Genomic DNA, 57,671 nt, shown 5'->3' on the forward strand with positions numbered 1-57,671 from the left:
CGGAGCGCCGCGGCGGTCGCGGATCTGGATCCACTCACGGCCTTGCGGCGCTGGAAAAGTCGCGTAGGTGTAGTCGCGGATCCGGTCGTGCCAGTCCATCAGCTCGCCCGACTCGAAGCGACTGGCCAGCAGCGCGGTCGCATACAGAGACTCCGCGTGTGGCCACCAAAGTTTCGTCGACCAGGTGCGGTCGACCAGCTCCTCGTACGCGACACCGATCCGGTCGCCGACCGGTGGTCCGCCGTCGCGGTCGACGAACCGGAACAGGCCGCCGTCCTGCTCGTCCCACCCCAGGCGCAACGACTCGACCGCGCGGCGCACCATCCAGTCGCCGAGTTTCGGCCTGATTTCCGGTAAAGCGTCGGCCGTGTCGACCAGAAACCAGAGCATCTCCAGCACGTGTCCGGGCGTGCGGTGCCTGGCCATCAGCGTGCCCGCCGGCCGCCGGTCGGCATACGCGAAATCCGCCGGCACCGCGTCGGCCGCACCTCGGATCAGCTCGTCGGCATGGGAAAGTGCGACCTCCTTCGCGGCGCTGTCCTGTGTGGCGCGAAAAAGCGCGGTGGCCGCGCTCAACATCATCATGCCGACGGCGAGACTGGTCATGCCGTCTGGGACCGGATACGGCTCGGTGCGGATCGCGCCGTCGCGTACGCGCCGGCCGGCCGACTCGAGCAGCTGTGCCGCCACGGCTGTCCACTGTGGACAACGCGGATCGCCGGTGTTGCCGACCGCGGCGCCGGCGAGGCCGAGCACGACGAACAGGTCCGCGTAGAGGCTGGAGTGCAGCGAGCCGTCCGGCTGCTTGACCGGCCGGCCGTCGGCGGTCAGCTGATAGATCGTGCTGTCGTCGGGCAGGATGGCGTTGGCAACCAGGAAGTCGGCCGTACGTGCCGCTCGCTCGGCCGCCTTATCGGCACCGTACAACGGAAAGTCGGAGGTCGCGATGGCGCCGGTCAGCCAGGCCCAGCGGCCCTGGCTCCAGGTGTACTTGTCGGTGGAGACCAGCTCGCCGTCGTTGCTGAAGCAGGTGAAGACGCCGCCGCGGTCGTCGTCGGAGCCGTTGTCGAACCACCACGGCAGCACCTGCGCGTTGAGGTGGCGCAGATCTTCGGCTGCCGCGGCGGAGATCCGTTCGTGCGGTGTCATGCGGTGACGGTTTCCTTTTCGGTCGGTGGAGTGTCGGTGTCCAGGCTGGCCAACAGAGCGTCCGCTTTCGTGTCATGCCACGGTTTGACCAGACCGACGCCGAGGAAGACCAACAGGGAGACCACGATCGGCGCCGCGACGGTGACCGCCTGGCTGGCGTCGCCGAGAGTCTTGATCCAGCTGGCCAGCACGTATTTGGTCAGTGCGAAGGTGACCAGCCCGGCGGCCCAGGACAGGATCGCCGCTGCCGGTCCGCAGCGGCGGAACGGCCGAAGCATTCCCAGCAGCATCGGCACCGCGATCGGTCCGACCAGCGCGCCGAACCACAGGATGAGCAGGCCGATCACGCCGCCGAAGGAGTCGGCGGTGAGTGCGATGACCATGGACAGGCCGATGAAAAGTACGGTCGCGACGCGGCCGGCGGTCAGCTCCAGCCGGCTTTCCTTGAGATCGCGCCGCCGGGTGAGCGCCGGAATGATGTCGCGTACGACCACCGCCGAAATCGCGTTTGCGTCCGACGAGGTCATCGCCATGGTGTGTGAGAACATTCCGGCCAGCACCAGGCCGATCAGGCCGGCCGGCAGGAGTTTGGTCGCCAGCAACGCATACGACTGCGTCGGATCGGCCAGGTGCGGCAGGATGATCGGGGCGGCCCACATCGGGAAGAACAGGACCAGCGGCCACACCAGGTAGAGCGCGGCGGAGAACAGGCTGGCGCGGCGCGCCGCCGAGCCGGTCGGGGAGGCGATGAACCGCTGTGCCAGGTTCCAGGTGCCGCCGCTGTAGGAAACGGTCGAGATCAGGCAGTACGCGAGGAAAAACCACGCCGAATACTGGCCGTTGAACAGGTTCGAGTGCTCCGGCGGCAGTTTCTGCCAGATCGTCCACAGGCCCGACACGCCACCGAGCGTCGCCAGCACGATGACGAACATGACGACGCCGGCGACCAGCTGGATGAGAAACTGGCCGAAATCGGTGAGCGCGTCGGCCCAAAGCCCGCCGACCGTCGCGTAGATCAGCGTGACGCCGCCGGTCAGCAGGATCCCCCACACCAACGGCACGCCGGCGAAAACGTTCAGCAGCACCGCGCTGGCCGTCCACTTCGCGCCAACGTCGAAAACCTTGAGCACCGCACCGCTCCAGGCCATCACCTGCTGCGTCGGCACGTTGAAGCGTACGGCCAGATATTCCAGCGGCGACACGATGTGCAGCCGGTCGCGCAGCCGCGACCAGCGTGGCGCGAAGACGAAGGCGCAGACCGTGCAGGCGATCGCGATCGTCACGGCCCACCAGACATACAACGCGAAGCCGTTGGTGTAGGCAATTGCCGCGTACGCCACGAAAACCGCCGCGCTGTAGCCGGACATGTGGTGCGAGATGCCGGCCAGCCAGGCCGGCATCCGGCCACCGGCGGTGAAGAAGTCGGCCGGCGTACGGACCCGGCGCCGAGCCCAGACACCGACGAACACCATCGCGACGAAGTAGGCGGCGAGGACGGTCCAGTCCAGGACGTGCATGTCGGCCTCCTCGGCAGCCGCTGTCCTAAAGCCTCGTTTTTGCATCGGATGCGGATAGCGTGTCGCCCGATCCGACGCCTGTCAAGGCCAAGAGAGCAAGTAGATCTTGACGACACGGTCGCGATGCGTCACATTCATCGGTGTCCAAAGCGGCAGTTTTGGACACCAGTGGCAGGAGAAGATCGTGGCGGAACGGGATCTGCAGGTGGTTGGCGAGCGTACGCCGGAGATGGCGATCGGCCTGTTCGGGCCGCGGACGGCTGTGCGCGCGATGATGGCCGCCGGCAAGGCGATGCTGGCGCGCGATCCGCGCCGCTCGGTGCGTTTCCTGCCGGCCGCGCACGACGACGTGGCCGAAGCCGCAGACGGCTATGCCCGGCTCGCCGACCGGATCGACGCGGCGGTTTTCTCCGGTCCGTGGCATTACGACCTGGCGCGGGAATCCGGCTATTTGTCGGTGCCGGCGTCGTACGTGCGGCTCAGCGGCGCCGCGCTCTATTCGACATTGCTGCGTGGTCGCATCAACGACCAGCTGGACCTGACCAGGATCAGCATCGACTCGCTCAGCCGCGAGTCGGTGGAGGAGGCGTACGCGGAGATCGAGGTCGACTCGTCCGCGGTGCGTTGCTCGCCGTACACGGATCCGGCTTCTGCCCTGGAATTCGCCGATTTCCACCGGCCGCTGCTGGAATCGGGCACGGTGACCACGGCGCTGACCACGATCCTTGGTGTCGAGCAACAACTGCGTGCCGAGGGGTTTTCGGCGATGCGGATCCGCCCGACGCCGGCCACCGTACGCGAGGCGCTGGAGACCGCGGTTTTGCTCGGCTATGGCACGAAACTGGAAGGCCAGCAGATCGCGATGCTGGCGGTGCAGGTGGTCACCGAGGGATCGCTGGCCGGCCACACGAGCTACTGGCAGCAGGAGGCGGTGCTGGGGGTGCATCGGATGCTGCTCGACGAAGCACGCGCGGTCGGTGCGACCGTTGTTCGCAGAAGTGACGGCCAGTTCGGCATTACCACGACATACGACGGTCTGGACGCGCTCACCTCCCATCTGACCCACGCGCCTTTCGTGACAGCGGTGAAACAACAGCTCGGCCTGCCGCTGGCGGTCGGCATCGGAGTCGGCCACACCGCTCGCGACGCCGAGGCCAACGCGTACGCCGGACTCGACTCGGCCCTGGAGCGGCACGGCGACGTGGCGGTCTATCTGGACGGCAGCGACCGGCAGCTGGTGCTGTCGGCTTCCGCGCCGCGCGAGCCGGCGCCGGCCGGCGAGCAGTCGCGTGCCGAGCAGATGTTGGAACGGATCGTCGCCGCGCATCCGGACGACCTGATCGTGGACGTCGCGGACGTGAGCGCCGCGCTTGAGGTGACCGGTCGTACCGGCCGGCGAATGCTCAAACAGTTGGTGGAGGCCGGATTGGCGTGGCCGCTGCCGGCGCAGCCGACACCCGGCGGCGGCCGGCCGCGGCTGCGGTTTCGCTTACTGCCGACCAAGATCTCGCCGGAATCACTGTCCAGCTGAGGAGAAGTCAGAGGTGTTCCAAACGGCGCGGCGGCCGGTGCTGGCCGTCATCTTTTTCCTTGTCCTCGCACTGATCGGTGTGCCGGCGTATGCGGCCGCCGACGTGCCGCTCGCGGACTTCGAGACCGCTGACCTGACCGGCGTGACGGTCGCCGCGTCCAGCGATCACACCGCGGTCAGCGATGCTTTCGCGACCAGCGGCGGCGGCTCGTTGCGTTTTGACATGGCCAGCACGGAATCCAAGGACAGTCGAGTCTTTCCACGTGTATGGCTGGAAAACGGCACCGCGCTCGCGCCGGCCGACTGGCGCGCGCATGCCTATCTGCGGGTCGCCGTTTTCAGCGCCAATCCGGATCCGTTGACGATTTACCTGGTCGTACGCGACAAAGCCGGCAAATATCTGCAACGATCGCTGCCGGCTGGCGCGTACGCGGTGCGGGTTTTCTCGGTGCGTACGGCCGACATCGCCGCGGCCGGCGTCGACCTGGCCAACCTCCTGCAGGTGCAGATCAGCACCGACCGTGGACCGGTCGCCAAGACGTTCTACGTCGATGACGTACGGCTGGCCGACACTCCGGCAGACGAGGCCGCTGTGCAGGCTGCCAGTGCGCCAAAAGTCATCGGTGTGATGGGTCTGCCGGCGCTGGCCGCGCGCGATCACGGCGATTTGGCGACAGTCCGGCGGTTGCTGCGACCCGGGACGGCGCAGCCAGACGGTGCGCTGCGCGCGCAGTACGACGGCCTCGCGTCGCGGATCTCTTATCTGGCAGGGAAGATCCCGTCGCTCGGTGACGACGTCGACACCGCGCGGTCGATCTTTGCCGAGCTGACCAACGATCATTGGCTGATCGCGCGGCTGGCCGGTCGTGCGCAGGCCAGGACGGCCAGGCCGTACGCGCCGGTCGGCCTCGGCTTCGCCGACTCGATGTCGCTGGTCTATCCGCGCGATCTGCCCTGCCACTGTTCGTGGTCCGGCGGACGCGTCGAACTTGCCCGCGGTGAATACGAAAACGTGCAGCTGGTGGCCGTTCCCTACGGTCTGGGCCTGAAAAACGCGGCCGTACGCGCGATCGGCGGCCGCGGTCTGTCGGTCCAGGTGCATCCGGTCGGCTCGGTCAATCTGGCGCCCCCGGTGCAGCCACGGCCCGGCACGCCGACCGACTGGCGGCCGAGTTGGTATGCCGGCTGGACGCCGGATCCGATCCTCACCAGCCGATCCGCGGTCGACGTCGCCGGCGATGATTTCCAGGCGTACTGGCTGCAGGTGTACGTGCCGGCGGCGGCGCGCGCCGGCACTTACCATCTCATTCTCGAGCTGACCGCGACCGGCATCGCGCCGCAACGGACGCGGCTCGACGTCCAGGTCTGGCCGGTGACGATTCCGGACCGGTCGGCGTTGCGGACGGCGATTGGCAGCGATCCCAAGGCATACGCGGAGCCGTACGGTGTCACCGACCCGGCGCAGGTCGCCGAGCTCAACAAGACCGAGCAACGGTTTCTCGCGCAGTTCAAGCTGCAGCCGGACAACATCTATCGCAGCATCTACGAGCCGGACCCGCCGAGCGTCGAGTCGCTCCGGCAGATCGGCGGCCTGCGGCAGTTCAACATCTGGTATTTCGACCCGCGGTTGTTCGACCTGACCAAGCCAGCGACCTGGGACGCGCAGGCCGACCGGCTTTTCGACCGTATCCAGCCGTTTGTCGACCAATATCGCGCCGCCGGCCTGATCGGCAAGGCCTATCTCTATTGCTGTGACGAGAGCACCGCGCAGTATTTTCCACTGATCAAACAGGTGTTGACCCGGTTCAAGCTGCGGTTTGCCGACGTGAAGGTGCTCTCGACCGCGATCGACGACCAGATGGGGACGCAGAACGGCCTCGCGAACCTCGTCGACTGGTGGGTCCGCGACGTGCCGTGGTATTCGGCATCCGTCGTGCAGCAACGACATCAGGAGGGCCTGGAGGCCTGGTGGTATCTGCACGCCGGTGTCGCCAACCCCTGTCCCAACGTCTTCGTCGGCTATGACCCCGGACAGCTGCGGACGCTGCTTGGTCCGATGTCTTACCAGTCCAATGTGGACGGCTTCCTCTACTACCGGGTGGACCGCTGGTATGGCCACCAGGTGCTCGCCGACGGACCGCTGTCCAGCTGGGATCCGCGCACCTGGGGGGATGTCGCCGGTGACGGATCGCTGCTCTATCCGGGACCGGACGGCCCGATGCCGTCGATCCGGCTGCAGAATCTGCGCGACGGCCTGGAAGACTACAACTTGCTGGTGACTCTCAAGGACGCGTTGGCGCACGGTCACGTCGATCCGGTCACACGAGCGCGCGCCGAGCGGCTGTTGTCCGCGTACGACGTGGTGACCGACCAGCGTCAGTACGTCCGCGATCCGGTCGCGTACCGGCATTGGCGCTCCGCCGTCGGTGAACTCGCGGCGCGGCTTGGATAAGCTCCGACTTAAGTCTGACTCTGCGCTCGCCGCCGGACCGATGTGCCCGTCGGCGGTGGCTGGAAGAATGGCCGGATGCGGGCCAGCGACTACGCCGGAATGACCAGCCTCGCGGCGGAGCTTTTCGCCGACGCGGAGTGGCGCAGTCCGTGGCGGTCGGTGGTCGCGCACGTCGGTGCGGCGTTTCCCGGTGCGCTGGTGTTGATGACCGATGCGGATCTGCCGGCCGGAAAAGGCCGGCTGCTGACGCATTGGCCGACGGAGGTTGCCGGCGAGTGGCTACGCGGCCTGCACAGCCGCCAGATCGAGCTGCGGCATCCGCTGGCGCGGCATTTCGCGACGGCCACCGAGAAAGCCCCGGTCAGCGCCGGCCTGCTGCTCGGATCGCGATGGCGGCGTACGGAGAGTTTCGCGCTCGCGCGTGACGCGTTTGGCGCCATCGACTCGTACGGCCTCGCGGTCAGATCGGTCGCTGGCGTGGTGCGTGGACTGGTGATCGACATTCCCGCCATCCACGAGCGGCGAGCTTTGCCTTATCTGACAGCGATCCAGCCGCTGCTGTGCGGCATCGACGAGCACGACCGGCTGATCCGCGGTTGGCGAGGCGATGGCAAGGCGGTTGCCGACGACCACACGTTGACGACCCGGGAAATAGCGGTCCTGCTGTTGCTGGCCGACACTCTGCCGGCCGCGACGATCGCGCGGCGGTTGCGCATTTCCGTACGTACGGTGCACAAACATGTCGAGCGGATCTATCGCAAGCTCGGCGTACGCGACCGCCTCGGCGCCGTGCTCCGCGCCCAGTCGATGGGAATACTGCGGCAAAACGCTCGTTCCCCGTCTCGGCAATGCCAAGACCAGGAACGAGCGTGCCGCACTGACTCTAGGCGATCTTGATGTCGGCGCGTGCGCCTCCGTCGCTGCTCAGCTTCCAGGCTCCCGGATAGTCGAAACCGGGGTTGCGGATGTCCAGGCCGATGCTCTCGATGTTGTCGAAGCCGACGTCGACCGGAAAGTCGGTGACGGCTTTCTTCTCACAGAGTGCGAAAGTCAGCGTCACGCTGCTCTTTCCACGCACCAGCTCGGAAATGTCGATTGGCCCCTGCCAGTCGTGGCCGTTCATCCAGAGATACTGCCACGGGTCGAGCGTGTCGCGGACGAACACGTCCTGGCCGTCCACCTTGAACATCTTGATCTGGGTGTCCCGGCGCGACGGCGGACCGTCCCACTGGTCGATGTGCCAAAACGAGATCTCATAGCGCGGCGACCGTGGGTCGACCCGCACCACCTGGCTCGCCGAGGCACAGCTGCCGGCGGTCGTGGCGGTGTGTGGCGCGACCGAGAGCGACAGCCGTCCGTGGCCATACATCGCGTCGTTTCCGGCCTTGCTGGGCCGGATCGGCGCCGGCGCATAGCGCAGGTTGCCGTAACTCGCGGCGATCGCGGCGCGGATCCGAGCCGGCCGGTCCGGCGCGTACACGTCGATCAGCGGGTGCAGCTGCTCATTGTCGGCTGACAGAGTCCATGCCGACGTGTTCTCGAAACCGGCATTGCGTACGGAAAAACCGGTGGCGCGTACGTCGTCGATGCTCACGTTGAGCGGAAAACTGCCGACACCGTTGCGTTCGTACAGCCGGAAGGCCAGTGTTGCCTTGGTTTTCCCGCGGAGCGCGGCGGCCAGGTCGACCGAGCGGTGCTGCCAGCTGAAGCCGCCGTCGTCCTCGACGTCGGACTGCCAGGCCACTTCGCCGTCCACCAGCACCTGCTTGAAGTGATAGCCGACGCCTTCCGGCACGTTCGCATAGCGGTCCAGGTCAAAGAAATCCAGCCGGTACGATGGCGCGTTCGGGTCGACGTTGACGACCTGGGTCGCCTGGGCGTAGTTGCCGCCCTGTGTGCCGGAGCCGGGCGACAGCGTGAACGCGAGCCGGCCGGCGCCGGTCCTCGCGTGGTCGTCCGAGCTCATCGCCGGCTTGTCGTCGACCGGCATGCCGTAGGCGACCTGACCCTGGATCCGTCCGTCGGCCGCGTACGGCGCGGCCGCTCGCATCGCGGCGTACACATAGGACTCGGTCGGCGACACCGCCGCGTCGAGGAATCGTCCGGTGTAGATCAGGAAAATCAGGCCGAGACCCCGCGGCACGGTGTGCGTGCGAATCGTGTCGATGACCCGCCCGACCTCGGTGGCGTCCTGCGTGCTGGCACCGCCGAGATACGGATGGATGATGCCGTCGATGTACGGGCCGTAGCGGTCGTAGAAACTGGTGCCGGTCGCCTCGTTGTAGTAGGCGGTCGTGTAGAAACCGAGGTCGGGGTTGATCGCGTCCGCGGCATCGACGATCTGCTGCATGTAGTCAGGGGTGAACAGCTTTGCGTTGTCACCGACCACGAAGTCGTCGATGGCCCACGCCACCACGTTGGGCCGCTGCCGCGACAGCGTCGCGATTTCGGTGGCCCACTTGACGAAGTCGAGCAGGTACGGCCGCGAACACTTGCCCCGCGAGGCCAGCGGGGTGCCGTTGGCGCACTCGGACGGCGGCACCAGATAGACCATGATCCGGATGCCGGCACGCTGCGCCGCCGGCGCGAACTCCTTGACCAGGTCGTCCCAGTCGGTCGGCGAGTCCCAGATGCCGAAGGTGTACGTGTTGGCGTGCACCGACCGCAGCCGCTGGATCAGCCGTGGCGTGTCGACGTGCCGATAGCCGTCCTTTCGCGGCCTCGCCTCCCGCAGCGACGCGCCGACGGTGTTTCCGCCGGTCATCGCCGTCTTGATGCCTCCTGGCGGCACCACGTGCGCGGCGACCTCCGCGGCCGAATGGGCGCGGTGGCGCGGAAAGTCCGCCTGTGCCGGCGCTGGTCCGGTGAGCACGGTCAGCGCGGTGGTCGCCATCACGGCGGCCCCCGAGGCCGCCGCGACGATACGTGAGCCGAGCCGAAGCTGGCGCATTCTCAACCTCCGAGATATCGAAGATAAATCCCGTAGATCGAAAATAGTGACAGGTGTCAGTGTCGTCGGACAAGCGCACGACCCGATCAGGTCAGATTTCTTCGGCAAACGGGCCCTAGCGCTCTATCCGCCGCAAAGTGGCCGTACGCGTCAGAACGGCGCCGTGTCCTGGCCACAGCGCGCGCCAGGATCAGGCAACTGCCGCGTCAGCAGATATTTTTCCCTGGCCTTGGCAGCGCAGACGCTCGCCTGCGAACAGTGGCCGAAACCGTCGATGGTCAGCAGCCGCGCGTTGCCGAGCTCTGCGGTCAGATGTGTGGCCATCGAGTACGGTGTCGCCGGATCGTACGTCTGGCCGATCACCAGCAGCGGAGCCGACGTCCGCCGGTCCCATGGGCCGGCGTAGCGGGCGTCTGCCACCGCCGGCCAGGTCGCGCAGGCCAACTCACTGAACACCTCCGAGCGACCGAAGTCGCGGTTCGCCGTCTCGAAGGTGGCGGCCAGCGCCGGATATTTCGCCGGATCGCGCGGCATCGGCGCGTCGAGGCAGTTGACACCAAAGAAGCTGTCGGTGCTGTTGTGCGAGTACGGTCCGTCCGCGCTTGGTCCGGACCGGCGTTCGGTGAGCATCGGAGAGGTCGTAGACGCGTCGCAGCTCGGCGGTCAGTGGCTTGAGCCGGTCGAGGCTGTAAAGCGCGCTGATGACGCCATTGGTGAAGCTGGAGATCGTCACGACGCTCGTGCCGCCGGTCGGCAGCGGTCCACCGCGCAGGCGCTCGCGCAGCCGGTCGAATTTTTGCCGCGCTGTCAGCGATCCGCCGAAGAGCGGGCACGCGGTGCCGGCCGCCTGGCAGGCGCTCAGCATGCCGTTGAGCGCGGTCTCGAAGCCATTGGCGCGGTCCAGTTTGTTGGCAATGCGGTCGTTGGTACGCCGGTCGGCGTCGACCGGGCCGTCGAGCGCCAGCGCGCGCACCTTGTCGGGAAACAGGTTGGTGTAGGTGGCGCCGATCAGCGTGCCGTACGAGAAACCGACATACGACAGCTTCCGGTCACCGACCGCCTGGCGCATCAGATCGAGGTCTGTGGCCACGTTGAGCGTAGTCATGTGGCCGACGACCGGGCCGGCGTTTTTCCCGCAGGAACTGGTGTATTTCCTGGTGGCGGCCAATGTGTCGGCGATGTCGCCGGAGCTGAGCGGCACGGTCGGGAGCGCGCCGCCGGCCGGCCGGACCCACCGGGGCCGCCGGGGTTGACGAACAGGCTGCCGATCTTGTGCGCCTGGTCGCCGGCTTTGTGTCGCTCCAACGCGAGTTTGACTGTCTGGCCGCGTGGATCGCGATAGTCCAGCGGTACGGCCAGGCTGCCGCAGTCGATCAGCGGAGCGTCCGCGCATGGCTTCCAGTCGATCGTCGGCGCCGCGCTCGCCGCGCCCGGCACGGCCACACCCGCGATGACCAGCGCCGCCATCGCCAGTCCCAACGTACGCACGGCCGCTCCTTCGCGCCAAGGAAAGAACAGCAGCGTACGGTTTGCTTTATTGACACGACATCGTCGGCGACCAGTCGACGTCGATCGGCGAGAGCTTGGCAAACTCCTTGGCGGTGAGCTGGCGCGCGCCGTCGAAGACCTTTTCGGTCTGTTCCTTGATCCGGTTGTCGACCACCACACTCAGCTCGTACGCGAGCCGTCCGGTCTGCCGTACGGTCGTCTCGTCGACGGTCGGCCGGGGGATCGAGGTGACCACGATGCCGGCCGGCTTGCCTGCCGGAGTTTCCGAGACACCGACGAAATATTCCTCGCGCAGGTTGGCGACGTCGTCCACGACGAAGTCACGCAGCTTGCCGAGCAGCTCGTGCCACTGCGCCACCTCACCTTTGAGCGGTGTGTCGGCCACGTCCCTGGCCGACAACGCGCTTTTCCTGTCACGGAAGCAACGCGCGTACGTCGACAGCGCCGCGACCCACAGCGACTCCGCGACCACCGGGTCCTGGCGGTCGGCGAGCAGGCGCTCGCAACAGCCGAGCACGAACCGCAGGTCGTCGTAGATGGCCGCGAGGTCGGCGAGCACCGCGGCCTCCTCGCTGCGCAGCTGCCGTGCCGTCAACGGCGACTCGGACATCGGCACTCCTCTCGCGAGCTGTGTCTCCAGCTGACCGCAGATCGGAGCCGGCCGATGTCCTAATTTGAGACATGCAACCTCGCGCGCGAACACGCACTCAAGCTAGGGACAGGGGTCATCGAGGAAGGGGAGGCGCCGGATGGAGCGCGAGGACAATGCCGGCGCGACGTTGGAGGACCTGTTCAAGGCGTCGTACTCGCGGCTGGTGGCCGGTGTCTACGCGTTCACCGGCGATCTCGGCGAGGCGCAGGACGCCGTCCAGGAGGCGTTCGCGCGCGCCACGGCCCAGCCCGCGCGGACACTAGGCGCCGACAGTCCAGAGGCGTACGTCTACACGATCGCCCGCAACGTGGCGCGCGGGCGGTGGCGCCGCGAGCAGCGGCTGGCGGAGCGGCTCCAGCTGGAGCAGGCCAGGCTGGACGGCCCGCTGCCGCCGTCGCCGGACCGTGTCGCGCTCGTCCGCGCGTTGAACAAGCTGCCGGCGGCGCAGCGCGAGGCGCTCGTACGGTTTCACTTCGCCGACCAGTCGCTGGAGGAGATCGCGGCGGCGGTCGGAGCGCCGGTCGGCACGATCAAGGCACGGTTGTCGCGCGGGCGCGCAGCACTGCACGCAATGATCGACGAGACGGTCGACGACCTGCGGCCGGATGTGGCGGCGACGGTCGACCAGGTGCGCGGTGACGTGGTCGCGGCGGCCGGCTCACCGGACCTGCCGGCGGCCTTCCGGCGCGGCCGGCAGCGGCAGCTGCGCCGGCGTGCCGGCCTGGCCGGTGGACTCGGGGCGATCGGGGCGATCGCGGCGAGCATCGTGATCCTGCTCGGTTTCGTGCCGGCCCGGCAGCTGCCGGCCGAGCGGCTCGATGGCGTGGTCGTCTCGGCCGCCGGCGCGCTGAAGATGCCGACCGTGATGCCGGTCGACGGGCGTACGTTTTTCGGCCTCGTACAACTAAAATCGAAGCGATGGGCGCTGGCCAACACGGTCGACGGCGGCCAGCACTGGACCACGCTGCAGCTGCCGGACGCGGTGAACCGGTGGGCCGGCGGTGCGTACGAGCCGGTCCTGCTGGCGCCACGGACCGTACTGCTGGGTCCCTATCTCACCAAAGACGGCGGCCGGCACTGGACGATGGGGAAGCTGAAGGCTGGGTCGCCGTCCTGGCCGGTCAACAGGGTGCCGCCACCGGCGCTGGGGCTCGGTGAGCCGCTGACCGCCGCGCCGGCCGGCTGGCCGGTGACGGTGGCCTGCGTCGACGGCTCCTGCGATCCGATGGTCGTGGATCCGGCGACTGGTGTCCACCACGCGCTGACCGGCGTTCCCCCACACAGGACGGATGGCGATCCGCAGAATGTGGTACGCAACGGAAACTCGATCTGGCTCAAGACCGGGGAGGCGGAGGACTACAGTCTCGACGGCGGCAGGAGCTGGTCGACGCGTCCGTTGTCGAGCCGGACCACGAACAGTTTTTGGTTGGCCGTCAACGGATCGTACGTCTACATCGTGGTCCAGCCGTTCGACGGCCGGACCACCTCGGTGATGAGTTCGCTGGACGGCGGCCGGACCTGGCATACGGCGACCAGCGAGACAGCCACCAGGCAAAGCGGCGCGTGTGCGCTCGCCGACGGAACGTTGCTGATGGTCGGCACCGGCTCGGATGGGAAGGTGCTGGCCAGCCACGATCACGGCAGCACCTTCAGGGGCGCAAGTCAGCGTCTCAGCCCAGGTTTGCTGCGGCGTGCGCTCGACGGCACGTGCGTTGTCGAGGGCGGCGACGCGACCGGAGTCACCTGGTGGGTCGCCGACTCCGCGACGTCCTACCGTCAGATCCGGCTGCCGGCGCCGGGCGGGAACACTTTCAAGTGAGCGCCGCGCGTACGGCGTCGCGGAGTGCCGGCAGCTTCGCGTAGAGCTTGTCGCCGGGACAGAGCGTGTTGTAGTAGTCGCGATGTCCCTTGATCTCGTCCGGTGAGATGCCGTACTGGTGGCAGACGTACGCGCACATCGTGATCAGCGCGTTCCACTGTGCCGCCGGCGGTTCGACGGTCATGTAGGTGCCTTCGTTCTCGATGCCGATGGCGTTGTCGTTCTGGCCGGGACAGTGCGCGCCGCGGATCATCGTCCGGCCGCCGCGCAGCGCGTCGAGGCTGCCGTGCCGGCCTTCCAGGTCATAGCCGCCGCGGCTGATCGTGAAGTGCTGGCCGGTGTCCGACCAGCCGTTGTTGTCGATGTGGTCGGCCTGCTCGTCGCGCGCGAGCTGGAACGCGTGCGCCAGCGAATAGTCGGTGCTGTTCGGGCTCGCGACGTGGTGGACCAGGATCCGGTTGGCCGGATGGTTGAGCGTCACGAGCGGATCCGCCGGCGGCCGCGCACCCCACTCCGCGCAGCTGTAGATCCGCGGTGTCGTGGCGGCCTGAGCGCCCGCCGGCAGGGCGAGACCGGCGATGGCGGCGCCGGCACCAAGTAGGAAACTACGACGACTGGTATTCATAGGACGAAGTGTGCGATCGAGACATACAACAGACCTACAACGCGGATAGTTTCCACGCGCGCTCGGTGACGAGCGCGAGCGGGTGGCCGGGCGGCACGCCGTCGATGATGTCCTGGAGCGCTTCGGCGAGCGGTCGTACGTTGTGCGGCTCGTCGAGCCGTTCGGCGAGGTCCAGCGCGCGCGTCGCGCGGCTGACGATGCCGTCGGCGTCACCGTCGACCTGCATGAAGTCGCCGAGCGCCTGCAGCTCGCGGCCGTACAACGTCCGGTAGTCGTCGCGATCGGCGCCGAGCGCGGACAGCAGGGTGAGGTAGAGCTCGAAAAGCGGGTCCGGCACGCCGATCGCGGCCACCACCTCCAGCACGACCCGCAGCTGTGACTCGCGCGGATCGAGGCTGAGCGCGGTGCGTACGTCCGCCGCCGACTGTGCGAGGTCGCCGAGCATCGCGCGTACCAGGCCGAGCAACAGCAGCAGCTCCGGATCGGTCGGATCCAACCGGAGCGCGTCGAGCGCCGCCACCTGTGCCTCCGGCCAGCGCTCCTGGCGGGCCAGAAACTGTGCGCGGGCGCGGAAACCGGAGATCGAGCCAGGTGCGATGCGGACGACCCGGTCGGCGAGATCGAGCGCTTCGGCGAGGCCGTCCGGTGACTCGGCCAGCACGAGGCCGAGCATGATCAGCGTGGCCGGCTCGTCCGGGTCGAGAGTGATCGCGTGGCGCAGCAACGGCTCGGCCTCGTCGTCGCGACCCTGGTCGTGCCAGGCCGCCGCGAGCATCGTCAGGCCGTAAATGTCCTGCGGATAAGCCGAAAGCAGCCGCCGCGCCGCGTACTCGACCCTGTCGGCGTCGCCGGAATGCCGCTGGATCAGCAACGCCAGTCCGTCGCGATCCGTTGGATCGGCGGCGAGAATCCGGCCGATCACCGCGTCGGCCTGGTCTGGCCTGCCGAGCTCAAGCAGCGCCGTTGCCTGCTCGACCAGGCCGTTCTGGGGGTCGCTCACCTCCGAATCCTGTCATGTCCGGTCAGCGCAAAATTGGCCGGTGTGAATCCGGCAATGCCGGCACACGACCAGCCAATTTTGCGACATCGGCGAAACGGGTGCCGCTCGGCTCAGCGACCGGCGGCGAATGCCGGTGGTGCGCCGATCGGGCTCAGGTGGATGCCGGCGAGCAGCCACCGGCCGTCACGTCGTACGACCACGTGCGTCGACCGGAAACTGCCATCCACGCGATTGCCGCGAAAGGCCGTTTTCTGCGTGTGCCGGCCGACGATGACGGCCGTGTCGCCATAGTCGCGGATCGCCAGCTCGTCCCACACCAGCTCCTCGGTGACCAGGTCACCGGTCCGATAGCGCATCATCCACTGGTCGTGGTCGAGCACGAACCCGAGCGGTCCGACCAGTGTGAAGTCGTCGGTCACCAGTTCGCCGAGCGCACTCGTGTCGCCGCGCACCTCGGCGGCGGCCCACGTCTCGCCGAGTGCGTGCAGCTGCGCGTCCGTCGTCAACTGAGTCGTCACGATCGTCCTCCTCATCTTTGGCTCCCTGCCGAGGACGATCGTGCGGCGACCCGGTCGTACGAACATCGGCCAACTGGCTAAGGACCTCCTCCGGCGCGTCAGCGGCCAACGCCGACCGCGTCGTACGACGTCTGGGAAACGGTGTTGCCGTACGAGTCGGTCGCGTCGACCTGCCAGCTGACGCTGGTGGCAGTCGCCGGCGCGTTGAACAACAGCCGATAGCGATCGCCGGCCGGCCAGCCATAGCCGCGCTGCCACGTCTTCCCGCCGTCAAAGCTGAGTTTGACCGACACCGTACGGAAACGCGCGGTGGCCGGATGCGCCGACGGTTCGTAGAACGGTGCGACGCTCATCGCGTTGAGGCCCGGCCTGATCTTGTTGGTCAGGCCGACACCGGCGACCTGGAACCGCAGATGCAGCAACCGCTGCACGGCACACGGGTCCGGCTTTCCGTCCATGAAGGTCTGGAAACAGTACGTGTTGGCGATGTCCGCGGTTTTCGGCCGGCTGGAGGCAAAAGTCCACTCGCCGTGCTGCCGCGCACCGTACTGGTAGAGATGCTGCGACGCGAGCGGCCCGGTGTTGAGATCCCAGTCGGTCACCAGCTTGAGCCGCGCCGGTTGCGCCGGCAGCTGGTAAAGGATCGGATTTCCGGCTGTCGGCAACGGTTTTCCGTCCGCGTAGACGGTCGTCCGCGTGCCCTGCACCGACTGCAGGCCGTTGGTGACCACCGGATCCGTGTGCGCGTACATCGGCACGACCGACAGCACATCGCCGCGCCGACACGCGAAGCACCACCCCATCCGCACGTCGTTGTTGTCGCTCTGTGCCGCCGAAACCTCCGCTGGTCCGATGCTGCGCGGCGCGTCGAGCCAGTGTTCGGCCGGCATCCGGCCGGCTCGCAACGGCGTACGCCGCTCCTCCCAGGTCGGCGTGCGAGCGCTCGGCGAGGCGTCGCGGATCCACAGCATGCCAGGCTCGACCGGTCCGACCAGTTCCTCGCGCGTGCCTGGCCGGTTGAGATATGTCCAGTAGATCGGCACGACCTTGCCGTGCACGCCGAGCGGCGTCATGCCGACGCCGCTGCTCGCGACTCCGGCGACGTCCTGGTCGCCGTGATACGTCGTCGGAATGCTGGCGAGTTTCCGGTCAGAGACACGGAAAGTCGGGTCGGCCGGGATGCCGTCCAGCAGATACGACAGTCGATACGTGTACGGCGTGTCCGGCGTGCCGGTGTAGGTCACGGTCACCGGACCATGGTCGAGGAGTGCGTTAAGCGCGTCCGCGACGTCGGCATCGATGTTGAGCAGCGGCACATACGCACTTCCCCAACCGTACGGGTAAAAGCACATGCGGCCGTCGTTTTGCAGGACGCCGAGCGCGCCGGCGTCGCGTGCGGCGATCAGCTGCTCGTCGGGGATCTCACAGGAGTCGGCCGGCACCTCCATGAGAGCGAGCGCTCCGCGCAGCTGCGGTTTCTCCGCCGGATCGATGGTCGAGCCGACCCGTACGATCGGTACGCGCCGATGTGTGCCGGCGAGTTTCCGGAAGTCACCGGCATAAGTCTGGTAGGTCAGCGCCACCGGCTGGCCGCGTCCGTTTTTGCTGTCGATGTTCATCGTCGCCAGCGGCGCACCTCGTACGGCGTCGTACTTGAAGGACATCTTGCCGACAGAGACAGGTTTCGTCGGCGTCACATAGGCTTCGTCGACGACGCCGATCCCCATGGTCTGGCCCGCGACGTCACCGGTGGCACCGGCTCGCCGATATCCGAAGCCACCGGCGTAGTTCTGGCTCGGCCGTTGGGTGAGGGTGCGCAGCGGCTTGGCATCGGAGTCGTTGAGCTGGATGTCGGCCGGGCCGGTGACGGTCACCTCCGGATTGACCAGGACGTAGGACGCGATGTGTCCGTTGGATCCGCTCAGTGTCTGGTGCATGACGCCGACCATCCAGTGGCCGCGCCAGAGCGGCACCGAAAGCGACGCACTCCGATAGTCCGGTGCGAAGACCGGACGCATGCTCGTGGCATTCGGCAGTTGCTCGAGCGGATCGTCGAGGTTGTAGACGTAGAGGTTGACGCCGGCGAAGACCTGGTCGGCAAAGGTCATCCTGATCGTCACCGGATAGACCGGCGGACTCACGCGAAGCGCGATGGGCGTACGCACCTGCACGCCACCTGCCGCGGTCGCCAGCACGACTCCCGAGTAGATGCCGGGCGTCACTTTGGCGCTGTCCAACGAAATGATGGCGGTCACGGTGCCGTGTGCGGGCACGGTCACGGACGCCGGCATGGTCAATGCCGGCCCGCCGTCGGCGTTGTTGGGCGCCTTCAGACTCGCGGTGAGCGTCAGTGTGACCGGTGTGTCGCCGTCGTTGCGATATCCGGCCGCCTTGTCGATTTTGCCGCTGCCGTTCTCGTCTTTGCGGCCGAAGTCGAGACTTCCGGTCGTGCCGGTGACTTTCTGCGTGGTCGCGCGGACCAGGTCGACCCGGCCGGCGCCCTGCTGGTAGACCGTGTAGCCGTCGTCCCTGCTGGTCGCCATCAACGCGGATTTCAGTTGTTGGTTGGTCCAGTCAGGATGTTCCTGCGCGAGGATCGCCGCGGAACCGGTCACGTGCGGGGTGGCCATCGACGTGCCGGACATCTTCGTGTAGTGGTCGTCGACCGGCTCGCCGATGACCGCCTTGCCGGCCTTCGCGGCCACGATGTTCACGCCTGGCGCGGAAATGTCCGGCTTGCCGACGTGGTCGTCGCGCAGCAGCGGACCGGTGCTGGACCGCGGGTCGAGCTGGTCGGTCTTGGTGACCATGCCGACGGTCAGCGCGGCGTTCGCGTTTCCCGGCGAGCCCACCGTGGAAGCCCCAGCAAGGCCGGAGTTTCCGGCGGCGACAACGAAAAGCGTCGATGTCGTCGCGCTCAGCCGGTCGACCGCCTGCGCGCCGAGGTCTTGCTCGTACGTCGGCGGAGCATCGCCGCCGAGGCTGAGGTTGACCACCTTGGCGCCCTGTGCCGCGGCCCATTCCATGCCGGCGATCACCGCCGACTCTGGTCCCTCGCCGGCGTCCGGCAGCACTTTTCCGACCATCAGCTCGACATCCGGCGCGACACCGCGATATTTGCCGCCCGACGCGGCACCGCTGCCGGTGATGATCGATGCGACGTGCGTACCGTGGCCGAAACCGTCCTCGATGCTCGCGTCCGGTGTGAAGTTGGCGGTGGCACCGATTTTGCCGGCGAAATCCGGATGATGCGTGTCGATGCCGGTGTCCAGCACGGCGACTTTCACGCCTTTTCCGGTGTAGCCGGCGGCCCAGGCCTGCGGCGCGCCGATCATCGGCACGCTCTGGTCGAGGCTCGCCCGCACCTTCCGGTCGAGCCAGATTTTCGTGACGCCCTTGCTGGCCGCCAGCGACTTGGCCTGTCTTCCCTTGCTCGCCAGCTGCGACCAGAAGCCGCCAGCGCTGGCTTTTGTCAGGCGTACGGCCGAAGCGTGCACGCTGGTCAGCGCGTGGGTCACCGACGTGCCGGCGAGGCTGTCCGCGGTCGCGTTCAGTTTCGCGGTCGCCACCGACGGCGCGAACTGCGCGATCAGCGGCAGCTGGCCGGTGGCGTTGTCGCCATAACCGTGATCGGCCAGGTAGGTGACGTCGAACAGCGCCGGATCCAGCTCGCCGGTGGACACCAGCTGCTGAGCGTCATCCGGCACGACAAACTGGTGGCCGCGCGCTTCGGTCGTCCGATAGCTCGGCTGTGAGCCGTCCGCCCGACGTACCATCCGCACCGACATCGTCCGTACGCCGTCGGGGCCGGCCGCGCCGAAGCTGACCTGGTCGCCGGTCACCAACGTGATCGTGGTGCCGGCCGACGCCGTGGTGCCCGGCGGCGGTGCACTCGGCGGCGGACTCGCCGTCGCCGGAGCGGACAACGTCGCGGCCACCGTCGCGGCGATCGCGATAGCGCTAAACACGCGAAGAGAACGGCCAGTCACCCATGGCTCCTTGCGGCGTTTGTGGTGCTCGCGTCATCGGTCATGATGAGACTGAGCGCCGATCGCCGGCCTGTAAACACGTGCCGCTGTCCGGTTTCAGCCGTTGACATGGATCGGCCAGGCAATCAAAATCCGGACTGTGGTGGACAGTGTTGGTGCGCTAAAGGCGCTGCTCGCCGAACAACGCCGTTCGCTGGAACAGGCCGAGCTCCATCTCGCCGAGCTCGATCGCCAGCACCGGCGCGATCCGTCCGATCTGGCGGAGTCCGCGGTCGAGGTCGTCTACGGCATCGACGCGCACGACCGCATGGTGGAGCTGCACCGCAGAGCGACCGACCAGATCCGGTCATTCGAAATGCCGCCGTACGCGAAGAAACTCGAGCACGCCGACACCGCCGGCGCTCGCGACGGCCTGTCCCGCGGTCTGCGCCACCGCATCCTCTATTCACGCGCCGCCGTCGAGGTGCAGGGCGTCGCGATGCTGACCGCGTGCCTGGACGCCGGCGAGGAAGCCAGAGTCACCGGCGACGTGCCGATCCGGCTGTCGATCTATGACGACAGCGCCGCCACATTGCCGGTGACAACCGGCCAGCCGATCACCGACGGCCTGATGGTCGTACGTCCCGGCGGCATGCTCGACGCCTTGGTCGCGCTTTTCGAGATGGTGTGGGCCAGATCCCTGCCATTGGGCCTGGAAAGGAGCACCGATCCGGAGACGACCGACAACGTCGACGATGAAGTTTTCGTCGCATTGCTGGCCGCTGGCACCAGCGACACCGCCATCGCACGGCAGCTCAACATCAGCGTGCGTACCGTCGGTCGAAAGGTCCAGCGACTGCTGGCCGACGTCAACGCCGCGACCCGCTTCCAAGCCGGCGTCGCCATCGGCATGTCCCGCGCGCTACCACTAGCGACGACGGTTTCGCAGGTTCGGTCCTGATTCCGGCCGGTGTCCAGCCTATATAACGATGGTACGGCGATATGTCCGGGTCGGCCGTACTATCGTTACATCGGCGAAAGCCGACGGCTAGCCGAAGTTGCGGCGGTGGAGGGCGACCAACCCGCCGCCGGCAAACAATACGGTCAGAGCAACCAAGACCACAGCCGGCAAGACACTGTACGCACCACCAGCGACGGTGTTCGGCAGGTAGTGGAAAGGCTCGAAGGGCAAGCCAGCCCACTGACCGTACAACGGGCCGACGATCCGGCCGGAGATCGCGACATATGCCCAGACGAGCCAGCCGATGGCGACCGACCACCGCGGCACGAAGCCGTACGCCAGCATGCAAATCGCCCCGACCAGCCACGCCGCCGGCGTCATCCCGAGCGTGCCGCCCAAAATCCGTGGCACGTCCGACCATGAGCCGCTGACCAGCAAAACAAATGACACACCATAAACGAGACCGGCGACGGCCAACAGCGCCAGGGTCCCGAGCCACATGACGACCAGATGCCCGACGGCCCAACGAAACCGCGTCAGAGTCGTCCCCTGCAGGGCCTCCGCTCGGCCACTCGATTCCTCATTGTGCAGACGCTGCATCATGACGACCGGATAGAGCGCGATCACGTACGCGAAAATCAGGACCAGCGACCACAGCGCGCCATCGATGACCGTGGCGCCGGAGGTGCCGGTGAAGTTTTTCAGCAGCAGATCGACAGAACGACTCGGAGCGTTGGCCAGCTGGTACGCGAGCGTGCTCATCCCACCAGCTGCCACGGCGAAAACGCCGACGCCGATGGCCCATTTCGCCAACAGCGCACGATGCAGCCGCCAGGCGAGGGCAAGAGCGCCGTGCAGGCCGGGAGCGGACGCCGGCCCCGGCCGCTGCGGGATGACACCGGCACCGAGATCGCGGCGATCCGCCAGCGCGTACGCCAGAACGGTCAGCGCGGCGGTCACCAAAACCGGCACCAGCAAGACCCACCACCGATTGGCATTGTACGGCGACACCAGGTGGCTCCAGCCGATCGGCGAAATGTATTTCATCCAATACAGACCGCTCGCGTCACCCGCATAACGCAGCACGTACGCGACGCCGAGGACCGCCAGCGCGATCACGCGAGCGGTACGCGCGTTTTGCGCCAGCTGCGCGGCAACAGCCGCAATGGCGGCGAAGACCCAGCCGGCCGCGACGATGGCGGCACCGTACGCGATCGAGCCAGGTGGATCGAAGACCACCAATGACACCAAAATGCCGCCGAGCAGGCTGATCCCACCGGCCATCGACAGAGCAGCGGTCAACGGCGCGCGCCGGCTGACGCGCAATATCTCGATGCGGCCGGCGTCCTCGTCGGCGCGCGTGTGCCGGATGACGGTCATGATCGACGCGAGAGCGATCGACACATAAAGAAATCCGCCGCTGCGCCACGCAGCCATGTAACCGAGATCAGGGATCACATAGTCGCCACCAAGCGCGCGAAAAAACGCGTTGTGGTTGATCATCGTCACATACGCGTGCATCAGCTCCGCAGTCGGCATGTTGCGCTTGATGTAGGCGATCATCGTCAGCGCTCCGACGACCAGCAGCAAAAGCCACCATGGCGCGAAAACCCGCTCGCGGCGCAGCGCAAGCCGGATCAGTCGAAAGGTCATCGCGCCGCTCCGGAATAGTGTCGCAGAAACATTTCCTCCAGCGTCGGGGGACGGCTGACGACACTGCGTACGCCAATCGACCCGAGATGCCGCATTGCCTTGCTCAGCCCGGAAGTGTCGACCTCGAAAGTCGTCACGCCGTCGCAGGTCCGGACGTTGTGCACACCGGCCAATTCCGCCAGACCGTCCGCCGGTCCGAGAAGCTCCGCGCGTACGGACGTACGCGTCAACGCGCGCAGATCGGCGAGCGTGCCGGTGTCGATCGCGCGGCCGTCGCGAATGATCGTGACGCGGTCGCACATCGCCTCGACCTCGTCGAGCAGATGGCTCGACAACAGCACGGTGCGGTCCTGTTCGCGGATGACCTCGCGGAAAGTCATCTCCATCAACGGATCCAGGCCCGAGGTCGGCTCGTCGAGCACCAACAGCTCGGCGTCGGTCGCCAGCGCACCGATGAGCGCCACCTTCTGGCGGTTGCCTTTCGAGTACGCGCGCACGCGCTTGCGCGGATCGAGGTCGAAGCGCGCGATCAGCTCGTCTCGCCGCGCGCGACTGCCGTGCCCGTCCATCAGCAGGTCGATGACCTCACCGCCGGACAGACCCGGCCAGAGCGTGACATCGCCGGGGACGTACGCGATCCGCCGGTGCAGCGCGGTCGCGTCGCGCCACGGATCGCCGCCGAGCAGCCGCGCGGTGCCGCTGTCGGCGCGCAGCATGCCGAGCAGGATGCGGATCGTTGTCGTCTTTCCGGCGCCGTTCGGGCCGAGAAAGCCGTGCACCTCGCCGTGCGCGACGGTGAGGTCGAGGCCGTCGAGTGCGGTCGTACGGCCAAACGTTTTTACCAGGCGCCGCACGGAAATCGCGTCAGTCATGGTCGCCTTCTGGGTGCGGGAGGCGCGACCGGATGGCCGCGGCCTCGGCTTCGCTGAGATAGGGATGGGAGTAGAGATCGAGCAAAACGCGCGCGAGCAGGTGCTCGCCTTCCGCGCTGAACACGTCGACACCGAGCCGGCGCGAGACGTGTTCCTGCAGCAGCGACACGGAAAGTGCCATCGCCGCGGCGACGGTCGCGCGTGCCTCGCGCGGTGAGTCGGCCGGCGTCGTACGCCTGCGGTCGTCCTCCGCCAGCCACTGCGCGCTCAGATCGACCAGCGTGTCGAAGAACGGCGCCGCTCGGCCTTCGACGAGCGCACGCACGACGTACGCGCGATACGGACCGAAAGCCGCGCCGGCCACCGCGACGTAGTTGACCTGGCCCGGCGCCGCGTCGGTCCTGACCTGCTCGTTGATGCGTTCGACTGTCCTGGCCAGATACGTGTCGCAGGCGTCGCGCAGCGACTCCTTCGATCCGAAATGGTGCCTGACCAGGCCATACGACACTCCGGCTGCCTCCGCGATGCCGCGCAGCGTCGCGCGGTCGAAGCCGAGCTCGCCAAACTGCCGCATCGCCGCGTCGCGGATCCGCGCGCGCGCCGTCAGGTCCTCCGGCTCATGCAACGAACTGTCCATGTGGACAGCTTACTATCCAAACGAGCAGTAGCGTACGGTGTTGCCGTGACTTTGGTCCCAGGATCACTCAGCGTGGCCGGCGGCATCACCGCCGCGCCGGCGGACGGGACGGTGGTCCGGTTCGGCCGCAACCGGCCGGAGGTCGACATCTGCGTCGGCGAGGACGACCTGCAGGTCAGTCGCGTGCACGGCCTGCTGACCTGCCGCGACGGCCACTGGTGGCTGGACGTGGTCGGCCGTACGCCGATCCGGTTGCCAGGCTCGGTGCTGCTGCACAGCGACGCCGATCCGGTGCCGCTGCCGACCGGCTACACACCGTTGGTGTTGCAGGGTTCGCGCGGTCGCGAGCACCAGCTGGAGTTGTACGTCGCCGGCGCGAAAGGCCGCCGGCCGCCGTCGCTGCCGGCCAACGAGACCGAGGAGCCGAGGCGCTGGCGGCTCATGCCGACCGAGCGGCTGGTGCTGGTCGTGCTCGCACAGCGCTATCTACGGAATGACCGGCATCCGCAGCCGCTGTCCCGCCAGCAGATCGCGCTGGAGCTGGCCGAGCTCCAACCGGAGATTGGCTGGACGGTGAAGAAGGTGGAGCACTACGTCTCGACCGTACGCAACCGGCTGTCGCGCAGCGGTGTCTTCGGCCTGCGGCGCGACGAGGTCGGCGAGCCGGTCGGCATGACGCTGGCCGCCAACCTGGTGCACGAGCTGCTCAACTCCTCCAGCCTGCTGCCGACCGACCTCGAGCTTCTCAACGAGGCAGCCGACTGACCGCCACCTGAGCCATCGCGGTGACGTCCGGACACAGGCCGGTGCCGTCGGTGATGTTCTTGTCTTCCAAGGTGATCGTGACGGTTTCGTCGCGTTCGCGCGGCGTGCCTTTCTCGGAGGCGACGATCGGTGTATAGCGGCGGTGCACCACGGTCACGTCGCATTCGCCGTCCTCGCTGGTGTCCATGAAGGCGAGGCGACCGCCGACGCTGATACGCGCGCCATCCGGCGGGTCGTCCTCCAGCGGCCACTCGCGGCCGAACTCGATGGTCACCTGTCGCGTCGCGTTTTGCCAGTAACAGGTCCAGTTTCCGTAGTCCGGCTCGGCCGGAGCGGCCCGGCCGATCGCGGTCTTGACGGCGGCGCCGGTCAGCAACCGGCAGGCGTCGACCGAGGCGGTGGAGTCGGCCTCGAACGACGTCCGGCGCGGAATCGGTCCCTGCGCGAGCTTTCCGTACGCGGCGAGCGCGACCGCCTCGGCGGCGCCACACAGCTCCGCCGGTTTGTTGTTGACCTGCCTGGCAAAGATCACCACGCGATAGAGGTTGGGCAGCGGGATCGTACGCTTGCAACGATTTTCGGTCGGCGGGTCGGCCTGCACCTGGCCGAGCTTGCCGGGCGTCGACGGCTCGGCCGGATATTCGTCCGGCAGCCGCAGCTCCAACGCCACGTCGACGATGTCGCCTTTGCCGGTCGTGTCGACGACCAGATCGCAGTGGTTGAAGTTGCCGTAATTCGGCTCTAGCGCCACTTTCCCAAAACGTGCCAACGAGTTGGGCACGAGCAGCGCGCACGGGTCGGCCGTACGCGGATCGCCGAGCAGGTCAGCCGATTTCTGTGGCGCCTGGCGGAAAAACGTGGTCAGCAGACCGGCGGCCAGCAGTACGACGACGACCGCCGCGCCGATGGAAACGGCCAACCGCCATTGCCGCTTGTGGGGCGGAGCCGGCGCGACGCCGGTGAGCAGATCGATGGCCTGCCTCGCGGTCGGCCGCCGGTCGGCGCGTTTGGCCATCAGCGCGCCGAGCACCGGTGCCAGCTCGCCGGTCAGCGGCTCGAGGTCGTACGCGGCGGCTCTGCGCAGTTGCGCGTACGGCCCGGCCTCGCCGCTTCCCCACGGCGACCGGCCGGTGGCGGCGGCGTACAGCGTCGCGCCGAGCGAGAACACGTCGGCCGCTGGCGTCGCCTCATGACCGTTGGCGACCTCCGGTGCCAGGTAACCGGCCGTGCCGGCCGCCTGCGCGCCGCCGGTCACCGTCGCCTCCGACCAGCGCGCGATGCCCAGATCGCTGAGCTTCGCCGTGCCGTCCTCGCCGACCAACGTGTTGGCCGGCTTGATGTCGCGGTGCGTGATGTCGGCCGCGTGCATCGCCGCCAGCGCGCCGGCCAGGTCGGCGCCGATCCGGCGGACCTGCTCCGGCGGCAGCGGACCGCCGGCGGCCAGCAGCTCGTCGAGGCTGCGCGACGGCAGGTATTCCATCACCAGCCAGCGCTCGTCACCGTCCATCACCACGTCGTACACGGTCACGACGTGCGCGTCTGTCAGTCCGGCGCCGATCCGTGCCTCGCGGCGGATCTGGCCGGCGTCGCCGGTGTGCGAGCGCTTCAGCGCCACCGTACGGCGCAGCTCCAGGTCGGTGGCCCGCCAGACGACCCCCATGCCGCCGGCGCCGAGCCGTTCCTCCAGCCGGTAGCGCTGCGCGATCAGTCGGCCGGTCGTCACGCGGACAGTCTGCCAGGTGCGGAAACGTTTCCGGACCCGTCCTGACGCGGCTCCGGTATCAACGGGCCAGCCGATGCGTACAAAGGAGGCAGCATGTGGACAAAACTGGTCGCCGCGCTCGCCGTCGCCGGTCTGGTGGTGAGCGCCGGCACCGATGCCGGCGCGGCCGGCTGGGACCCGCGACAACCCGGTCCGAACGACCTGTTCACCGGCGCGGACGGCTCCAAGAGCTATTTCCGCTCGGTGATCCCGGCCGACCCGCGGCTGGACGCCAACTCGGCCGCGATTGTCGGCAGCATGGGGTCCAACACGCCGCGGCTGAACGGCCCGGAGTGGCAGATCACCATCTTCACCTCGTCCAACAGCGACCCGGAATATCACCCCTCGTTCAGCGAGACCGGCTGGGGATGCTCGGTCGGCGGCAGCATCCACATCCCGGACTACGCGACACGCGAGGTGCCGTCGCCCGGTGACGAGTGGATCGTCGTACACAACAAGGACGACGGCACGGTCAAGTCGATCTGGGGTGCCAGCAAGAACGGCGGCACGTGGAACGGATCGTGCGGTGGTACGTGGCCGGCGGCGAGCGGTGGTGGCAGCGAGTCGAAGAAGGAAGGCGTCGGCACCGGCGCCGAGGTGCAGGCCGGCGCCGGGTTCATCCTCTACAGCGAGATCCAGACCGGTGCGATCGAGCACGCGCTGTATTTCACCTCCACCAAGAGCTGCCGGAGTTTCCGTTCGCCGGCCGGAAAATCCGACGGCAGCGGCGCCGGCGGATCGTGCGTACCGATGGGGGCTCGCCTGCAGCTCGACCCGTCCGTCGACTGTGCCGCGCTGTCCGGCGCGTCGGCCGGCGAGAGGATGATCTGTGTCGCGATGCAGAAATACGGCGGATACGTGCTGGACAGCGGCGGTCCCGGACCGATCAGCGGCATCGGCGTGGCCGGCGACGACCTCACCGATCCGGACCGCTCGCCGTGGCAGCGGCCGGGCGATGGCATGCGCGACGGCGGCATCCTGGACCAGGCCGGACTCGACGGCTCGACCGGCGCCTTGCGGCACATTCCGTGGAACAAGCTGCGCGTGCTGGCCGCCTGGGACGGCCGCTGAAGGTCAGCTGAATGCGTGGTGAAGGCACCGCGTGCTACCGAGAGGCCATGACTGGACTGACGCGACGGAGTCTGCTGGCCGGCAGCGCCGGGCTGGCCGCGGGCGGAGTTTTGCCGCCGCCCGCGGCCAGTGCAGCCGAGGACGGATACGAGCTGTGGTTGCGTTATCGCCGCGTCGAGGATCCAGCGCTGCTGGCAGCTTACCGAGCGATGATCACGCACCTGGTCGTCGGCGGCGGCGAGGCCGTACGCGCGGAGCTGACGCGTGGCCTGTCCGGGATGCTCGGTCGTGCGGTGCCGGAGCGACCGGAGCCGCCCGGGGCCGGCGCCGTCATCGTTGGTACGCCTCAAACATCTCGGCTGGTCGCCGCGTACGTCGACGCCGGCGAGCTGCGCGGACTGGGACCGGAAGGATATCTGATCCAGCGCCGCCGCGGCTGGATTTTCGTTGCCAGCATGGGCGACCGCGGACTCGTGTACGGCGCGTTCCACCTGTTGCGGCTGCTGCAGACCGGTGAAAGCCTGGCGCGGCTGGACATTCGCGAGCGTCCGGCGTACGCGCTGCGGCTGGCCAACCACTGGGACAACCTCGACCGTACGGTCGAACGAGGTTTCGCCGGGCTGTCGATTTTCCACTGGGACGAGCTGCCAAACGTACGCGGCCGCTACGCCGATTACGCCCGCGCGCTCGCCTCGGTCGGCCTGAACGGCACGGTTGTCAACAACGTCAACGCAAACGCGCGTTTTCTGTCCAGCGCGATGATTCACGGCCTCGCCGGTCTTGCCGCCGTGCTGCGCGAGTGGGGGATTTCGCTCTATCTGTCGGCCAATTTCGCCAGCCCGATGGCGTTGAGCGGCCTGCCGACCGCCGATCCGCTGGATGCCGATGTGCAGGCGTGGTGGCGGGCCAAGGCGGCGGAGGTGTACGCCGCGATCCCGGATTTCGGCGGCTTCCTGGTGAAAGCCAACTCCGAAGGCCAACCAGGTCCCGGCGACTACGGTCGGACGCATGCCGACGGCGCCAACCTGATCGCGGCGGCGGTGCGGCCGTACGGTGGCATCGTCATGTGGCGCGCGTTCGTGCACAATTTCGACCCGCGCACCTGGGCCAGCGAGGCATACCGGACTTTCCAGCCGCTGGACGGGAAGTTCGCCGACAACGTCGTCCTGCAGATCAAGAACGGGCCGATCGACTTCCAGGTGCGCGAGCCCGTACATCCGCTGTTTGGCGCGCTGCCACACACAAAGACGATGCTCGAACTGCAGGTGACGCAGGAATACACCGGCCAGTCGACACATTTGTGTTATCTGGTGCCGGAGTGGAAGCAGGTCTACGACTTCGACACGCGTGGCGCCGGCACGGTCGCCCGGATTGTCGGCGGCGCGGCCGGAGTCATGAACATCGGCGACGACCGCGACTGGACCGGTCACCAGCTGGCCGCGGCCAACACGCACGGATATGGTCGGCTGGCGTGGAATCCGGCGCTGGAGCCGGCCGGCATCGCGGCCGAGTGGGCCCGGATGACCTTTGGACCGTGCGCGCAGACGGTCGTCTCGATGCTGCTGGAGTCCTGGCCGGCTTTCGAGGCGTACACCTCACCGCTCGGCTGCGGTTTCCTGCAGAACGGCGGAAACCACTTCGATCCGGACCCGGTCGTCTCGCACGGCTCGCACCTCGCCGACGCGCGGGGCGTCGGATTCGACCGTACGGCGGCGACCGGCACCGGCGACACCGGCCTGTGGTTTCCACCGGTGGCGGCGATGTACGAGTCGTTGGCCGGCTGTCCGGACGAGCTGCTGCTTTTCTTCCACCACGTGGCATACACGCATCGGCTGCGTTCCGGCAAAACCGTGATCCAGCACATTTATGACTCGCATTTCGACGGCTTGCTGGCCGCCGAGCGGCTGCGGCGGCAATGGCGTACGGTCCGCACCGATCCGAGCCGTTTCGCCGCTATCCTGGACCGTTTCGACCATCAGGTCGCGCACGCGACCATCTGGCGCGACACCATCACCGAGTATTTCTTCGAATGGAGCCGGATCCTGGACGTGCGGCGATCGTGGATCCAGACGCGGTTCGCCGAGCCGGCCGTCGCCGTGCTCGCCGGCACGTCGAACGACGTGGCGGTCACCGTCGGAAACGCGAGCGCGGACCGCGTCGACGCGGCCGTACGGCTGGTCGCGCCGGCCGGTTGGACGAGTGGCACCGCCACGGCGAGCTTGGATTCGACCGAGTTCACCGCGATTCCGGTGCCCCTCACGGTGCCGGCAGCGACGCCCGGCTTCGCGACCGTAGGCGCCACGGCTGAGGCCAGCCTCGACGTCATCACCGGCGCACGTGCCGCGAACGACGCCGTCGTCACGCCAGCCGGACCACAATGCGTCCTCGCGCTCGACGCCGGCACGACGGGCAGCCCGGTCCTTTCCACGTACCAAAAGCTGTCGCCGGCCGACCTCTGGGACGCGTCGCGAGGTTTTGGCTGGGTCGGTGGCAAGCCGCAGTCGCGCGACCGGGTGATCCTCGACGCGCTGCGCCGCGACTTCGTCAACGACACCACGGCGCGCACGCTCCGGCTCGGCCTGCCCGCCGGCGGATTCGACGCGTACGCGCTGGTCGGCGACACCAACAGCCTCTATCCGACGCGCATCCGGTCCGGCGGAACGCTGCTCGCGGCCAGCGACGCGATGCCGGGAAACGCCTTCACCTGGCTGCGGTTCCGGCTCGGCGGCGGACAGGTCGACCTGGAGCTGTCCGGCGATCCCGGCCAGCACTGGCATCTGAACGCACTGGTGATTATTGCTGGGACATAAGGTAGATTCTCCAGGCAGAGTGACAACTGCATACGCTGATGACGCGCGGCGGGAGAGCCAGCACCTTGGCGCCGAAGGAGCAACGTCCTCCCGGGAATCTCTCAGGCTTACCGACCGCCACGCCGAGGCATCTCTGGAGAACAGGGCCACCGCGGCCCTTACCGAAGGTGAGCGCCGTCCGGCGCGCAAACTCTCAGGTTTCAGGACAGAGCGGGAGGACCCGGCGACCGCCGGGCCTGACGAAACCGGAGGGTCCATGCCTGAGTTTCCCGTCGACCGCTCGTACACCGTCGACCACGAGTGGGTCCGGCTGCTGCCCGGCGAGCCGCTCGACGAGCCGGTACGGGTCGGCATCACGTCGGTGGCCACCGACGCGCTCGGTGACCTGGTGTTCCTCGACCTGCCGAAGGTGGGCAGCACGGTGACCACCGGAGAGGTGTGCGGCGAGGTCGAGTCGACCAAGACCGTCTCCGAGCTCTATCCGCCGGTCAGTGGCCGGGTGAGCGCGGTCAACGCGGCAGCTGTCGACGATCCGTCCGTGGTCACCGCCGATCCGTACGGCGCCGGCTGGCTGTTCGCCGTGCTGCCGACCGCGACCGGCGACCTGTTGACCGCGGCGCAATACGCGGAGAAGTGCGGACCATGACCGTCAGCGTCTTCGACCTGTTCTCGATCGGCATCGGACCGTCCAGCTCGCACACCGTCGGCCCGATGCGCGCGGCCGGCCGGTTCGTCGCCGACCTGAAGGCCAGCGGCGAGCTGGCCGAGGTCACCGGCGTACGCGTCGACCTCTACGGCTCGCTGGCCGCGACCGGCGCCGGCCACGGCACGCAGCCGGCGATTTTGGTTGGCCTGGAAGGCCATCAGCCCGAGACGATCGATCCGGACGAGCTGGAGCGGCGGCGCGAGCAGATCCGCGCGACCGGCCGGATCAACCTCGGCGGCGTCACGCCGGTCGCGCTCACCGAAGACGCGATTGTGTTGCACGCGTTGACAATCCTGCCGCGGCACCCGAACGGCATGACCATCACCGCGTACGCCGGTGGCCGCGCAGTCCATGCGCAGACCTATTTTTCCGTCGGCGGTGGCTTCGTGGTGACCGAATCCGAGCCATTGCGCGCGAAACCGAGCGCGGACACGCCGTATTCGTTTGGCTCGGCCGCCGAGCTGTTGGCGCTGACCACCAGCCACGACCTGACGGTGAGCGGCCTGATGCTCGCGTACGAGCGCGCGTTTCGGTCGACGTCGCAGGTGATCGACCGGCTGTTGCGCATCCGCGACGTGATGGTCGCCTGCGAGCGGCGTGGCATCGGCCGCGACGGTGTGCTGCCTGGCCGCTTGCGCGTACGACGGCGTGCCGCGGAGTGGTTTCGCCGGCTGGACGCCGAAGATCCGCGCCGCGAGCCGGCTTTCGCCGAGGACTGGGTCAACCTGGTCGCGCTGGCGGTGAACGAGGAAAACGCCGCCGGTGGCCGGATCGTCACCGCACCGACCAACGGCGCCGCCGGCATCATCCCCGCGGTTTTGCATTACGCACTGCATTACACGCCGGCCGGAAAGGCCGATCCCGACGATGCGACCGTACGATTTTTGTTGGCCGCCGGTGCGATCGGCTCGCTCTACAAGGAACGCGCGTCGATTTCCGGCGCCGAGGTCGGCTGCCAGGGCGAGGTCGGCTCAGCCGCGTCGATGGCCGCCGCCGGCCTCGCCGAGGTGCTCGGCGGAGTGCCGGCACAGGTGGAAAACGCGGCCGAGATCGCGATGGAGCACAGCCTCGGCCTCACCTGTGATCCCATCGGTGGCCTGGTCCAGATCCCTTGCATAGAACGAAATGCCATCTCCGCCGGCAAGGCCATCAACGCCGCGCGGATGGCGCTGCGTGGTGACGGCGTACACCGCGTCAGCCTGGACCAGGTCATCGAGACGATGCGCTCGACCGGACAGGACATGAGCTCCAAATACAAGGAAACCTCGACCGGCGGCCTGGCCGTCAACGTGCCGGTCAGCGTGGTGGAATGCTGACGTCAGGACAGCAGGTGTTTTAGAGAACCGCACCTATACGCTGCGCAGCACCGAAACGACGATTCCGAGGATGACCGCGTCGTCGCCGTCGATGACGCTGTACGCCGGATTCCGCGGCTCCAGATAGACATGGCCGCCGCGCCGGCGATAGACCTTGACCGTCGCCTCCTCGTCGATCATGGCGGCGACGATCTGGCCGGAGTACGCCTCGGACTGCTGTCGCACGACGACCATGTCGCCGTCGCAGATCGCCGCGTCGATCATCGAGTCGCCGCGTACGCGCAGGGCGAAAACGGTGCCGCGGCCGGTCAGTTCGCGGGGCAGGCTCAGCTGGTCGTCGACGTGCTCGATCGCCGAGATCGGCGTGCCGGCGGCGATGTCGCCGACCACCGGCACGGAGACCGAGTCGTCGGAGATCGCCTGCTCCGCGGGCTCGTGCAGGAAGGCGCGTACGTCAATGGGCCGCGACACCGTGGCGCCGCGCCGCAGAAATCCCTTGTCCTCCAGGCTCGCCAGGTGCTTGGACACCGACGACGAGGAGCGCAGGCCGACCGCGTCGCCGATCTCGCGCGTGCTCGGTGAGTAGCCGTGGCGTACGACCCAGTCACGGATCGCCACCAGGATGCGGCGCTGCCGCTCCGGCAGTGTCGAGGTGTCCAGATGCTCGAAGTCGTCGGCGCTCACCAGAGGATCGTACGAGAACCTCTGCGAGGGTGACGTTCTGGACGTCACCCCCGCGGAGGATGTCAGGCGTTGTTGGCGAGCAGCCGAGTGACCTGGCTCGGTTGCCAGCCGTTGCCGGTGGTGACGCAGCTGACGAAGGGCGCGTGGCCGGGGTTGGTGGCGGCGTTGTTGGGGCAGTAGATCAGTGAGCCGTCTGCCTTGCTGGCCAACAGATCGACGCTGCCGTCGCCGGAGACGTCGACGGCGAGTACGTGGGTGGCGTTGCTTGGTTGCCAGCCGCTTCCGGTGTTCGCGCAGTCCATGAACGGCAGGTGGCCCGGGTTGACCGCGGCGTTGTTCGGGCAGTAGACCAACGTACCGTCGGACTTGATCGCCAACAGGTCGGCCGATCCGTCGCCGGACACGTCCGCCGCGAAGATCTGCGCCGTGTCGGTCCAGCCGTTTCCGGTGGTGACACAGTCCATGAACGGCAGATGCCCGGGATTGGTGGCCGCGTTGTTGGGGCAGTAGATCAGCGAACCGTCGGTCTTCGTCGCGAGAATGTCGACCGATCCGTCGCCGGACACGTCGCCGACCGCGATGTTCGTGACGTGCGCCGGATCCCAGCCGCCGCCGGTGGTCGCGCAGTCCAGGAATGGTACGTGGCCGGGATTGACCGCGGCATTGTTTGGGCAGTAAATGAGCGAGCCGTCGGTCTTGGTGGCCAACAGGTCCGCACTGCCGTCGCCGGACACGTCACCGAGGAACATGTGCGTGACGGTGGAACCCCAACCGCTTCCGGTCACGGCACAGTCCATGAACGGCAGGTGATCCGGGTTGACGGCAGCGTTGTTTGGGCAGTAGATCAGCGATCCGTCGGATTTGGCCGCGACGATGTCGACGCTGCCGTCACCGGATACGTCGCCTTCCACGACTTTGGTGGCGTTCTGCCAGCCGCCGCCGGTGGTGACGCAGTCCATGAATGGCAGGTGGTCCGGGTTGACGGCCGCGTTGTTCGGGCAGTAGATCAGCGATCCGTCGGTCTTGGTGGCGAGCAGGTCGGCGGAGCCGTCGCCGGACACGTCACCATCGACGTGTTTACGTTTCGGCGGTTGAGAACCAAGCCGGTCGACCGCGGCCTGCGCCTCCGACAGATACGCGCGATAAGCGCCGTTGTTGTACGTGGACCACGGCTGCCAGTTGGTCCCACCGGAGGAAATCCGGTAGGCCGCGTTGGCGTTGCATTGTGCGTCGTACGCGCATGCGTCCGACACTTCCGGATGCGCACCGCTGTTGATCTGCCACAGACCTCGGTCGATGGTGCCGTTGTGGTTTGGCGGGCTCTTGGCCAGCGGGTTGCAGCGCGACTCGGCGAGTGCGACCGCGACCGCGGTGACCAGGCGGTCGCGGGGAAAGCCGGCGTTGAGGCCGACCTGCGCGCACAGGTCGGCGCCGGTGGCCGCGTACGCAGGAGCCGAAAGGCCCGCGGCGGCAAGAAAAACCGCGGCAAGCAGGGCGAGAAGTCTTCGGGACATTGTCGATCTCCTACGATGCGTTCGCGACGAGTCGACTGACCAGGCTCGGTTGCCAGCCGTTGCCGGTGGTGACGCAGCTGACGAAGGGCGCGTGGCCGGGGTTGGTGGCGGCGTTGTTGGGGCAGTAGATCAGTGAGCCGTCTGCCTTGCTGGCCAACAGATCGACGCTGCCGTCGCCGGAGACGTCGACGGCGAGTACGTGGGTGGCGTTGCTTGGTTGCCAGCCGCTTCCGGTGTTCGCGCAGTCCATGAACGGCAGGTGGCCCGGGTTGACCGCGGCGTTGTTCGGGCAGTAGACCAACGTGCCGTCGCCCTTGATGGCGAGCAGGTCGGCACTTCCGTCGCCGGACACGTCGGCCGCGAAAATCTGCGTGGTGTCAGACCATCCGCTGCCGGTCGTCACGCAGTCCATGAACGGCAGGTGGTCGGGGTTGATGGCGCCGTTGTTCGGGCAGTAGATCAACGTACCGTCGGTCTTCGTCGCGAGAATGTCGACCGATCCGTCGCCGGACACGTCGCCGACCGCGATGTTCGTGACATGTGCCGGATCCCAGCCGCCGCCGGTGGTCACGCAGTCCATGAACGGCAGATGTCCAGGATTGATCGCGGCATTGTTCGGGCAGTAAATGAGCGAGCCGTCGGTCTTGGTGGCCAACAGGTCCGCACTGCCGTCGCCGGACACGTCACCGAGGAACATGTGCGTGACGGTGGAACCCCAACCGCTTCCGGTCACGGCACAGTCCATGAACGGCAGGTGATCCGGGTTGACGGCAGCGTTGTTTGGGCAGTAGATCAGCGATCCGTCGGATTTGGCCGCGACGATGTCGACGCTGCCGTCACCGGATACGTCGCCTTCCACGACTTTGGTGGCGTTCTGCCAGCCGCCGCCGGTGGTGACGCAGTCCATGAATGGCAGGTGGTCCGGGTTGACGGCCGCGTTGTTCGGGCAGTAGATCAGCGATCCGTCGGTCTTGGTGGCAAGCAGGTCGGCGGAGCCGTCGCCGGACACGTCACCGTCGACGTGTTTGGTCGGCGGGGGACTGTCGACCACGCCAGGTGGCGTCACATAACCGGAAATCAGCACGTTCTGTGCACCGGCGCGCGCTGTGAGCGGATTGATGGTCGTACGCACCACTCTGTTGTTGTAGTTGCCATTGATTGTCGTGATGACACCGTTGCCGACCGATTCGACGATGCTCACGTGTCCGCCAACCTGACCGTCCGGTGGTCCGTAGACCACTACGTCTCCCGGCCGCGGGTCGCCGAAGCCACCGTTGCGTGGCTTGAACAGGCCGTGGTTGACACCCCACAGGCCGACGCCACGAGCCACCAGTGTGGTCGGCACCGGCGACACGCCGGACTGCGACCAGACCCAGTTGGTGAACGCGGCACACCAGTCGGCGCACACGCTGGTGTATTTCGTGCACTGGTTGCCGTCGCCGGCATAGCCGACCTGGCTGGCCGCTTTGGCCACGATCGCGGCTCTTGTGGCGGCTTGGATTGTGGCCGTTGGCGGCGATTGCGCCGCAACGGGACTGGCCAGGCCGGCAAGCAGCAGGACCGCGATCGCGACCCCGGCCGCTCGACGGCCGGTTGCTGACATCAGCATGCGACCACCCTTCGGACAGAGTTTTAGCACTAAAACCGGACCGCTGGTGATCCTGGCGAGCGGTCATCTCTGTCGCGTCACAGGCACATCTCATGCATTTCTCTTCGAGATACCGGAGACGTCTTCTCATATTCGTGTCAGCTGTCTATAGTCCACGCCAACTGGCCTACTGGAGTGAGTGAGATGAGATTCGGACTGCTGGGGCCGTTCGAGGCTTTTGCTCAGGATCGGCCGATTTCCGTACGCGGCAACAACAACCGCGTCATCCTCGCCGGCCTGCTGGTCAACGTGAACCATCCGATCAGCAGCGAACGCATCGCGAGTTGGCTGTGGAGCGACCGCGGCGACCGGGTTTCGCCGGCACCGCCGCGTCGAGTCGCCAATGTCCGCACGTACGTCCAGCGGATCCGCCAGCAGTTGCCGGACGAGATCCTGCGAACGACCGTCCACGGTTACGCCGTACGCGCCGATCCCGACTGCATCGACCTGCACCGCTTTGCCCGGCTGCTCGCGCTTGGCCGGCGGGCACAGCTGCGCGGCGACCACGCCGAGGCGGTCATGCTGTTCACCGACGCGATCGCGGCCTGGCGCGGACCGGCTCTCGACGACATCGACTCGCCGGCACTGCACGAGGAACTGGCCGTACGGCTCGGAAACGACGAGCTGATGGCACATCAGCAGCGCGCCGAGTCACTGCTGACGCTCGGCCGGCACCGCGAGGTCGTGACCGAACTGGCCCGGCTGGTGCGCCGGCATCCGCTCCGCGAGCCACTGGTCGGCTGCCTGATGACGGCGCATTATCGCTGCGGTGACCGCGCCGCCGCGGTCGCGCAGTTCGAGGCGACTCGCCGTGCGTTGCGGGAAAATCTCGGCATCGACCCGTCCAACGAGCTGCAGCGCCTGCACGTACGCATCCTGCGCGCCGACCCGACGCTCGACCTGCCGCTAACGATCGTGTAGGACTGGCGAGCACGATCGTGCCGGCGCAGCTCAGTGCCGCGCCGATGATCGTGCCGACGAGCCACCAGCCGCGCTAGGGCGGTGCTGGTGTGACTGCTGTGGTCAACCATGCAGGTGAGACGGCCTGACCGGGTAATACTTGGTTGACAAGACATCAAACCGGGCAATTGGCACCCCCGGACATTGAGCCTGGCCCGGCGAGCAGCCACAGCCGCATTACTCGCCTCAGCAGTGACACCCACCACAGGGGCTGACGGTCACGCAGGCGTGAAAGCCTTGTTTCTTGCGTCTAGCGCCAGTAACTCGACATCCACCCCGCCAGTAGACCTCGCAAGACAAACATTTAGCGTTACACGAGCCGTGAATCCCATATAGTGGACCATTTCTCCACCTACCGGGACGCCATGACACCTTCCGAGCTTGCCAGCCGTGGCGCGGAACCCGTCACCAACCCAGAGGTTGAAACTCAAGCTTAGAGGTCGCGCCGTCGGTGTGCAGGTGGCCGGTCGGGTCGCTGCTGCACGATAGTGATCAGCCGCCGGAAACAGTCGAGGCGTTACGGCCGGCAAACGCGCGTACGCCTGCGCGATAGCGAAAACCGCCGCCTGAAGGGGGCTCGCAGGCGGCGGTCGGGATCCGGACAGCTCACTGTCCGAGTTTCACCCCTGGCTCGCCGAGGTCGTACTCGATCGGCGCCAGCGGCACGGTCCCCGGTTTGTCGGGATGGGGGCCGAGCTTTCCCGGCGGCAGCACCCCACACGTTTGTACGTGCCGTCCAGCACCATCGCGCTGGCGGTGTACCAGGCCAGGCAGGCCGACGCGACCAGGACGATGGCGCCGACGGTGACCAGCGGTGCGACCGGCACGATCATGCCGATCGCCAGCAACGTCGAGCCGGCCGCGAGTGTCAGCAACACCGCCGCGGTGGCCAGGTTTTCCCCGAGTGAGGCCAAAACACCGACCCAGGTGATCGCGGCGAGCACGGCGAACCAGAAACCGAAGGCCGCCTGAGCGGCCGGACTGGCGGTCGGCGCGGGCGCCACGCGCGGTCCGATCATCAGCTGGTAGATGCCGTATCCGATCCAGAACGATCCCCAGGTGCCGTGGATTCCGGTGGCCAGCGCGTCCCTGGCGCGATAGGCCCACATCGCCGCGAGCGGCTGTGCGATGCCGCCGAAGGCGAAGGCAAACGGAAACAGGATGAGCGGCGTCGTCGCGTTGTCGCCGAACCATCCGGCCAGGTTGCCGGCGACGATGAAGGTCGAGGCGGCGAAACCGTACAGGCCGAGGATGGACGGCGCGGCGAGCGGGCTCAGTGAGATCTGCGTGTGCTCACGCCAGAAACCGAAATCCGGTGGCCCCTCGGCCGTTCGTTGCGTGTCGACGACGTGGGACATGATCATTCCTTCTCTGATTTTCGCTTTCCGTGTCCTCTCTTTCCGCGATGAACCCCCCAGACGCCACCTCCATGCGTAGGTGCGTCGTCCGCGCGGGCGACAATTTGTTGCCTAGTGCAACAGTAGGCCTGTAGGTGGCGAATCGCAGGTGTCGATCCGGACACCGGGACGGCGTTGTACCGGCGTGAGGGCCGGGTATCCGAATATGTTTGGCCTTTTCTCCGGTCGGCGATGAACCGTTTGGCGTGGTGCTCCGAACGTATGGCATCGGACCGAGCTGACGTCCTCGTCGGCCAGCACAGAGAAGGTGGATTTCTTGAATACCAACACGTTCGTACGCGCCGGTGTTGCGGCTGCTGCAGGTGTGCTCGCGCTGGCGATGACGGCATGCGGCTCGTCGTCCGGCACGACCGGCGCCAGCTCGGCGGCTCCGAGCGGTGGTGCGGCCAGCAGCGCCGCGGCTCAACCGGCCGGCGAAAACTTCGGCCCTGCGTGCGGCGCGGTGCCGAAGGACGGCCCAGGGAGTTTCCAGGGGATGTCCACCGCGTCGGTGGCGAACGCCGCCTCGGCGAATCCCGTGCTGTCCACGTTGGTCACCGCGGTGAAGAAAGCCGGCCTGGTCGACACGCTGAACAGCCTGCCGGCCGCGACGGTTTTCGCGCCGTCCAACGACGCCTTCAAGAAAATCCCGGCCGACCAGCTCAACAAGGTGTTGGCCGACAAGGCAACGCTGACCAAGATCCTCACCTATCACGTGGTCGCCGGAAAGAAGCTGACGCCGGAGCAGTTGGCCGGCACGCAGACGACGGTCGAGAAAGGCACGCTGGACATCGCCGGCAGCGGCACCGACTTCACCGTCAACGGTGACGCGCATGTCATCTGTGGCAACGTGCAGACGGCCAACGCGACCGTTTACATCATCGACAGCGTTCTGATGCCGAAATAGGAAAACGGATGCGTACGCCGCGGCCGCCGGTCGCGGCGCACACCCATGTCCGCGGCCTGGCATAAATCGTCAGCCGGCCAGACCGAACAACCTCGCCACCCGGTTGACCAGCTCGTCCTCGGTCATCCGCGGGTCGACCTCGATGACCTGCAGGCCTTTCGTCTGCTCGCGCAGCCGGTCGGTGAACATCCGGTCGCGCGCCAGCAGATTCCGCAACGCACGCTCCGGATCGCTTGTCCGGCCAGCGATTTTCCACAGGTCGCCGCGACTGGCGAAGGCGGCTCGGCGAAAGTCGGCGGTCGGCAGCAGCCATACGGCGTGGCGTGGATCGCTGAGCAGCGGGCGCACCAAATGTGGCAGCAGCCGTAAACCTTCGGCGATCACCGGCCGCGGCATCGCGCGCAGATCGTCCACGATGAAGCCGAAACCCTCGCCGCGAAACCAGTGAAAGGTCTCCAGCATCACCTCTGGTGTGCGGTCCAGCCAGCGTTGGTCCATGTCCATGGCCAGAAACCGGCTCAGCTGCGGGGAATCCGCCGGTGTGCTGCGCCGCGCGTGCTCGCCCATCACCTCGTCGGTGACATAAAGCCGCAGGTCGTACGCGTCCGCCAGCCGTCGCGCGACGGTCGACTTGCCGCCACCGCTGCCGCCGCCAATCCAGTACACATGGTCCAGCACACCGCCAGATTACCTGGCCGAAAGCGGCCAAAACCTCAACAGGGGACAACTTACCGGCCGTCTGCGGCGTACTGACACATGGCAGAACCCAAAAAGAATGGGGATGGCATGCGAAGACCACTCCTGGCCGTATTTGTCGCACTCGCGCTGGCGGCCGGACCGTTGGTCGCGATCCCGGTGGAGGCGGCGCCGCCGGCGCCCACGGCCGGGCCGCGCGACCACGGCAGTCTGATAACGCTGGTCACCGGCGACAAAGTGCGGCTGACCAGCTTTCCGGACGGAAAACAGGCGGCCGAGGCCATCCCGGGACCTGGCCGGTCCAGGATGGCTTTCCAGATCCGTACGGTCAACGGCGACACGTCGGTGATGCCGATGGACGCCGTCCCGTTGCTGGCCGCCGGCCGGTTGGACAGCCGGTTGTTCAACGTCAGTTTGCTGGCCAGAGACGGATACGACGACGCGCATCGCGGCGACATTCCGCTGATCGAGACCGGTGCGGCCGGTGCGAGAACCGCGGCGGTAGCTGGCAGCCAGGTCGCGGCCGCGTATCCGCGGATGGGGATCACGGTCAGCCGCGCGCGGAAGGCCACCGCCGGCTCGTTCTGGAAAAACGTACGCGGCGGACCGAAAACGCTGGCGTCCGGCATCCGGAAACTGTGGCTGGACGGTCGTACGAAGGCCTCGCTCGACCAGAGCGTGCCGCAGATCGGCGCGCCGGAGGCGTGGAAAGCCGGCTATGACGGCAAAGACGTGCCGGTGGCGGTGCTGGACACCGGCCTGGACGCGAAACATCCGGACTTCGCGACCGCGGTGGCCGCGAGCAAGGACTTCTCCGGCTCGGCGAGCGGCACGGACGACAAGTTTGGCCATGGCACGCACGTCGCGTCCACGGTCGCCGGCAGTGGCGCGGCCTCCGGCGGAAAATACAAAGGTGTCGCACCAGGCGCGAAACTGTTGATCGGCAAGGTGTTGGCCGACGACGGCTATGGCGACGAGTCATGGATCGTCGCCGGCATGCAGTGGGCCGTCGAGCAGCACGCCCGGGTCGTCAGCATGAGCCTGGGCACCGAGGATGCCAGCGACGGCACCGACCCGATCTCGCAGGCGGTCAACACACTCACCGCGCAGTCCGGCGCGCTTTTCGTTGCCGCGTCCGGAAACAACGGAGAATATGGCGTGCAGGTCGGCTCGCCGGCGGCTGCCGACGCGGCACTCGCGGTGGCCGCGGTGACGAAACAGGACCAGTACGCGGCCTTCTCCAACCCCGGGCCGCGGCTGAACGACTATGCCACCAAGCCGGATATTTCCGCGCCAGGCGTGGCAATCGTGGCCGCGCGCGCGGCCGGCACCTCCATCGGTGAGCCGGTCGGCGACAACTACACGCGGCTGTCCGGCACGTCGATGGCGACGCCGCACGTCGCCGGCTCGGCCGCGATCCTGGCGCAGGAACATCCGACCTGGAAGGCCGACCAGCTGAGGGCCGCGCTGATGTCGACCTCGAAGCAGCTCGACGGCGCGACGGCTCTCCAGCAGGGGGCCGGACGAGTGGACGTGGCGCGTGCCTTCCGGCAGAAGGTCACCGGCACCGGCAGCCTGTCATACGGCATTTTCCAGTGGCCGCACACCGGACAGAAGCCGGGCGTCAAGACGGTGACGTACGCGAACGACGGCGACAGTCCGGTCACGCTCGCCCTGACGCACACGCTGGCCGCCGGATTTTCGTTGTCGGCCAACAGCGTGACGGTGCCTGCGCACGGTACGGCGGCCGTCGAGGCGACCTTCGATCCGGCCAAGGCCGCGCTCGGCCAGCGAAGCGGCTGGATCATCGCGACCGCCGGCGACACGGTCGTACGCACCGCGGTCGGCGCGTACAACGAGACGGAGAGATACAACCTGACCGTCACCTCCGTTGGCCGTGACGGCAAGCCAAACATCTATGGCGGCGTGGACGTTTACAACCGGGCGACCAAAGCGGTCACCACGGCCGGGTTCGACGCCAACGGAGTGGCCAAACTCCGGCTCGACGCCGGAAAGCTCGCGGTCAGCTATTCCGGTGCGCAGCTTGCTGGCGACGCCGTCACCGCGATGACGGTCATGTCGGCGTCCGATGTGGACCTCGGCAAGGACGTGTCGCTGACTTTCGACGCGCGTACGGCAAAAGCGGCACCGATCAAGGTCGATCAGCCGGACGCCACCGGGGCGCGGCAGCTCGGCTGGTTCATGTCCGGCAAGGGACCGGTCAACTACGGTTTCAACGGCGACGCCGGCATTCCGTGGTACACCGGCTCGACCGGCCACCGCGCCAGCGACTACCAGACCTACGACCTGAGCTCGCTGACCCGGCCGGACGCCTTGGTGACCGGGTTTGGCGCCGGCAAGCTCGCTTTGGGTTACCTTGCCACGTCCAAACGCGGGACCGGCGTCAGCACGCCGACGCTGGTCGATGGTGGCACCGGCTCGCCGGCGGATCTGTCCAAAGTGGACGTCAAGGGCAAGATCGTGGTCGCGGTGCCGACCGACAACGACCCAGGGCTGGTGCCAGACGCGGTCGCTCAGGCCGGTGGCGTAGGTGTCATCATCGGCGAGTATTTCCTGCCGCCAGCTTACGGTGCCATCAGCATTCCTGGATATCACGTGGAATCCAGTGCGTTGCAGCCGTTGCTGGCCGCGCTGAAGAACGGCCCGACCAAGGTCAACCTGGACACGGTCGCCTCCAGTCCCTATCGCTATGACCTGCTTTTCCAGGACACCGGCGGATTTCCGGACGGCAAGCCGCGGCAGGTCGACCGCCGGCAGCTGGCGCACACACGTGCCACCTATCGACAGACCGGCACCGCCGGCACCTCGCACGGCATGGCCCCGTACTTTGTCAGAGTTGGCACCGGCTTCGCGACCACGCGGACTCCGCGAGTCGCGCTGCCATCGACTCAGGACCAGTATGTGACGCCAGGTCCGGTCAATTGGCTGAAGGAGGCCTCCACGGGTGATTTCTTCGACACCGTCAACGGTTCGTACGGTTTCGCCAGCACGCAGGGTCGCACCTATCGAGTCGGTCACAATCCGGACGAGACGTGGAACTCCGCGGTGTACGCGCCGCGGGTCTCGACCGCCGACCCGCTCGGCAACGGCGAGCCGTTTGCCTATCGCAATGCCGACACGATCGCGGTCGCTCTGCCGTTGCTGACCGAGTCGGGTGCGGATCTGCAGGGGGGCGGATGTTATCGCGGTGCGCCGGAAAACACGAAGCTGCTGCGCGATGGTCAGCCGGTGAGCGGAGACATCCGGTGCGTCGGCAACGGCGAGTGGACCGTACCGCCCGGCGACGCCACCTACCAGCTGTCCGCGCATCAGCCGGCACCGCCGCTGCCCGGCGTGCCGCTGTCCAGCGACGTCTCGGCAACCTGGACGTTCCGTTCGTCCCATGTGGACGGTGCGGCCAAGAAACCGTTGCCACTGCTGGACGTACGCTATGCGCCGCAGGCGGACGGCCAGAACCGCGTGCCGGCGACCACGGTCGTGCCGCTCACCATCGGCCGCCAAGCCGGCTCGGGCTCGTCCGCGGTGGCCTCGGTGCAGGCCTGGGTTTCCCTGGATGACGGCAAAACCTGGAAGTCCGAGGCCGCTCACGGCGTCGGCTCGACCTGGTTCCTGCCGGTCATCGGCGGGAAATCCGGCGGTTTCGTGTCGTTGCGGGTGAAGGCCACCGACACGGCCGGCAACTCCGTCGACGAGACCATCCTGCGCGCGTACGAGGTGCGCTGACGACCGCATGGCCACCATGCTTGCATCCAACGCAAGCATGGTGGCCATGCGACTTTCTACAGCCAGCCGTTGCGGCTGGCGTGCAGGGCGAGCTGGAAGCGGCTGGTCGTGCCGGCCATCGACATCAGGTGCTCCAGCCGCCGCGTGAGCGTACGCCGGCTGACCCCGAGCAGCTCGGCGATGTTGTCGTCGGTCAGGCCGGCACCGAGCAGCGCCAACAGCCGGCGCTCTGCCGGCCGCAACGGCGACGGCGCGCTTTCGGTGACGTGCATCGGAAAAGACGACCGCCAGGCCAGCTCGAACAACCCCTCCAAGGCGAGCAGCAGGCTCGACGGATGGACGACGAGTACGGCGTTGTTGACCGCGGCTTCGGTGGCCGGCAAGGAAACCAACGCGAGCCGCCGGTCGACGATCGTCATCTTCACCGGTACGGCCGGCAAAACGCGTGCCTGCTCGCCGGCCGACACACACGGCCGGATGTTTTCCTCGTAATATTCCCGACGTTCGACCGACGCACGTGCGTAGACGACCCGATAGCGTACGCCTCGGCCGAGGTTTTCCAGCTCGATCGGGTTGCTGGTCGCGTCCGGCCGGTGGTACGGCGGCGTGTCGAAACGCCGGATCTCCTCGGTCGCCGAGCTCTCCGCCAGGTCGCTGCGCGGCAGGATCGCCGGCTTGCCGGTGACCACCTCGACGACGTCGTCGGTCGCCTGCGTCCAGACCGTACGCCGAAATGCGTGGTAGGCGTTGAGCGCCGCGGCCTGCGCCGCCCGCAACTCGGCCTCTCGCTCGAGCGCCAGCCGGCCGACTCCGACCGCCGGCTGCAGCGGCACGAACGAGTCGTCCTCGAGCGCGCGTACGAGGCCGGTGCGCGCCAGCTCGTGCAGCGCCTGCCGCACCTGCGCCTCCGGCAGGCCGGTCGCGTCAATGAGCTCGGCCGGCGTCGCCGGCGCGGTGGTCAGTAACCGTGCGTAGACCCGCGTCTGGCCGGCGTCCAGCCCCAGGCGCCGCAGGTGCTCGGTCAGCTCGTCCGACATCGCTCACATCATGCCTGGTCGATGCCGTGCGGATGGTCCGTTTGCGACTGTTTGGTGACCGTTCTCCGCGCCGCGATGTCGACTTCATGCCAGTGGCGTTGGCTGGTCACCGCGGACCCGCGCGATACGGTACGAATCCGGCGTGTACCTGTCCTCGGTACGTCCGCGCGCCGCCGGCCTCGGCCGCGCGATCGGTCCGAACGTGTGGGCCCTCGGCCTGGTCAGCCTGGTCACGGACGTGTCAGCGGAGATGGTCACCGCGGTCCTGCCCGCGTATCTGGTCATCGGCCTGAGCCTGTCCGTCGCGCAGTACGGCCTTATGGACGGTCTCTACACCGGCGTCACCGCGCTGACCAGGCTGCTCGGTGGCTACACCGCCGACCGCTGGCGCGCGCGGAAGTACATCGCCGGCGCCGGTTACGGACTGTCAGCGGTCGCCAAGCTCGGCCTGCTCGCCGCCGGCGGCTCGGCGCTCGGCATCGGCGCCGCGATCGCCGCCGACCGGATCGGTAAAGGTGTGCGTACGGCCCCGCGCGACGCGCTGATCACCGCGTCCGCCGACCCGGCCGCGCTCGGCCGCGCGTTTGGCCTGCACCGCACGCTCGACAGCGTCGGCGCGTTCATCGGACCGCTGGTCGCGCTCGGCGTGCTGGCCGCGACCGGTCAGGCCTTCGACTCGGTGCTGGTCACCAGCCTGTGCGTCGCTGTGCTCGGCGTGGTGCTGCTCGGTCTGTTCGTACGCGACGACCGCTCGGCCGCCGACCAGCCGGCGGCGCCGCCACGCGAAATGCTCGGCCTGCTGCGCGATCGGCGGTTTCGCCGGCTCACGTATGCGGCCGTGCTGCTCGGCCTGGTCACCGTCGGCGACGGCTTCGTCTATCTGATCGTGCAGCGCTGGCAGGACCTGCCGGTCGTGTGGTTTCCGTTGCTCGCGGTCGGGACCAACATCGCCTTCCTGGTTTTCGCGACACCGCTTGGCATCCTCGCCGACCGGTTCGGTCGCTGGCGGGTCGTCATCGGCGGCCATGTGGCTTTGCTGGCCGTCTATGGATTGTTGGCCTTCCAACGTGGCGGCTTGGCCGTGGTGATCGTGATTTTGGCTTTGTACGGCGCGTTTTACGCGGCCGTCGACGGTGTGCTGATGGCCGCGGCTGGTCCGTTGCTGCCGGCGTCGCTGCGTACGACCGGCTTGGCATTGCTGCAGACCGGACAGGCTCTGGCGTATCTGCTGTCGTCGGTCGCCTTCGGCCTGGTGTGGCAGTTTTCCAGCGCTGGCTTGGCATGCGCACTCGCGGCGGCAGGCGTACTGGTCGCGCTGCCGCTGGCTGTCTGGTGGTTGCGTACGAGTGAATAAGGTCCTGGTTGCCGGTGCGGCCACGGTCGCGCTCGCCGCGGCTGCCATCGGTTATGCGATCTATGCCGCGTCACGATCCGGCGCGGCCGGCGGCGCGGTTGGAGCCGTGACGCTGCAAACCGGCCCGCGGTTGGTCTTCCGGTCCACTGTGGACGGTCCGTCGTACGGGCACCTGGCCGAGGCGTCGGCGCCGTACTCCCAGCGTGCCTTCACCGCCGATCGATGCGCGCGGGTGTATGCCGCCAACGGCACCGGTGTCTGCCTGCGGCCGAGCACCGAGGATGTCGGCGGCTACGAGATCGCCGTGCTGGGGCCAAATGCCGCGGCCCGGCGGGCCATTCCGATGAACGGCATTCCGAGCAGGGCGAAGGTGTCGGCCAGCGGACGGATGATCTCGTGGACGACCTTCGTCACCGGCGACTCCTACACCGGCAGCACGCAGTTTTCCACCCGGTCAGGAATCCTGGACACCAAGGCCAACGTTTTGGCCGGCACGCTGGAAACGTTCACGCTAACGGTCGACGGCCGGCCCTACCAGTCGCCGGACCTCAACTACTGGGGCGTCACGTTCGCCTCGGACGACAACCGGTTCTATGCTACCGCCGCCACCAAAGGCAGACACTATCTGGTCGAAGGCGACTTCGCCCGGCACACTTTTCGCGCGTTGCGCGAAAACGTCGAGTGTCCGTCGCTGTCACCGGACGGCACACGGCTGGTCTTCAAGAAGCGCGTGTCGACCGATCCAGCCAAGCCGTGGCGGCTGGCTGTCCTCGACCTCGCGACGATGCGTGAAACTTTGCTGGCAGAGAGCCGAAGTGTCGACGATCAGGCCGCGTGGCTGGACGATCGTACGGTCATGTATGGCCTGCGCCGCGACAGCCGGCACGCCGACGTGTGGTCGGTGCCGGCCGACGGCAGCGGTCGGCCGCGAGTGCTCGTCCCGAATGCCGAGTCACCCGCGGCCCTCGGCGCTAGTTGAAAACGTCGGTGATAGCGGTGCGGCTGGCCGCGTTTCCGAGTGCCGGCAGGCCATACATGTCTTCGATCGTACGCAGGATCCGATAGTGGTCGACCTGCTCGGAATACGAGCCCACCTTGATGTTGGAGCCGACGAACGAGGTGTAGATCTGGTTGACCGAGGTGAAGTTGTCCTCGTCGAAGGTGGTGATCAGCAGGCTGTTGTGGGTCTTTGCCCACTGCGCGTACGCATCGAGATGGGTTTTCTGCCAGGTGTCACCGGTGCCGATCGAGCAGTCGTGCATGTCGTTGCACATGTTGGGGATCACGAAGGACAGCGTCGGCAGTTTCGTGTAATCGCTGGGGAACGAGGAAAACGGCACGTGCATCGACTGCGTGACGTTGTCGAAGTTGACCCACGGCGCGTGCTTGCGCCGGTAGTCGCTCGACGAGCAGCCGGTGTAGCCGGCGCTGGGCAGATCCTCGGAATATCCGCGATAGCTCAGGCTCGCCGCGCCGAGCTGCTGAAACAGGTTTCCCTTACCGCGGAAGGTGTTGGGGCAGGTGTCGCCGGTGACTCCCTGCGTACTGCCGGAAAACAGCGCGATGTAGTTGGGCTGGCTCGGGTGCGTGATGCCAAACGACTGGGTGAACAGCGCGCCCTGGCTGGCCAGGCTCTTCAGATAAGGTGCCTTCGAGCCGGACGCGATGTCGGGGTAGTTCTTGTTTTCGTGCATGACGATCACGACGTGGTCATAGCGGTGCACGGCGGCCAGCACCTGGGCGACCGGCTTGCTCGCGCCACCGGCGAGGCCGGTCGCGGCGATCATGCCGGCGGCCGCGACCACGGTGACGGCGGTGACGGCGGCGGCGCGGAGCACGGTGAGGTGTGGAACGCGCATCTCCGACTCCTGAAGAGTTAGACGGATGTGTCCGCGTTTGGTGTACCGCGTACGGCCATGCCGTGTTGGCCGGTCTACGCCAGTGGCGCGGATTGGCAGGCGTCGATGAGCCTGGTGAGCGCGCGTACGACCGCGTCGATGCCGTCGTGCGGCGCCCCACCTGGCTCGGCCATGTAGGTGTCGCGGCGAATCTCGATCATCAGCGACGCCACGTTTTGGCTCTGTCGATAGTGCTTGAGCGGCACGTACGCGCCGCTGAACGGCGTGTTCACGTCGACGTCACCGACCGCCGCGAACGCCTCTGCCGCCGCCTCACGCAGCCATGCCGGTGTGTGGAAGTCGTCCACTCCGAGACAGATCGCCGGGCGGTTGCTGGTCGCGTGCAGCTCGTACGGCAGCGGCCGGCTCGGATAGGAGTGCACGTCCAGGATGATCGGCCGCTCGTCCACGATGTCGGTCATGGCCTTTGCGTACGGCCGATAATGGTGCGCCAGCAGGTCTTCAGTGTGCCGAGGATCGTCGTTGCGCAGTTTTCGCTGGTGTGACGTGCTCAGGTAGACGGCGGCCATGCCGACGGCGCGCATTTCCTCGCGCTCGTCAGGAAAACGCTCTGGGTCGACGACAAGACGAGAGAGCGTGTTGACGAAGCTCCATGGCCGTACGCGCGCGTCTTCGGCCGCACGGCTGGCGATCAGGCCGGTGTGCGAGTCGGTGATGAGGTCCAGCTCCTGGCGTAGTTGGTCGTCGTCCAGCAGGATCCGCTCGCGCGCCTGCGGTGGTATGTCACGTGACCCATGCGGCACATGCAGGACCACCGGTGATTCGGTGGCACCAGGCTGGATCTCGAAGCTCATCCAGCGATCTTCGCGATGAACGCGCGCCAACTCGGCGCGTCGACCGTCAACGTCGGCTGGCCGTCAACGCCGTTGGCTTTCGTGTCGCGGATCTCGACAACATCTCCGGCAAACCGGACCTCAATGCAGGTTGCGGCTGCGTCGCTGTGACTGCTCTTGAACCATCCGGTGCCTGAAGCACTCAGAGTCATGGTCGCAGTTCTTTGAGTCGCACTCTGATCAACTCGAGCGAGTCTGCGGTGCTGAGACTCGTTTCCATAGCTTCACCGTACACGAGTGAGGCTCTGTGGATGGCCCGCTCGTCGCTGATGATGCCCCAAATATATGACATCTCCTGCCAGATAAGGGTGTCGAGTTGAGAGCTTTCGAAGTCAATCAAGTGGAACGTCGAGGCGCCGAAGAGCTCGTGTGTCGTCGCCGTGAACGGAACGATCCGAACCTCAATGTTGTCCGGGTGATCCTCGATCGTCTTGGCGAGATGCTGGAGTTGCTGATAGCGCACCGCTGGTCCGCCGACTTGCTGCAGTAGTGTGGCTTCGCTGAAGACAGCGGTAAGTTGTAGAGGGTCAGGTCCGCGCAGCCGTTCCTGGCGTCGCATCCGCACCTCGAGTCGTTGCTGCGCTTCGATCTTGCGTACGCGGATGCTCTTGGACATGAGGGCGTACGCATATTCCGGCGTCTGGAGAAGTCCTGGGACGAGCAAGCTCTCGTAGGTGCGAATGCTTTGTGCGCCGTGTTCAAGGCCGAAATAGCGCAGGACCGATTCGTCAAACAGCGCTGAGTAGTTCATCCACCAGCCACGCCGTTTCGCGACTTCGCGCAGCTGGCTCAGCTCAGCCTTTTCGTCCTTGTCGAACTCGAGCACGTCGAGCAGTTGGTCGAGCTTGTCAGCGGCCAGGATCTTGCGGTCGTTCTCGACCGCCGACCAGTAGTTGCGGGTGAATCGAAGCGCTTTGCAGATGACGTCGACGTCCATGCCGAGTTCGACGCGACGCAGCTTGAGCCGCGAATTGAGCTCCCAGCTGGCAACCGTCGGCGATTCCGGTGGCATGGCGTCCTTCCGTCTGCAACCGAGTCAGCCTAGCTGGTCGTCCGAGTAGTCACGAACGTACCCTCTGCTATTGACTGGTTACCGTAACCTCGCTATCGTCCAGTCAGTCGTTCCAGCCTAAGGAGAGATCGTGGTCGTCGGGGACGCGAACGAGGAACTGATCGCGCATGTGCGCGCCCGGATAGTCGGACTTGGCAGCGCCATCGAGGACGTCGATGCCGAGCAGAAGCTGACCGTGTATCGCGGCTGGCAGTGCGGCATGGACATCGAGGAACTCGCTGACCTCACGCACACGACCGCCGGCGCCGTCGAGGACGTGATCGACCACTATTCCCGCGACGAGAACGTCCCGGATTTCGCCGAGGACAACCGCTTCGACATCTTCCTGTGGCACAACCGCCAGGCGATGGCGAGGTGAAATGTCCGACTAGCGCTGCGACGTAGCGTTGTTCGCAGGCGGCTGGAAGGGGCTCGGACATGCGCGTCGACGTGCACGCTCACCTGTGGAGCGACCAATATCTCGACTTGCTGGACACTTACGGCAGCACCGCGACCGCGGTCAGCCGCGGCCGCGGTGCCGGACTTGGCGATCACGGGTTGGCCGCGCGGTTTGCGCTGATGGACTCGGTCGGCATTGACACAACTCCTGTCCGCCGGACCGGCGGCGCCATATTTCAACAATGAAGCGCACGCGGTCGATGCGGCGCGGCGTGGCAATGATGACTACGCGGAGGTGGTTGGCCGGCATTCGGACCGGTTCCGCGCTCTTGCTTCTCTTCCGTTGCCGCACACCGATGCGAGCGTTGCCGAGCTGACGCGCGCGATCGATGAGTTGGGGATGGCCGGCGCGTCGATCACCACGTCGGTGCTTGGCCGTACGCTCGCCGATCCGGCGTTTCTGCCGGTCTATGCCGAGCTCGACCGCCGTGGCAGCGTACTTTTCGTTCATCCGGCCGGCGTCGGCGCCGAGTCGCCACAGATCACCGCCAACATGACCTGGTCGATCGGCGCGCCGGTGGAGGACACGGTGGCGATAGCGCAGCTGATCCTCGCCGGCATTCCCAGCAAATATCCAAAAATGCGGATCATCACGGCGCATCTCGGCGGTGCGCTGCCGATGCTGCTGCCGCGGCTCGACCGGCAGAGCGTCGGCGAATCGCCGGATACGCCGGAAAAGCCGAGCCTGGCCGCTCGGCGGCTGTGGTATGACACGGTCGCGCACGGCCACCAGCCAGCTCTGCGTGCTGCCGCCGAGACCTTCGGCGCCGACCGGTTGGTGCTTGGTACGGATTTTCCATACCAGCAAGGCGAGGAGTTCCGCGAGGCGGTGACGTTCGTGGAGCGGGCCGGTCTGACCGAAGTCCTCGACAGCGCGGCGTTCGGCTAGGACAGCATTTCGTTGGCATACAAGGCATAGACAGCCGCACATCGACGCATCGCCGCCTCGTCGACATACTCGGACGGTCCGTGTGACACGTCGAGCCGGCCGGGACCGTAGCCGAAGGCCGGGATGCCAAGCTGGTCATACCAACGGGTTTCCAGGATGCCGGCGCACATCTCGAACCGCGCCGGCCGTCCTTCGACCTCGGCGATGACCCGGCCAAGAGCCGACGCGGCCGGATGCGTCGCTGCCGTGCCAGCCGCCGGTTGTCGTTGCGTCACCTCGATCGCCGCATCGGCCCCGACCTCGGCGGCCGCCTGCTCGATGATGCCGGTGAGCCGCTTGAGCTCGCCGTCGAGGTCTTCTTCGGGGTTGTAGCGGCCATCCACGGTGAAGAATGCCGAGCCGGGGACGACGTTGAAGTTCGAGCCGCCGCCTGACCTGCCACCGACCACCAGCATCGAACCGGTGGCATCGTCAGGATCCATCGGAAAGTCGGTGTGCCGGCCGGCCATTTCCTCGGCATAGTCGAAAACCGGACGCGCGATGTGCACCAGATGCCGGAACGCGTTGACACCGCGGTCGGCCTGTCCGACATGTGCTTCCCGTCCGCGTACGTTCACATGCAACGAAAGCGCGCCGCGCGCGGCGTTCCACACGCTGCCGCCGCTGGGCTCGGCGGTCAGCATGGCCACCGCCCGCGGGTCGATCATGCCGGCCGCGCGGAGGTGACCGGCGCCGGCGACACTGCCGGTTTCCTCGTCACAGACCAGCTGCAGCACGATCCGGCCGTCGCCAAGCAGCCCGAGCGCGTCGGCCGCGGCCGCGCCGTAGAGCATGCTGACCACGCCGCCTTTCATGTCCGCACTGCCGCGACCGACGATCCGGCCGTCGCGGCGTACGGCGGTGAACTGCCGGCGGTCCTGCGCCGGCACCACGTCGAAATGGCCGTGAAAATAGAGAAGTCTGTCGCCGCTGCCGACACCGCCGCGTACGATGCTCGGCTCTTCCAGCTCCTGATGTGCGGCTATGTCGATGATTTCCGGACCGAGGCCGAGATTTTCCATGGCATCGCGCAGGATCCGCGCGCACTGCCCGAGCGCGCGGCCGGGAGGGTTCTCGGAGTCGACCGCGATCAGCCGCACCAACAACGCCGCCATCTCGTCGACTCGCTCATCGAGCCATGCATTGACCTGGTTTCGCATGCCGTCACTCTACGGCGATTCGCGCGTAATGTGGTTCCCAATAATGACGCTAGAATCGGCTCATGCGCAACAAACCGAGACTCGACAGCATCGATCGCGCCATTTTGTTTCACCTCCAGCAGGACGGACGGCTCACCAACGTCGAGCTGGCCAAGCGCGTCGGCCTCACTCCGCCGCCGTGCCTGCGACGCGTCAAGCGGCTGGAGGCCGACGGCGTCATCACCGGCTATCGAGCCCGCATCGATCCGATCGCCGCCGGGCTCGGCCTGGAGGTGATCGTGTCGATCGAGGTCGGCGTGACCGACCTGCAGACCCTCGATGGTCTGGAGGCCACCATCGCCGGCTACGAGGAGGTGATCGAGCTGCGCAGGCTGTTTGGCACGCCGGATTACTTGATGCGCGTGCTGGTCGCCGACCACGCGGCGTACGAGGAGTTCCAGACCAAGAAGATCATCGGAATTCCCGGGGTCGCGCGGGTCATCTCGCATCTGACCATGAAGAAGATCAAGGTCCACGACTAGTCCGGCGGCCGGTGCGTCCAGTGATTGAAGGTGATCCTCCAGCGGTCGTGTCTTGGTCTGAAGCGGCTTTGGCCGTGCGCACCGCCTGCTCGGCGAACCGCATTTAGCGCTCCACCGCAGCGATGCACGCATGGTGGCCATGCGTGCATCGCGACCAAGATCGTCTACTTATGTAAGTTTCCACGCGAACCCACCCCCCACCCGTTCTTGGGTGGGGGCCAGATTGTCACCTGGGTACGACAATTACGCGCCGTAGCAGCTATTCGGCGGCGGTCAGCCTTCCAGGCTTGGCGACGTCGTCGAGGCCTTAGAATGGCGTTTGTGAGTGAACCCGAACTGCCGCTGACGCTCTATCTGGTGAAGCGCCTGGAATTGGTGACCCGCGCGCTGCTGGACGACGCGCTGCGGCCGTTTGGCCTGACCTCGTTGCAATATACCGCGTTGACCGTGCTCGAAAATACCGGGCAGTTGTCTTCCGCCCAGCTGGCGCGACGGTCGTTCCTGCGGGCGCAGACGATGCACGAGATGGTGCTGACGCTGGAAAAGCGTGGGCTGATCGGTCGGCAACCAAAAGACGGCAACCGGCGCATACTGCTCGCCGACCTGACCGATGCGGGCCGCACCCTGCTCGCTGAGTGCGAGCCAGCCGTGCACGAGTTGGAGCACGCGTTGCTCGCCGACCTCACGCCGCGACAGCGTGAGGTTTTCCGTGACAACCTGCGTAAACGCGTGGCTGTGCTGTCGCAGCTCGCGGAGAGCCGTCAGCCGTAGATCTTCCGCAGCTCGGCCTTGCGCACCTTGCCGGAGCCGGTCATCGGCAGCTCGATGGCGAACTCCACCGATTTCGGCACCTTGAAACCGGCCAGCCGTTCGCGCAGAAACTCAAGCAGCTCCTCGGCGCGTACGGTCGAGTCAGCGACCACGATGGCCTTGCCGACCTCACCCCATTTTTCGTCGGTGACTCCGATGACGGCACATGAGCGTACGCCGGGATAGGCGAAGATCTCGTTTTCGACCTCGGCCGGATAGACGTTCTCGCCGCCGGAAATAATCATGTCCTTCAGCCGGTCGACGACCGTCACGAAGCCATCGTTGTCGATCGTGGCCACGTCGCCGGAGTGAAACCAGCCGTCTCGCAACACCTGCGCGGTCGCGTCTGGTCGATGCCAATAGCCCGGCATGACGTTTGGTCCTTTGACCACGATTTCGCCGCGTTCTCCAGCGGACACGTCGTCGCCGGCCGGGTCGACGACGCGTACGTCGGTGAAAAACATTGGCACGCCGGCACTTCCGGCCTTGGCGACGGCGTTTGCCTTGTCCAGCAGAAGAGCGCCCGGCGAAGCCTCCGTCATCCCGTATCCCTGCAGGAAAGACAGTCCGCGCTCGAGATAGCGGCGGATCGTCTCCAGTGGCACCGGTGCGCCACCGCAAAGCAGCCGGCGTATGCTGGACAGGTCCGCAGCTGGCCAGTTTTGGTGCGTCGCAACGGCATCGTACATTGTCGGCACGCCAAACATCACCGTCACGCGGTCGTTTTCGATCGCCGACAACACCGCAGCCGGATCGAAGGTCGACTGCAGGATGACCGTGCCACCTTTGAGCAACGTCGGCAGGCAGACCATGCCGAGCGCGGCGATGTGAAAGAGCGGCGCGTTGATCAGCGCGCGTTCGTCGCTGTGCACGTCGCTGTCGACCAGGACGTTCATGCAGTTCCAGGCCAGGTTTCCGTGCGTCAGCACGGCACCTTTCGGTCGGCCGGTGCTGCCGGAGGTGTACATGATCAGGCAGGCATCGTCCAGAGTCACCGGCATGTCCAGCGGCTCAGCCGCGCTTTCCAGGCCGACCCGGTCGTTGTCGATGACCGGAATTCTCAGCAGACGACGGCTGCTGGCCACACTCGCGTAGGCTGCAGTGTGCACCAATGCCGTGGCGGCGGAGTCGTCCAGCACGTACTCGATTTCCGGCTCGGTGAGCCGGAAGTTGATCGGCACGAAGATCGCGCCGAGTTGTCCGCAGGCAAACAGGGTGTCCAGATAGGCGGGGTGGTTGGGTCCGAGATACGCGACGCGGTCGCCTTGCCGCACGCCGGCGTCGAACAGGCCGCGCGCCAGTCGGTCGACGCGTTCTCTTAGCGTCGCGTATGTGATATCTGTTTCACCGTACCGAATCGCGACCGCCTGCGGCGCCGTCCGAGCGCGCCGCGCCGGCCACGATCCCAGCCCCTGGTTGCGCATCGCCGCCACCTTTTATCAGGCACCCTGATAACGCGCGATTCTGGCGCCCACCGCCAACCATGTCAAGCCGCGACCGGTGCCTCGACAACAGTTGCCACTCCACGGCCAACGCCGTCGAAAACGCGCCACTCACCAAGCGCCACCCGAAACCTGACACTCGCCGAGCGCCGCCAGAAACACGCCACTCGCCGGTCAGAGTCGCAGGAACGGCGGCGCTCGGCGACCGGCGAAGGAAACGCGCCACTCGGCGAGTGGTGCAGGAAACGCGGCACTCGGCGGGTGCCGGACGAAAGGCGGCACTCGGCGGTCAATGTCGCGGGAAGGGCGGCGTTCGGCGAGTGCCGGAGGAAACCCGGCGCCCGGCGTGCGCTGCAGGAAGGGCGGCGCTCGGCGAGTGGCGCAGCGGATACGGCGTTCGGCGAGTGTCGAAGGAAATGCGGCGCTCGGCGGTCAGCGTTGCCGAAATGGCGGCGTTCGGCGACTGGCGTAAGAACTGCGGCGTTCGGTGAGTGGCGGGGGAAGCGCGGCGCTCGGTGAGTGCTGCGGGAATGGTGGCGTTGGGTGAGTGGCGCGGGGAAGGCGGCGTTCAGTGAGTGCCGCAGCAAATGCGGCGCTCGGTGAGTGCCGGACGGAGGGCGGCGGTTGGCGGTCAACGTCGCGGGAAGGGCGGCGTTCGGTGAGTGGCGGGGGAAGCGCGGCGCTCGGTGAGTGCTGCGGGAATGGTGGCGTTGGGTGAGTGGCGCGGGGAAGGCGGCGTTCAGTGAGTGCCTCAACAAACCCGGCACTCGCCGAGCGCCGGAACAAACGCGGCGTTCGGCGAGTGCCGGATGAAGGGCGGCGGTCGGCGGTCAACGTCTCAGGAAGGGCGGCGTTCGGTGAGTGGGCGTCGCAAATGCGGCAATGCCGACAGCGACGCCAACGGCGGGCAAGGCGACGGCGACGCCAACGGCGGGCAAGGCGACGGCGGCAAGGCGACGCCAACGGCGGGCAAGGCGACGGCGACGCCAAGGGTCGGTACGGCGACGAGGCAAGGGTCGGTGCGGCGACCGGGGCCAACATCAAGGCCTGGAAACCGCGGTGTCCTATAACCACAGCTGAACAACAGACGCGGCCAGCAACACGGCGAGGATCACGCTGATCACGCGATGCGCGCGCTCGTTGCTGACCACTCGGTTGATGACACTGCCACCAGCGGCCCATGCCGCGGCCGCGAGCAGGACGACGATCATCATGGTGGCGACGACGAGTACGCTGCCAACCGCCACCGGTAGGCCGGCCGGCCGAAATGCGCTTATCCCCGCCAGCACGAAAATCCACGCCTTCGCGTTGACGCACTGGAACGCGACCGCTCGGCCGACACCGAGTGGCTTGGCGATTTCGGCGCGCCGCATGGCATCGCTGACCGCGATCCGATACGCGAGATAGAGCAGATAGAGAGATCCGGCCAGCTTCAACGCAAACGCCACCGCCGGTACGGTCGTGACGAAGACGCCGACGCCGGCGGCGACGGTCACCGCCATCGCGCCGATCCCCAACGGCGTGCCGACGATGTGTGCGACCGTACGCCCTAAGCCAAACCGCAGGCCGGAGGCCCACAGCAGGATGTTGTTGGGGCCGGGGCTGCCGGAGCTCACCAGTGAGAAAACCGCGAGAGCGGTCAGTTCGTCCATCGACGGCACCGTACGTCCGGATGCACGGATTCGGCTTGTACGTTCTTTGCATCCTTATAGTCGACGAATGGACCAGGTGCGTGCGTGGAGGCCCGCGGTGCCAGGCGTGGTCGAGGTGTTCCACGCCCGGTTCGCCACCTACGCCTATCCGGCGCACGCGCATCGCACGTGGACGGTTTTTCTGGTGGACGACGGCGTCATCCGCTATGACCTGGACCGGCATCCGCACGGCTCGGACGCCACCGTGGTCAGTGTCCTGCCGCCGCATGTCATCCACGACGGCCGGCCGGCGACCAGCGGCGGTTTCCGGAAAAGAGTGCTGTATGTCGACGACTCCGTGCTCGGCGAGCACCTGGTCGGTCCGGCCGTCGACCATCCGGTGGTGACCGACCGGCTGTTGCGCGACCGGCTTTCCGTCGCACACCAGGTGCTCGACCGCGGTGACGCGCTCGAAGCCGAAAGCCGGCTCGCCTTCGTTTTCGAGCGCCTGCGCCGTCATCTGCGCGACCGGCCATCGCATGCGCCAGCAACCGGCAGCGAGCTGGCCGAGCAACTGCGCGCACTGCTCGATGACAACGTGACCGGTTCGCTGACGCTGGCCGCCGCCGGTCGCCGCCTAGGTGCGCATCCGGCGCATCTTGTCCGCAGTTTCACGCGTACGTACGGGATCGCGCCACATGCGTACGTTCTCAGCCGGCGCGTCGAGCTGGCA

Annotated in this window: 47 protein-coding genes, 1 pseudogene and 1 riboswitch (2 of these 49 cut by a window edge); of the genes and pseudogenes, 20 read left to right on the forward strand and 28 right to left on the reverse strand. The window is 67.0% G+C overall.

The window, feature by feature from the left end:
• Positions 1-1,149: the 5' portion of an AGE family epimerase/isomerase gene (locus GNX95_RS20910; protein ID WP_163509085.1), read on the reverse strand. The gene continues 93 nt to the left of window position 1, outside the view; the window shows 1,149 of its 1,242 coding nt (coding positions 1-1,149); it begins with the start codon at positions 1,147-1,149; the stop codon falls past the left edge of the window.
• Positions 1,146-2,666: a sodium:solute symporter family protein gene (locus tag GNX95_RS20915; protein ID WP_163509086.1), complete on the reverse strand. Its 1,521-nt coding sequence runs from the start codon at positions 2,664-2,666 to the stop codon at positions 1,146-1,148. Before GNX95_RS20915 ends, GNX95_RS20910 begins: the two co-directional genes overlap by 4 nt.
• A gap of 184 nt (positions 2,667-2,850) precedes the next feature.
• On the opposite strand from GNX95_RS20915, the gene GNX95_RS20920 reads away from it, so the two are divergent.
• From GNX95_RS20920 to GNX95_RS20930, 3 genes are all read left to right on the forward strand, one after another.
• Positions 2,851-4,197, forward strand: a complete 1,347-nt coding sequence (locus tag GNX95_RS20920) for a helix-turn-helix domain-containing protein (protein WP_163509087.1) — start codon at positions 2,851-2,853, stop codon at positions 4,195-4,197.
• Between the two features lie 13 nt (positions 4,198-4,210).
• A complete protein-coding gene (locus GNX95_RS20925) occupies positions 4,211-6,649 on the forward strand; it encodes a DUF4091 domain-containing protein (protein ID WP_163509088.1) in 2,439 nt (812 codons plus the stop codon).
• A 75-nt stretch (positions 6,650-6,724) separates the two neighbouring features.
• Positions 6,725-7,546 (forward strand): helix-turn-helix transcriptional regulator, encoded by an 822-nt coding sequence (locus GNX95_RS20930; protein WP_163509089.1) that lies wholly within the window; start codon positions 6,725-6,727, stop codon positions 7,544-7,546.
• Here GNX95_RS20930 and GNX95_RS20935 read toward each other — a convergent pair.
• From GNX95_RS20935 to GNX95_RS20955, 5 genes are all read right to left on the reverse strand, one after another.
• The gene (locus GNX95_RS20935; RefSeq protein WP_163509090.1) at positions 7,533-9,599 is read right to left on the reverse strand and encodes a hypothetical protein; all 2,067 of its coding nucleotides are present in this window, start codon (positions 9,597-9,599) and stop codon (positions 7,533-7,535) included. The two genes, GNX95_RS20930 and GNX95_RS20935, sit on opposite strands and share 14 nt — an antisense overlap.
• Before the next feature lie 150 nt (positions 9,600-9,749).
• A complete protein-coding gene (locus GNX95_RS20940; RefSeq protein WP_163509091.1) occupies positions 9,750-10,055 on the reverse strand; it encodes an alpha/beta hydrolase in 306 nt (101 codons plus the stop codon).
• A complete protein-coding gene (locus GNX95_RS20945) occupies positions 10,045-10,800 on the reverse strand; it encodes an alpha/beta fold hydrolase (protein ID WP_163509092.1) in 756 nt (251 codons plus the stop codon). The genes GNX95_RS20940 and GNX95_RS20945 overlap by 11 nt, the downstream gene beginning before the upstream one ends.
• Positions 10,701-11,087, reverse strand: a complete 387-nt coding sequence (locus GNX95_RS20950; protein ID WP_163509093.1) for a hypothetical protein — start codon at positions 11,085-11,087, stop codon at positions 10,701-10,703. Before GNX95_RS20950 ends, GNX95_RS20945 begins: the two co-directional genes overlap by 100 nt.
• 46 nt (positions 11,088-11,133) lie before the next feature.
• Positions 11,134-11,718 (reverse strand): hypothetical protein, encoded by a 585-nt coding sequence (locus GNX95_RS20955; protein ID WP_163509094.1) that lies wholly within the window; start codon positions 11,716-11,718, stop codon positions 11,134-11,136.
• A gap of 139 nt (positions 11,719-11,857) precedes the next feature.
• Here GNX95_RS20955 and GNX95_RS20960 point away from each other — a divergent pair, with 139 nt between their 5' ends.
• A complete protein-coding gene (locus tag GNX95_RS20960; RefSeq protein ID WP_163509095.1) occupies positions 11,858-13,579 on the forward strand; it encodes a sigma-70 family RNA polymerase sigma factor in 1,722 nt (573 codons plus the stop codon).
• Here the strand turns inward: GNX95_RS20960 and GNX95_RS20965 are convergent.
• The 4 genes from GNX95_RS20965 to GNX95_RS20980 form a co-directional block, all read right to left on the reverse strand.
• Complete coding sequence (locus GNX95_RS20965) at positions 13,572-14,204, reverse strand: peptidoglycan recognition protein family protein (protein WP_163509096.1); 633 nt, start codon at positions 14,202-14,204, stop codon at positions 13,572-13,574. The genes GNX95_RS20960 and GNX95_RS20965 overlap by 8 nt on opposite strands.
• 34 nt (positions 14,205-14,238) lie before the next feature.
• A complete protein-coding gene (locus GNX95_RS20970; protein ID WP_163509097.1) occupies positions 14,239-15,204 on the reverse strand; it encodes a tetratricopeptide repeat protein in 966 nt (321 codons plus the stop codon).
• Between the two features lie 110 nt (positions 15,205-15,314).
• Positions 15,315-15,722 (reverse strand): nuclear transport factor 2 family protein, encoded by a 408-nt coding sequence (locus tag GNX95_RS20975; protein ID WP_222853785.1) that lies wholly within the window; start codon positions 15,720-15,722, stop codon positions 15,315-15,317.
• Positions 15,723-15,820: 98 nt separating this feature from the next.
• Positions 15,821-19,711 (reverse strand): S8 family peptidase, encoded by a 3,891-nt coding sequence (locus tag GNX95_RS20980; RefSeq protein WP_163509099.1) that lies wholly within the window; start codon positions 19,709-19,711, stop codon positions 15,821-15,823.
• 139 nt (positions 19,712-19,850) lie between these two features.
• Between GNX95_RS20980 and GNX95_RS20985 the strand changes: the two genes are divergently transcribed.
• Positions 19,851-20,651, forward strand: coding sequence for a helix-turn-helix domain-containing protein (locus GNX95_RS20985; RefSeq protein WP_163509100.1), 801 nt, complete (start codon positions 19,851-19,853; stop codon positions 20,649-20,651).
• Positions 20,652-20,738: 87 nt separating this feature from the next.
• Here GNX95_RS20985 and GNX95_RS20990 read toward each other — a convergent pair whose 3' ends face one another.
• From GNX95_RS20990 to GNX95_RS21000, 3 genes are read right to left on the reverse strand one after another with little or no spacing between them, the layout of a single operon-like run.
• On the reverse strand, positions 20,739-22,304 hold the full coding sequence (locus GNX95_RS20990; RefSeq protein ID WP_163509101.1) for an ABC transporter permease: 1,566 nt from the start codon (positions 22,302-22,304) through the stop codon (positions 20,739-20,741).
• A complete protein-coding gene (locus GNX95_RS20995) occupies positions 22,301-23,176 on the reverse strand; it encodes an ABC transporter ATP-binding protein (protein WP_163509102.1) in 876 nt (291 codons plus the stop codon). The genes GNX95_RS20990 and GNX95_RS20995 overlap by 4 nt, the downstream gene beginning before the upstream one ends.
• Positions 23,169-23,813 carry a TetR/AcrR family transcriptional regulator gene (locus GNX95_RS21000; RefSeq protein ID WP_163509103.1) on the reverse strand — a complete coding sequence of 215 codons (645 nt, stop codon included), beginning with the start codon at positions 23,811-23,813 and terminating at the stop codon, positions 23,169-23,171. Before GNX95_RS21000 ends, GNX95_RS20995 begins: the two co-directional genes overlap by 8 nt.
• 45 nt (positions 23,814-23,858) lie before the next feature.
• Here GNX95_RS21000 and GNX95_RS21005 point away from each other — a divergent pair, with 45 nt between their 5' ends.
• Positions 23,859-24,578, forward strand: coding sequence for an FHA domain-containing protein (locus GNX95_RS21005; RefSeq protein WP_222853786.1), 720 nt, complete (start codon positions 23,859-23,861; stop codon positions 24,576-24,578).
• On the opposite strand, the gene GNX95_RS21010 is transcribed toward GNX95_RS21005, so the two are convergent.
• Positions 24,559-26,301, reverse strand: a complete 1,743-nt coding sequence (locus tag GNX95_RS21010) for a serine/threonine-protein kinase (protein WP_163509105.1) — start codon at positions 26,299-26,301, stop codon at positions 24,559-24,561. The two genes, GNX95_RS21005 and GNX95_RS21010, sit on opposite strands and share 20 nt — an antisense overlap.
• Positions 26,302-26,394: 93 nt before the next feature.
• Between GNX95_RS21010 and GNX95_RS21015 the strand changes: the two genes are divergently transcribed.
• The 4 genes from GNX95_RS21015 to GNX95_RS21030 all read left to right on the forward strand — a co-directional run bounded on the left by GNX95_RS21015 (position 26,395) and on the right by GNX95_RS21030 (position 32,243).
• Positions 26,395-27,411, forward strand: coding sequence for a hypothetical protein (locus GNX95_RS21015; protein ID WP_163509106.1), 1,017 nt, complete (start codon positions 26,395-26,397; stop codon positions 27,409-27,411).
• A 47-nt stretch (positions 27,412-27,458) separates the two neighbouring features.
• Entirely contained in the window at positions 27,459-30,221 is a 2,763-nt protein-coding gene (locus GNX95_RS21020) for an alpha-glucuronidase family glycosyl hydrolase (RefSeq protein ID WP_163509107.1), read from the forward strand.
• 39 nt (positions 30,222-30,260) lie between these two features.
• A riboswitch (glycine riboswitch) is annotated at positions 30,261-30,348 on the forward strand.
• Between the two features lie 129 nt (positions 30,349-30,477).
• Positions 30,478-30,867 (forward strand): glycine cleavage system protein H, encoded by a 390-nt coding sequence (locus tag GNX95_RS21025; RefSeq protein WP_163509108.1) that lies wholly within the window; start codon positions 30,478-30,480, stop codon positions 30,865-30,867.
• Positions 30,864-32,243 carry an L-serine ammonia-lyase gene (locus GNX95_RS21030; RefSeq protein ID WP_163509109.1) on the forward strand — a complete coding sequence of 460 codons (1,380 nt, stop codon included), beginning with the start codon at positions 30,864-30,866 and terminating at the stop codon, positions 32,241-32,243. The genes GNX95_RS21025 and GNX95_RS21030 overlap by 4 nt, the downstream gene beginning before the upstream one ends.
• 33 nt (positions 32,244-32,276) lie before the next feature.
• On the opposite strand, the gene lexA is transcribed toward GNX95_RS21030, so the two are convergent.
• The 3 genes from lexA to GNX95_RS21045 form a co-directional block, all read right to left on the reverse strand.
• Positions 32,277-32,927: a transcriptional repressor LexA gene (gene lexA / locus GNX95_RS21035; protein WP_222853787.1), complete on the reverse strand. Its 651-nt coding sequence runs from the start codon at positions 32,925-32,927 to the stop codon at positions 32,277-32,279.
• Between the two features lie 62 nt (positions 32,928-32,989).
• Positions 32,990-34,441 carry a transglycosylase SLT domain-containing protein gene (locus tag GNX95_RS21040; RefSeq protein ID WP_163509110.1) on the reverse strand — a complete coding sequence of 484 codons (1,452 nt, stop codon included), beginning with the start codon at positions 34,439-34,441 and terminating at the stop codon, positions 32,990-32,992.
• Between the two features lie 10 nt (positions 34,442-34,451).
• On the reverse strand, positions 34,452-36,050 hold the full coding sequence (locus tag GNX95_RS21045; protein ID WP_163509111.1) for a CHAP domain-containing protein: 1,599 nt from the start codon (positions 36,048-36,050) through the stop codon (positions 34,452-34,454).
• A 183-nt stretch (positions 36,051-36,233) separates the two neighbouring features.
• On the opposite strand from GNX95_RS21045, the gene GNX95_RS21050 reads away from it, so the two are divergent.
• Complete coding sequence (locus GNX95_RS21050) at positions 36,234-37,010, forward strand: AfsR/SARP family transcriptional regulator (protein WP_163509112.1); 777 nt, start codon at positions 36,234-36,236, stop codon at positions 37,008-37,010.
• 659 nt (positions 37,011-37,669) lie between these two features.
• On the opposite strand, the gene GNX95_RS21055 is transcribed toward GNX95_RS21050, so the two are convergent.
• Positions 37,670-38,407 carry an acetate uptake transporter family protein gene (locus tag GNX95_RS21055; protein WP_222853788.1) on the reverse strand — a complete coding sequence of 246 codons (738 nt, stop codon included), beginning with the start codon at positions 38,405-38,407 and terminating at the stop codon, positions 37,670-37,672.
• Positions 38,408-38,723: 316 nt separating this feature from the next.
• On the opposite strand from GNX95_RS21055, the gene GNX95_RS21060 reads away from it, so the two are divergent.
• Positions 38,724-39,353: a fasciclin domain-containing protein gene (locus GNX95_RS21060; RefSeq protein ID WP_187369667.1), complete on the forward strand. Its 630-nt coding sequence runs from the start codon at positions 38,724-38,726 to the stop codon at positions 39,351-39,353.
• Between the two features lie 69 nt (positions 39,354-39,422).
• Here the strand turns inward: GNX95_RS21060 and GNX95_RS21065 are convergent, their stop codons facing one another.
• Entirely contained in the window at positions 39,423-40,031 is a 609-nt protein-coding gene (locus GNX95_RS21065) for an AAA family ATPase (RefSeq protein WP_163509113.1), read from the reverse strand.
• A 108-nt stretch (positions 40,032-40,139) separates the two neighbouring features.
• Between GNX95_RS21065 and GNX95_RS21070 the strand changes: the two genes are divergently transcribed.
• On the forward strand, positions 40,140-43,793 hold the full coding sequence (locus GNX95_RS21070; RefSeq protein ID WP_163509114.1) for a S8 family serine peptidase: 3,654 nt from the start codon (positions 40,140-40,142) through the stop codon (positions 43,791-43,793).
• Between the two features lie 56 nt (positions 43,794-43,849).
• On the opposite strand, the gene GNX95_RS21075 is transcribed toward GNX95_RS21070, so the two are convergent.
• The gene (locus GNX95_RS21075) at positions 43,850-44,830 is read right to left on the reverse strand and encodes a helix-turn-helix domain-containing protein (RefSeq protein WP_163509115.1); all 981 of its coding nucleotides are present in this window, start codon (positions 44,828-44,830) and stop codon (positions 43,850-43,852) included.
• A 142-nt stretch (positions 44,831-44,972) separates the two neighbouring features.
• Here GNX95_RS21075 and GNX95_RS21080 point away from each other — a divergent pair, with 142 nt between their 5' ends.
• Both GNX95_RS21080 and GNX95_RS21085 read left to right on the forward strand, forming a co-directional pair.
• Positions 44,973-46,184: an MFS transporter gene (locus GNX95_RS21080; protein WP_163509116.1), complete on the forward strand. Its 1,212-nt coding sequence runs from the start codon at positions 44,973-44,975 to the stop codon at positions 46,182-46,184.
• Positions 46,177-47,163, forward strand: coding sequence for a TolB family protein (locus tag GNX95_RS21085; protein WP_163509117.1), 987 nt, complete (start codon positions 46,177-46,179; stop codon positions 47,161-47,163). The genes GNX95_RS21080 and GNX95_RS21085 overlap by 8 nt, the downstream gene beginning before the upstream one ends.
• On the opposite strand, the gene GNX95_RS21090 is transcribed toward GNX95_RS21085, so the two are convergent.
• The 4 genes from GNX95_RS21090 to GNX95_RS21105 form a co-directional block, all read right to left on the reverse strand.
• A complete protein-coding gene (locus GNX95_RS21090) occupies positions 47,156-48,043 on the reverse strand; it encodes an alkaline phosphatase family protein (RefSeq protein WP_222853789.1) in 888 nt (295 codons plus the stop codon). The genes GNX95_RS21085 and GNX95_RS21090 overlap by 8 nt on opposite strands.
• Positions 48,044-48,117: 74 nt before the next feature.
• On the reverse strand, positions 48,118-48,897 hold the full coding sequence (locus GNX95_RS21095) for an N-formylglutamate amidohydrolase (protein WP_163509118.1): 780 nt from the start codon (positions 48,895-48,897) through the stop codon (positions 48,118-48,120).
• Complete coding sequence (locus tag GNX95_RS44360) at positions 48,894-49,088, reverse strand: DUF397 domain-containing protein (protein WP_163509119.1); 195 nt, start codon at positions 49,086-49,088, stop codon at positions 48,894-48,896. Before GNX95_RS44360 ends, GNX95_RS21095 begins: the two co-directional genes overlap by 4 nt.
• Positions 49,085-49,948, reverse strand: a complete 864-nt coding sequence (locus GNX95_RS21105) for a Scr1 family TA system antitoxin-like transcriptional regulator (RefSeq protein ID WP_163509120.1) — start codon at positions 49,946-49,948, stop codon at positions 49,085-49,087. Before GNX95_RS21105 ends, GNX95_RS44360 begins: the two co-directional genes overlap by 4 nt.
• A gap of 130 nt (positions 49,949-50,078) precedes the next feature.
• Here GNX95_RS21105 and GNX95_RS21110 point away from each other — a divergent pair, with 130 nt between their 5' ends.
• Both GNX95_RS21110 and GNX95_RS21115 read left to right on the forward strand, forming a co-directional pair.
• A complete protein-coding gene (locus GNX95_RS21110; RefSeq protein ID WP_163509121.1) occupies positions 50,079-50,366 on the forward strand; it encodes a hypothetical protein in 288 nt (95 codons plus the stop codon).
• Positions 50,367-50,425: 59 nt separating this feature from the next.
• A pseudogene (locus tag GNX95_RS21115) lies at positions 50,426-51,290 on the forward strand (amidohydrolase family protein); the annotation flags it as partial.
• A gap of 41 nt (positions 51,291-51,331) precedes the next feature.
• Here the strand turns inward: GNX95_RS21115 and GNX95_RS21120 are convergent.
• Positions 51,332-52,534, reverse strand: coding sequence for a M20 family metallopeptidase (locus GNX95_RS21120; protein ID WP_163509122.1), 1,203 nt, complete (start codon positions 52,532-52,534; stop codon positions 51,332-51,334).
• 62 nt (positions 52,535-52,596) lie between these two features.
• On the opposite strand from GNX95_RS21120, the gene GNX95_RS21125 reads away from it, so the two are divergent.
• Positions 52,597-53,055, forward strand: coding sequence for an Lrp/AsnC family transcriptional regulator (locus tag GNX95_RS21125; protein WP_163509123.1), 459 nt, complete (start codon positions 52,597-52,599; stop codon positions 53,053-53,055).
• Between the two features lie 312 nt (positions 53,056-53,367).
• Positions 53,368-53,826, forward strand: a complete 459-nt coding sequence (locus GNX95_RS21130; protein ID WP_163509124.1) for a MarR family winged helix-turn-helix transcriptional regulator — start codon at positions 53,368-53,370, stop codon at positions 53,824-53,826.
• On the opposite strand, the gene GNX95_RS21135 is transcribed toward GNX95_RS21130, so the two are convergent.
• Positions 53,817-55,289 carry an acyl-CoA synthetase gene (locus GNX95_RS21135; protein ID WP_163509125.1) on the reverse strand — a complete coding sequence of 491 codons (1,473 nt, stop codon included), beginning with the start codon at positions 55,287-55,289 and terminating at the stop codon, positions 53,817-53,819. The two genes, GNX95_RS21130 and GNX95_RS21135, sit on opposite strands and share 10 nt — an antisense overlap.
• A gap of 1,082 nt (positions 55,290-56,371) precedes the next feature.
• Positions 56,372-56,959: a LysE family translocator gene (locus GNX95_RS21140; protein ID WP_163509126.1), complete on the reverse strand. Its 588-nt coding sequence runs from the start codon at positions 56,957-56,959 to the stop codon at positions 56,372-56,374.
• A 67-nt stretch (positions 56,960-57,026) separates the two neighbouring features.
• On the opposite strand from GNX95_RS21140, the gene GNX95_RS21145 reads away from it, so the two are divergent.
• Positions 57,027-57,671, forward strand: the 5' portion of a protein-coding gene (locus GNX95_RS21145) for a helix-turn-helix transcriptional regulator (RefSeq protein ID WP_163509127.1). 162 nt of this gene lie beyond the right edge of the window; the window shows 645 of its 807 coding nt (coding positions 1-645); its start codon is at positions 57,027-57,029; its stop codon lies beyond the right edge, outside the window.

It is taken from the genome of Fodinicola acaciae (assembly GCF_010993745.1).
In the GTDB taxonomy this organism is placed as follows: domain Bacteria; phylum Actinomycetota; class Actinomycetes; order Mycobacteriales; family HKI-0501; genus Fodinicola; species Fodinicola acaciae.

Coding starts and splice junctions, on each gene's coding strand:
- GNX95_RS20915 (WP_163509086.1), bottom strand. CDS start 2,666: ATGCACGTCCTGGACTGGACCGTCCTCGCCGCCTACTTCGTCGCGATG.
- GNX95_RS20930 (WP_163509089.1), top strand. CDS start 6,725: ATGCGGGCCAGCGACTACGCCGGAATGACCAGCCTCGCGGCGGAGCTT.
- GNX95_RS20935 (WP_163509090.1), bottom strand. CDS start 9,599: ATGCGCCAGCTTCGGCTCGGCTCACGTATCGTCGCGGCGGCCTCGGGG.
- GNX95_RS20955 (WP_163509094.1), bottom strand. CDS start 11,718: ATGTCCGAGTCGCCGTTGACGGCACGGCAGCTGCGCAGCGAGGAGGCC.
- GNX95_RS20960 (WP_163509095.1), top strand. CDS start 11,858: ATGGAGCGCGAGGACAATGCCGGCGCGACGTTGGAGGACCTGTTCAAG.
- GNX95_RS20965 (WP_163509096.1), bottom strand. CDS start 14,204: ATGAATACCAGTCGTCGTAGTTTCCTACTTGGTGCCGGCGCCGCCATC.
- GNX95_RS20990 (WP_163509101.1), bottom strand. CDS start 22,304: ATGACCTTTCGACTGATCCGGCTTGCGCTGCGCCGCGAGCGGGTTTTC.
- GNX95_RS20995 (WP_163509102.1), bottom strand. CDS start 23,176: ATGACTGACGCGATTTCCGTGCGGCGCCTGGTAAAAACGTTTGGCCGT.
- GNX95_RS21000 (WP_163509103.1), bottom strand. CDS start 23,813: ATGGACAGTTCGTTGCATGAGCCGGAGGACCTGACGGCGCGCGCGCGG.
- GNX95_RS21015 (WP_163509106.1), top strand. CDS start 26,395: ATGTGGACAAAACTGGTCGCCGCGCTCGCCGTCGCCGGTCTGGTGGTG.
- GNX95_RS21020 (WP_163509107.1), top strand. CDS start 27,459: ATGACTGGACTGACGCGACGGAGTCTGCTGGCCGGCAGCGCCGGGCTG.
- GNX95_RS21025 (WP_163509108.1), top strand. CDS start 30,478: ATGCCTGAGTTTCCCGTCGACCGCTCGTACACCGTCGACCACGAGTGG.
- GNX95_RS21030 (WP_163509109.1), top strand. CDS start 30,864: ATGACCGTCAGCGTCTTCGACCTGTTCTCGATCGGCATCGGACCGTCC.
- GNX95_RS21040 (WP_163509110.1), bottom strand. CDS start 34,441: ATGTCCCGAAGACTTCTCGCCCTGCTTGCCGCGGTTTTTCTTGCCGCC.
- GNX95_RS21045 (WP_163509111.1), bottom strand. CDS start 36,050: ATGCTGATGTCAGCAACCGGCCGTCGAGCGGCCGGGGTCGCGATCGCG.
- GNX95_RS21050 (WP_163509112.1), top strand. CDS start 36,234: ATGAGATTCGGACTGCTGGGGCCGTTCGAGGCTTTTGCTCAGGATCGG.
- GNX95_RS21055 (WP_222853788.1), bottom strand. CDS start 38,407: ATGTCCCACGTCGTCGACACGCAACGAACGGCCGAGGGGCCACCGGAT.
- GNX95_RS21070 (WP_163509114.1), top strand. CDS start 40,140: ATGCGAAGACCACTCCTGGCCGTATTTGTCGCACTCGCGCTGGCGGCC.
- GNX95_RS21075 (WP_163509115.1), bottom strand. CDS start 44,830: ATGTCGGACGAGCTGACCGAGCACCTGCGGCGCCTGGGGCTGGACGCC.
- GNX95_RS21090 (WP_222853789.1), bottom strand. CDS start 48,043: ATGCGCGTTCCACACCTCACCGTGCTCCGCGCCGCCGCCGTCACCGCC.
- GNX95_RS21095 (WP_163509118.1), bottom strand. CDS start 48,897: ATGAGCTTCGAGATCCAGCCTGGTGCCACCGAATCACCGGTGGTCCTG.
- GNX95_RS44360 (WP_163509119.1), bottom strand. CDS start 49,088: ATGACTCTGAGTGCTTCAGGCACCGGATGGTTCAAGAGCAGTCACAGC.
- GNX95_RS21105 (WP_163509120.1), bottom strand. CDS start 49,948: ATGCCACCGGAATCGCCGACGGTTGCCAGCTGGGAGCTCAATTCGCGG.
- GNX95_RS21120 (WP_163509122.1), bottom strand. CDS start 52,534: ATGCGAAACCAGGTCAATGCATGGCTCGATGAGCGAGTCGACGAGATG.
- GNX95_RS21125 (WP_163509123.1), top strand. CDS start 52,597: ATGCGCAACAAACCGAGACTCGACAGCATCGATCGCGCCATTTTGTTT.
- GNX95_RS21130 (WP_163509124.1), top strand. CDS start 53,368: ATGGCGTTTGTGAGTGAACCCGAACTGCCGCTGACGCTCTATCTGGTG.
- GNX95_RS21135 (WP_163509125.1), bottom strand. CDS start 55,289: ATGCGCAACCAGGGGCTGGGATCGTGGCCGGCGCGGCGCGCTCGGACG.
- GNX95_RS21140 (WP_163509126.1), bottom strand. CDS start 56,959: ATGGACGAACTGACCGCTCTCGCGGTTTTCTCACTGGTGAGCTCCGGC.